The sequence below is a fragment of the Oceanobacillus halophilus genome (assembly GCF_003628505.1).
Taxonomy (GTDB): Bacteria; Bacillota; Bacilli; order Bacillales; family Amphibacillaceae; genus Oceanobacillus; species Oceanobacillus halophilus.
Genome location: NZ_RBZP01000001.1, coordinates 692,056 through 749,726, shown reverse-complemented (window position 1 = coordinate 749,726; position 57,671 = coordinate 692,056). Strand labels below are relative to the sequence as shown.

Annotated in this window: 56 protein-coding genes, 2 tRNA genes and 2 other annotated features (2 of these 60 only partly in view); of the genes, 53 read left to right on the top strand and 5 right to left on the bottom strand. The window is 35.5% G+C overall.

Translation table 11 applies throughout. The features are described from left to right. The 13 genes from D8M06_RS03835 to yihA form a co-directional block, all read left to right on the top strand. Window positions 1-184 carry the final stretch of a MarR family winged helix-turn-helix transcriptional regulator gene (locus tag D8M06_RS03835; protein ID WP_121203095.1) on the top strand. The gene continues 203 nt to the left of window position 1, outside the view, so only the last 184 of its 387 coding nucleotides appear in the window; the start codon falls outside the window, past its left edge; the stop codon is at window positions 182-184. Between the two features lie 22 nt (window positions 185-206). Beyond that, window positions 207-1,031, top strand: a complete 825-nt coding sequence (racE, locus tag D8M06_RS03830) for a glutamate racemase (protein ID WP_121203009.1) — start codon at window positions 207-209, stop codon at window positions 1,029-1,031. A 102-nt stretch (window positions 1,032-1,133) separates the two neighbouring features. Next, window positions 1,134-2,231 (top strand): GerMN domain-containing protein, encoded by a 1,098-nt coding sequence (locus tag D8M06_RS03825; RefSeq protein ID WP_121203008.1) that lies wholly within the window; start codon window positions 1,134-1,136, stop codon window positions 2,229-2,231. A 320-nt stretch (window positions 2,232-2,551) separates the two neighbouring features. Beyond that, entirely contained in the window at window positions 2,552-3,301 is a 750-nt protein-coding gene (gene rph / locus D8M06_RS03820) for a ribonuclease PH (RefSeq protein WP_121203094.1), read from the top strand. 14 nt (window positions 3,302-3,315) lie between these two features. Continuing rightward, a complete protein-coding gene (locus tag D8M06_RS03815) occupies window positions 3,316-3,909 on the top strand; it encodes an XTP/dITP diphosphatase (RefSeq protein ID WP_121203007.1) in 594 nt (197 codons plus the stop codon). 15 nt (window positions 3,910-3,924) lie between these two features. Beyond that, entirely contained in the window at window positions 3,925-4,434 is a 510-nt protein-coding gene (locus D8M06_RS03810; RefSeq protein WP_121203006.1) for a metallophosphoesterase, read from the top strand. A 176-nt stretch (window positions 4,435-4,610) separates the two neighbouring features. Beyond that, window positions 4,611-4,684: transfer RNA gene (locus D8M06_RS03805), tRNA-Gly, on the top strand. Window positions 4,685-4,689: 5 nt separating this feature from the next. Further along, window positions 4,690-4,763, top strand: a tRNA-Arg gene (locus D8M06_RS03800). A gap of 279 nt (window positions 4,764-5,042) precedes the next feature. Next, complete coding sequence (locus D8M06_RS03795; RefSeq protein ID WP_121203005.1) at window positions 5,043-6,023, top strand: tetratricopeptide repeat protein; 981 nt, start codon at window positions 5,043-5,045, stop codon at window positions 6,021-6,023. 138 nt (window positions 6,024-6,161) lie between these two features. Continuing rightward, window positions 6,162-7,448: a trigger factor gene (gene tig / locus D8M06_RS03790; protein WP_121203004.1), complete on the top strand. Its 1,287-nt coding sequence runs from the start codon at window positions 6,162-6,164 to the stop codon at window positions 7,446-7,448. Window positions 7,449-7,867: 419 nt separating this feature from the next. Beyond that, window positions 7,868-9,148 (top strand): ATP-dependent protease ATP-binding subunit ClpX, encoded by a 1,281-nt coding sequence (gene clpX, locus D8M06_RS03785; RefSeq protein ID WP_121203003.1) that lies wholly within the window; start codon window positions 7,868-7,870, stop codon window positions 9,146-9,148. A 248-nt stretch (window positions 9,149-9,396) separates the two neighbouring features. Continuing rightward, window positions 9,397-11,712 carry an endopeptidase La gene (gene lon / locus D8M06_RS03780; protein ID WP_121203002.1) on the top strand — a complete coding sequence of 772 codons (2,316 nt, stop codon included), beginning with the start codon at window positions 9,397-9,399 and terminating at the stop codon, window positions 11,710-11,712. A 2-nt stretch (window positions 11,713-11,714) separates the two neighbouring features. Further along, entirely contained in the window at window positions 11,715-12,296 is a 582-nt protein-coding gene (gene yihA, locus D8M06_RS03775) for a ribosome biogenesis GTP-binding protein YihA/YsxC (RefSeq protein WP_121203001.1), read from the top strand. A gap of 31 nt (window positions 12,297-12,327) precedes the next feature. Here yihA and D8M06_RS03770 read toward each other — a convergent pair whose 3' ends face one another. Beyond that, entirely contained in the window at window positions 12,328-12,810 is a 483-nt protein-coding gene (locus D8M06_RS03770) for a LiaI-LiaF-like domain-containing protein (protein WP_121203000.1), read from the bottom strand. A gap of 253 nt (window positions 12,811-13,063) precedes the next feature. Between D8M06_RS03770 and hemA the strand changes: the two genes are divergently transcribed. The 7 genes from hemA (at window position 13,064) to D8M06_RS03735 (ending at window position 21,442) form a co-directional block, all read left to right on the top strand. Further along, on the top strand, window positions 13,064-14,440 hold the full coding sequence (gene hemA / locus D8M06_RS03765; RefSeq protein ID WP_121202999.1) for a glutamyl-tRNA reductase: 1,377 nt from the start codon (window positions 13,064-13,066) through the stop codon (window positions 14,438-14,440). A 168-nt stretch (window positions 14,441-14,608) separates the two neighbouring features. After that, entirely contained in the window at window positions 14,609-15,538 is a 930-nt protein-coding gene (gene hemC / locus D8M06_RS03760; protein ID WP_121202998.1) for a hydroxymethylbilane synthase, read from the top strand. Beyond that, window positions 15,538-16,302: a uroporphyrinogen-III synthase gene (locus D8M06_RS03755; RefSeq protein ID WP_121202997.1), complete on the top strand. Its 765-nt coding sequence runs from the start codon at window positions 15,538-15,540 to the stop codon at window positions 16,300-16,302. Before hemC ends, D8M06_RS03755 begins: the two co-directional genes overlap by 1 nt. 5 nt (window positions 16,303-16,307) lie before the next feature. After that, complete coding sequence (gene hemB / locus D8M06_RS03750; protein WP_121202996.1) at window positions 16,308-17,285, top strand: porphobilinogen synthase; 978 nt, start codon at window positions 16,308-16,310, stop codon at window positions 17,283-17,285. 11 nt (window positions 17,286-17,296) lie between these two features. Beyond that, window positions 17,297-18,583, top strand: coding sequence for a glutamate-1-semialdehyde 2,1-aminomutase (hemL, locus tag D8M06_RS03745; protein WP_121202995.1), 1,287 nt, complete (start codon window positions 17,297-17,299; stop codon window positions 18,581-18,583). A gap of 628 nt (window positions 18,584-19,211) precedes the next feature. Next, window positions 19,212-20,366 (top strand): stage VI sporulation protein D, encoded by a 1,155-nt coding sequence (spoVID, locus tag D8M06_RS03740; protein WP_121202994.1) that lies wholly within the window; start codon window positions 19,212-19,214, stop codon window positions 20,364-20,366. A 62-nt stretch (window positions 20,367-20,428) separates the two neighbouring features. Further along, complete coding sequence (locus tag D8M06_RS03735; protein WP_121202993.1) at window positions 20,429-21,442, top strand: protein kinase family protein; 1,014 nt, start codon at window positions 20,429-20,431, stop codon at window positions 21,440-21,442. On the opposite strand, the gene D8M06_RS03730 is transcribed toward D8M06_RS03735, so the two are convergent. Beyond that, window positions 21,439-21,627, bottom strand: coding sequence for a hypothetical protein (locus tag D8M06_RS03730; RefSeq protein ID WP_121202992.1), 189 nt, complete (start codon window positions 21,625-21,627; stop codon window positions 21,439-21,441). The two genes, D8M06_RS03735 and D8M06_RS03730, sit on opposite strands and share 4 nt — an antisense overlap. A gap of 131 nt (window positions 21,628-21,758) precedes the next feature. After that, window positions 21,759-21,995: a binding site (T-box leader), on the top strand. A 42-nt stretch (window positions 21,996-22,037) separates the two neighbouring features. Between D8M06_RS03730 and D8M06_RS03725 the strand changes: the two genes are divergently transcribed. From D8M06_RS03725 to yajC, 26 genes are all read left to right on the top strand, one after another. Continuing rightward, a complete protein-coding gene (locus tag D8M06_RS03725; RefSeq protein ID WP_121202991.1) occupies window positions 22,038-24,686 on the top strand; it encodes a valine--tRNA ligase in 2,649 nt (882 codons plus the stop codon). 197 nt (window positions 24,687-24,883) lie between these two features. Next, window positions 24,884-25,777, top strand: coding sequence for an SPOR domain-containing protein (locus tag D8M06_RS03720; RefSeq protein ID WP_121202990.1), 894 nt, complete (start codon window positions 24,884-24,886; stop codon window positions 25,775-25,777). Window positions 25,778-25,960: 183 nt separating this feature from the next. Then, window positions 25,961-26,650 carry a RadC family protein gene (gene radC, locus D8M06_RS03710; RefSeq protein ID WP_121202988.1) on the top strand — a complete coding sequence of 230 codons (690 nt, stop codon included), beginning with the start codon at window positions 25,961-25,963 and terminating at the stop codon, window positions 26,648-26,650. A 226-nt stretch (window positions 26,651-26,876) separates the two neighbouring features. After that, the gene (locus tag D8M06_RS03705; protein WP_121202987.1) at window positions 26,877-27,917 is read left to right on the top strand and encodes a rod shape-determining protein; all 1,041 of its coding nucleotides are present in this window, start codon (window positions 26,877-26,879) and stop codon (window positions 27,915-27,917) included. A gap of 16 nt (window positions 27,918-27,933) precedes the next feature. After that, window positions 27,934-28,812 (top strand): rod shape-determining protein MreC, encoded by an 879-nt coding sequence (gene mreC, locus D8M06_RS03700; protein WP_121202986.1) that lies wholly within the window; start codon window positions 27,934-27,936, stop codon window positions 28,810-28,812. Continuing rightward, complete coding sequence (mreD, locus tag D8M06_RS03695; protein WP_121202985.1) at window positions 28,809-29,336, top strand: rod shape-determining protein MreD; 528 nt, start codon at window positions 28,809-28,811, stop codon at window positions 29,334-29,336. Before mreC ends, mreD begins: the two co-directional genes overlap by 4 nt. Before the next feature lie 67 nt (window positions 29,337-29,403). After that, window positions 29,404-30,090, top strand: a complete 687-nt coding sequence (gene minC, locus D8M06_RS03690; RefSeq protein WP_121203093.1) for a septum site-determining protein MinC — start codon at window positions 29,404-29,406, stop codon at window positions 30,088-30,090. Beyond that, window positions 30,083-30,883, top strand: a complete 801-nt coding sequence (minD, locus tag D8M06_RS03685; RefSeq protein ID WP_121202984.1) for a septum site-determining protein MinD — start codon at window positions 30,083-30,085, stop codon at window positions 30,881-30,883. Before minC ends, minD begins: the two co-directional genes overlap by 8 nt. Window positions 30,884-31,356: 473 nt before the next feature. Next, window positions 31,357-32,124 (top strand): peptidoglycan DD-metalloendopeptidase family protein, encoded by a 768-nt coding sequence (locus D8M06_RS03680; RefSeq protein WP_121202983.1) that lies wholly within the window; start codon window positions 31,357-31,359, stop codon window positions 32,122-32,124. Further along, window positions 32,111-32,974, top strand: coding sequence for a M50 family metallopeptidase (locus tag D8M06_RS03675; protein ID WP_121202982.1), 864 nt, complete (start codon window positions 32,111-32,113; stop codon window positions 32,972-32,974). The genes D8M06_RS03680 and D8M06_RS03675 overlap by 14 nt, the downstream gene beginning before the upstream one ends. 127 nt (window positions 32,975-33,101) lie before the next feature. Next, window positions 33,102-33,174 (top strand) — a sequence feature (ribosomal protein L21 leader region). Between the two features lie 13 nt (window positions 33,175-33,187). Beyond that, a complete protein-coding gene (gene rplU, locus D8M06_RS03670) occupies window positions 33,188-33,496 on the top strand; it encodes a 50S ribosomal protein L21 (RefSeq protein WP_121202981.1) in 309 nt (102 codons plus the stop codon). 12 nt (window positions 33,497-33,508) lie between these two features. After that, entirely contained in the window at window positions 33,509-33,835 is a 327-nt protein-coding gene (locus D8M06_RS03665) for a ribosomal-processing cysteine protease Prp (protein ID WP_121202980.1), read from the top strand. Window positions 33,836-33,855: 20 nt separating this feature from the next. Beyond that, window positions 33,856-34,146 (top strand): 50S ribosomal protein L27, encoded by a 291-nt coding sequence (gene rpmA, locus D8M06_RS03660; protein WP_121202979.1) that lies wholly within the window; start codon window positions 33,856-33,858, stop codon window positions 34,144-34,146. Between the two features lie 156 nt (window positions 34,147-34,302). Then, complete coding sequence (locus tag D8M06_RS03655) at window positions 34,303-34,833, top strand: Spo0B domain-containing protein (RefSeq protein WP_121202978.1); 531 nt, start codon at window positions 34,303-34,305, stop codon at window positions 34,831-34,833. A 14-nt stretch (window positions 34,834-34,847) separates the two neighbouring features. After that, window positions 34,848-36,128, top strand: coding sequence for a GTPase ObgE (obgE, locus tag D8M06_RS03650; protein ID WP_121202977.1), 1,281 nt, complete (start codon window positions 34,848-34,850; stop codon window positions 36,126-36,128). A gap of 47 nt (window positions 36,129-36,175) precedes the next feature. Then, a complete protein-coding gene (gene pheA, locus D8M06_RS03645; protein ID WP_121202976.1) occupies window positions 36,176-37,030 on the top strand; it encodes a prephenate dehydratase in 855 nt (284 codons plus the stop codon). A gap of 520 nt (window positions 37,031-37,550) precedes the next feature. Further along, on the top strand, window positions 37,551-38,471 hold the full coding sequence (gene safA / locus D8M06_RS03640; RefSeq protein ID WP_121202975.1) for a SafA/ExsA family spore coat assembly protein: 921 nt from the start codon (window positions 37,551-37,553) through the stop codon (window positions 38,469-38,471). A gap of 332 nt (window positions 38,472-38,803) precedes the next feature. Next, entirely contained in the window at window positions 38,804-39,547 is a 744-nt protein-coding gene (gene nadE, locus D8M06_RS03635) for an NAD(+) synthase (RefSeq protein WP_121202974.1), read from the top strand. Window positions 39,548-39,634: 87 nt separating this feature from the next. After that, window positions 39,635-40,183: a YhcN/YlaJ family sporulation lipoprotein gene (locus D8M06_RS03630; protein ID WP_158591724.1), complete on the top strand. Its 549-nt coding sequence runs from the start codon at window positions 39,635-39,637 to the stop codon at window positions 40,181-40,183. An 87-nt stretch (window positions 40,184-40,270) separates the two neighbouring features. Then, window positions 40,271-41,002: a YebC/PmpR family DNA-binding transcriptional regulator gene (locus D8M06_RS03625; protein ID WP_121202972.1), complete on the top strand. Its 732-nt coding sequence runs from the start codon at window positions 40,271-40,273 to the stop codon at window positions 41,000-41,002. Between the two features lie 93 nt (window positions 41,003-41,095). Then, complete coding sequence (gene ruvA, locus D8M06_RS03620) at window positions 41,096-41,701, top strand: Holliday junction branch migration protein RuvA (protein WP_121202971.1); 606 nt, start codon at window positions 41,096-41,098, stop codon at window positions 41,699-41,701. Between the two features lie 18 nt (window positions 41,702-41,719). Then, on the top strand, window positions 41,720-42,721 hold the full coding sequence (gene ruvB, locus D8M06_RS03615; RefSeq protein WP_121202970.1) for a Holliday junction branch migration DNA helicase RuvB: 1,002 nt from the start codon (window positions 41,720-41,722) through the stop codon (window positions 42,719-42,721). After that, window positions 42,721-42,918 (top strand): DUF2905 family protein, encoded by a 198-nt coding sequence (locus D8M06_RS03610; RefSeq protein WP_121202969.1) that lies wholly within the window; start codon window positions 42,721-42,723, stop codon window positions 42,916-42,918. Before ruvB ends, D8M06_RS03610 begins: the two co-directional genes overlap by 1 nt. Before the next feature lie 21 nt (window positions 42,919-42,939). Next, window positions 42,940-43,968 (top strand): tRNA preQ1(34) S-adenosylmethionine ribosyltransferase-isomerase QueA, encoded by a 1,029-nt coding sequence (gene queA, locus D8M06_RS03605; protein WP_121202968.1) that lies wholly within the window; start codon window positions 42,940-42,942, stop codon window positions 43,966-43,968. A 16-nt stretch (window positions 43,969-43,984) separates the two neighbouring features. Continuing rightward, a complete protein-coding gene (gene tgt / locus D8M06_RS03600; protein ID WP_121202967.1) occupies window positions 43,985-45,124 on the top strand; it encodes a tRNA guanosine(34) transglycosylase Tgt in 1,140 nt (379 codons plus the stop codon). Window positions 45,125-45,160: 36 nt separating this feature from the next. After that, window positions 45,161-45,421, top strand: a complete 261-nt coding sequence (yajC, locus tag D8M06_RS03595) for a preprotein translocase subunit YajC (protein ID WP_121202966.1) — start codon at window positions 45,161-45,163, stop codon at window positions 45,419-45,421. Window positions 45,422-45,541: 120 nt separating this feature from the next. Here yajC and D8M06_RS03590 read toward each other — a convergent pair whose 3' ends face one another. After that, window positions 45,542-45,922 (bottom strand): TIGR04086 family membrane protein, encoded by a 381-nt coding sequence (locus tag D8M06_RS03590; protein WP_121202965.1) that lies wholly within the window; start codon window positions 45,920-45,922, stop codon window positions 45,542-45,544. 525 nt (window positions 45,923-46,447) lie between these two features. Next, window positions 46,448-47,998 carry a stage V sporulation protein B gene (gene spoVB / locus D8M06_RS03585; protein WP_121202964.1) on the bottom strand — a complete coding sequence of 517 codons (1,551 nt, stop codon included), beginning with the start codon at window positions 47,996-47,998 and terminating at the stop codon, window positions 46,448-46,450. A gap of 113 nt (window positions 47,999-48,111) precedes the next feature. On the opposite strand from spoVB, the gene D8M06_RS03580 reads away from it, so the two are divergent. The 7 genes from D8M06_RS03580 to dtd all read left to right on the top strand — a co-directional run bounded on the left by D8M06_RS03580 (window position 48,112) and on the right by dtd (window position 57,451). Continuing rightward, window positions 48,112-48,411 carry a post-transcriptional regulator gene (locus D8M06_RS03580; protein ID WP_121202963.1) on the top strand — a complete coding sequence of 100 codons (300 nt, stop codon included), beginning with the start codon at window positions 48,112-48,114 and terminating at the stop codon, window positions 48,409-48,411. A gap of 33 nt (window positions 48,412-48,444) precedes the next feature. Next, a complete protein-coding gene (gene secDF, locus D8M06_RS03575; RefSeq protein WP_121202962.1) occupies window positions 48,445-50,715 on the top strand; it encodes a protein translocase subunit SecDF in 2,271 nt (756 codons plus the stop codon). A 249-nt stretch (window positions 50,716-50,964) separates the two neighbouring features. Beyond that, window positions 50,965-51,294: a LapA family protein gene (locus D8M06_RS03570; protein ID WP_121202961.1), complete on the top strand. Its 330-nt coding sequence runs from the start codon at window positions 50,965-50,967 to the stop codon at window positions 51,292-51,294. 431 nt (window positions 51,295-51,725) lie between these two features. Next, on the top strand, window positions 51,726-54,035 hold the full coding sequence (recJ, locus tag D8M06_RS03565; protein ID WP_121202960.1) for a single-stranded-DNA-specific exonuclease RecJ: 2,310 nt from the start codon (window positions 51,726-51,728) through the stop codon (window positions 54,033-54,035). After that, window positions 54,026-54,541, top strand: a complete 516-nt coding sequence (locus tag D8M06_RS03560; RefSeq protein WP_121202959.1) for an adenine phosphoribosyltransferase — start codon at window positions 54,026-54,028, stop codon at window positions 54,539-54,541. Before recJ ends, D8M06_RS03560 begins: the two co-directional genes overlap by 10 nt. Before the next feature lie 245 nt (window positions 54,542-54,786). Then, window positions 54,787-56,988, top strand: coding sequence for a RelA/SpoT family protein (locus tag D8M06_RS03555; RefSeq protein ID WP_121202958.1), 2,202 nt, complete (start codon window positions 54,787-54,789; stop codon window positions 56,986-56,988). Between the two features lie 16 nt (window positions 56,989-57,004). Next, window positions 57,005-57,451, top strand: coding sequence for a D-aminoacyl-tRNA deacylase (gene dtd / locus D8M06_RS03550; RefSeq protein WP_121202957.1), 447 nt, complete (start codon window positions 57,005-57,007; stop codon window positions 57,449-57,451). 28 nt (window positions 57,452-57,479) lie between these two features. Here the strand turns inward: dtd and D8M06_RS03545 are convergent, their stop codons facing one another. Next, window positions 57,480-57,671, bottom strand: partial view of an N-acetylmuramoyl-L-alanine amidase family protein gene (locus D8M06_RS03545; protein ID WP_158591723.1) — the 3' end only. It continues 864 nt past the right edge of the window; 192 of the gene's 1,056 nt are visible here — the last part of the coding sequence; its start codon lies off the right edge, out of view; it ends in the stop codon at window positions 57,480-57,482.

The window sequence follows — 57,671 nt, the reverse complement described above, 5'->3', positions numbered from 1 at the left end:
GGATAGACGTGTTGTTAGAATACACTTGTTAGAAAAAGGAAAAATAATTATTCATGAAGTGATTGAAAAACGACAAGATTTCTTAGGAGAAGTTTTGGAAAATTTTTCAGTAAATGATAAGGAAGAAATAACAAGATTATTAGATTTGCTTTATGAGCAAATGAAAATAGTGAGTGACAAATAACATCTTAGAAGAGGCGATTTCGTTGGATAAACCAATTGGGGTAATAGACTCAGGTGTTGGCGGTTTGACAGTTGTGCATGAATTGATGCGACAATTGCCAAAAGAAAAGCTTATTTATTTAGGTGATACAGCCAGATGTCCGTATGGCCCCAGGTCAGAAAAAGAGGTAAAAAAGTTTACGTGGGAAATGGTAAACTTTCTTATGGAAAAAGATATTAAAATGTTAGTTATAGCTTGTAATACAGCAACTGCATTTACATTAGCAGAGTTGCAGGAAGAGCTGGATATTCCCGTTATTGGAGTTATACAGCCAGGAGCTCGAGCGGCGATTAAATTTACGCAAAACAATCACGTAGGCGTAATAGGAACGGAGGGTACAATTAATAGTGAAGCATATACACAGGCACTAAAGAAAATAAACGAAAATATACATGTTAATGCGTTAGCGTGTCCTTCTTTTGTTCCTATGGTTGAAAGTGGAACCCTAGCAGGACCTGAAGCGTATTCTGTTGTGGAAGAGACCTTACTGCCTATGAAGAGAAGAAACCATATGGATACACTAATATTAGGGTGCACGCATTATCCTTTAATTAAAGATACTATCCAGGAAGTAATTGGTGAGCACGTAACGATTATTTCATCAAGTGAGGAGACAGCTAGAGAAACAAGTACAATACTCGATGTGCATGGGTTGCTTAGCAATACAGAAATGTCTCCGGTCCATCAATTCTATACAACAGGTGAATTGGATATTTTTATTGAAATTGCAAGAACGATTTTTCAAGAATCCAGTTTTAATATGTTGAAAATAAAAAAGGCAGGTTTAATTAGTAATCAGGATGCTTAATTAGAGCACCTGATTTTTTTATGTCCATTTTTTCTTGGTAGGTCTATTTTTTTAGGAAGGCTCGTATACATAATAGTACAAACCATCGTAGGAGGTATATGCATGGAAAAGAAGGGTGTTATTTTAACAGGTGCTATTACACTATCACTTGTTTTATCAGGGTGCTTTCAAGGGGAACAATCATTAGAGCAGGAAGAAATCGATCCGCCACAAGATGCAGAAGCAGTAGATAATCTGGAAGAAACGACAACGGATAAGGTTTCTGAATCAGCAACAACTGAAACAGAAGAAGGGATGGATGAAGAGGAAACGGTAACAGATATGGTACCGCGGGAGTTATATTTATTAGATAAAAATGGCATGGTAGCAGCTCAGACCCTTGAGCTACCAAATACAGAATCGAACGAAGTGGCTACACAGGTGCTTGAGTATTTAGTAGATGGTGGGCCTGTTTCTTCACTGCTTCCAAATGGGTTTCAGGCTGTATTCCCTGAAGGTACAGAAATTCTCGGACTTAATTTAAAAGAGGATGGGACAATGATTGTGGATGTATCCGAGGAATTTAAGAATTATGAATCAGAAGATGAAGTAAAGATCTTAGAAGCAATGACATTTACTTTAACACAATTTGATAATGTTGACAGGGTTCAACTATGGATTAACGGGCATCAGCAAGATGTAATGCCAGTAAATGGCACGCCTATTGGGAATGGGTATTCCAAAGCAGATGGAATTAATGTCGTACAGTCCGATGTAGTAGATTTATTAAATAGTCAAGCAGTAACGATGTATTATCCAGCAGAACACAATGAGAATCGCTACTATGTTCCTGTAACTCAATACGTAGAAAAAAATGAAGAAAACATGTATAAATCCATTGTTCAAACACTCTTAAAAGGACCAGGATATGATGCAAGTGTGTTGCATGTTTTTAACATGGATACTATGTTAACGAGTGAACCGAAAGTGGAAGATGGTGTCTTGAATTTAATGTTCAGTGAAGAGATTTTAAAAGATAGTGAACAATCCATTATAGCTGACGAAGTAATGGAAACGTTAGTAAGGACATTAACCGAACAAGAAGGTGTGGAAGCCGTTAATATCAAAGTAGAGAACGTCGATCAGCTAGTCAGTGAAAACGGCGAAACCTATGACAAACCAGTGACAAGAGATTCCCTAACACCAACAGAAAAATTATAAAAAAGAGGTCACAGCACCTCTTTTTTCTTTTGACTACTTTTTGTTTTTTAAAGTCTCTTTATAGTCTGCACTAAATTAGATATTTATTCTTAATTAAATACAAAATGTAAGATGAAGTCATGTTAAAAACAACAATCTTTTAGAAATAGCCTTTTTAAAAAGGCTATTTCCGTTGAAGGTATACGCTGCGATTACAGTTTCTGTAGAGGCACACTTTGTATCAATTTGGACAACAGTTATAAAATTTATTTAAATGAATTCTCGTGTAGCTTTTGAGCAAAATATGTTAAGCTAACTATTGAATAAGGAGGAATTACATGATGAGAAATGATCAACGAGAAAATAATCAGTTAAGACCAATTACAATTATCCCAAATTACATAACCCACCCAGAGGGATCTGTATTAATTACAGTTGGTAACACAAAAGTAATATGTAATGCAAGTATTGAAGATCGAGTTCCTCCATTCATGAGAGGTCAAGGCAAAGGTTGGATTACAGCTGAATATTCTATGTTGCCTCGTGCAACTGAACAGCGGAATATTAGAGAATCCTCTAAAGGAAAAGTAAGTGGAAGAACAATGGAAATACAACGTTTAATTGGTAGAGCACTAAGATCTGTTGTTGACCTTGATAAGATTGGGGAGCGAACAATTTGGGTTGATTGTGATGTGATTCAAGCAGATGGTGGTACAAGGACTGCATCTATTACTGGTGCGTTTGTAGCAGTTGTACTAGCCTTCGGAGAGTTATTGAAAAGCAAAAGTATAAAGCAAATGCCTGTAAAAGATTATCTGACGGCAACTTCAGTAGGAATTTTATCAGATGGTCGAGCTATCTTGGATTTAAATTATGAAGAAGATTCAAATGCTAATGTTGATATGAATATTGTGATGACAGGTTCTGGTGAATTCGTCGAGATTCAGGGAACAGGTGAGGAAGCAACCTTCTCTATAACTGAATTACAAACAATGCTCAAACTAGCAAGTGAAGGGTTAGAACAAATAATTCATATACAAAAAGAAATCTTAGGTGAATTAGCTGATCGTATAGGAGAAACAGCTAAATAAGAAGGAGTCATACCATGAAACAGATTGTGATAGCCACTAAAAATAAAGGGAAAGCAAACGAGTTTAAATCATTTTTTTCTAAAGAAAATATTGAAGCCCTCTCTCTATTGGATTTAAATTTTGAATTGCCAGATGTAGAAGAAACAGGACAAACTTTTGAAGAAAATGCAGCACTGAAAGCAGAGGAAATTTGTCATTTATTGAAAAAACCAGTTTTATCCGATGATTCTGGTCTAGTCATTGATGCTCTAAATGGGAGGCCAGGCATCTACTCTGCAAGATATGCCGGAGAAGAAAAAGATGATAAGGCTAATGTTCAAAAAGTGCTGGAAGAAATGGAAAATGTTCCAGAAAATCAACGCACAGCAAGATTTGTATGTGTTCTAGCTATAGCAAGACCGGGTGAGAACACTATTTTTAAAAAAGGTTTCTGTGAAGGGAAGATTGCTACTTCAGCCACTGGAGAGTATGGTTTCGGATATGATCCCATTTTTATTCCTGATGGATATTCACGCACAATGGCTGAATTACAACCTGACGAAAAAAATAGAATCAGTCATCGAAAAAATGCCATTGATCAATTAGAGGAATGGATACATAGTATGTAATGGTGGTGAATAATCTTGAACCAAGTCTTAATTGTAAGTGACAGCCATGGTTTAACAGAAGAAATTAATAGGATAAAAAGAAGACATCATGTAAATGAAATGATTCATTGTGGAGATTCTGAACTAGATTTTGATTCAGACGAGCTAAGTGGTTTCCGTAAAGTAGCAGGAAACTGTGATTTTGATTTAAAATTTCCTAACGAAGAAGTAATAACTATTGAAGGGCTGACTTTTTTTGTCACACATGGACATTTACATAATGTGAAGTCAAATGTAATGAATTTATCCTATCGAGCTCAGGAGGTAGGAGCCAATGTTATTTGTTTTGGGCACACACATATAGCGGGAGCAGAGCAAGTAGATCAACAACTTTTTGTTAATCCTGGAAGTATCAGGTTGCCAAGAAATAGACCTGAGAAAACGTATGCTATAATGGAATGGGAATCATCAAATGAGATTATAGTGAACTTCTACACTGCTGAGGGTGAAAAAGTTCATGAAATGACCTATCATGCCTCATTATAATGGACACAAATCGGAAGGGGAGTGATTCTTCCCTTCCGATAAAATTCTCGCGAAAAGGTATTGACAAAGAAAATAATTGTCACTATAATATAACTTGTCCGTTAAAAAATTACATATATTGTTAATTTATTCTATGAATTAAAGTCGGTGGTGCTTGATTCATGTTACATTGTTATGCGGGTGTAGTTAAATGGTATAACCTCAGCCTTCCAAGCTGATGTCGTGGGTTCGATTCCCATCACCCGCTCCATACTTGTCCCAGTAGCTCAGCTGGATAGAGCAACAGCCTTCTAAGCTGTGGGTCGCAGGTTCGAATCCTGCCTGGGACGCTTAGTTAGAGAAAGAAACCTATAATAATTAGGTTTCTTTTTTCTTGTTTACTATTTACCCTAAAGGGAATGTATATCTAATACTGGAATATAAATACTATACTTAAGAAATATCGGCCTAAACCTAGGGGTGATTGGTTGTAATCATAGTCTTAAGGAGTAATTATGTTACAATAATTAATAAGTTTTGAAGATCTGTGTAATAAAGAATTCTAAAGTGATTGTCCATACCATTTGAAATCCTCTGGTTTTCCTAGTAATAATAGAAAGGGTGAATGTATGGAAACACACCATGATAAAATCATTCTTTTTCCAAAATGGAGAAAAGTTCTGGAAGAAGAAAGCTTGAATGCATTAAAGGAAAAGCAATACGAAAAAGCATTAGTAAAATTAAATAAGTTGTTAAGCTATCAAGTAGATAACTATGAATTAATTACTGGGAAATTAATTTGTCTAATGGAACTGGGACGTTTTGAAGAAGCACAGAATTTATGCGAAGACTTACTCAAAGAGGAAGATGAAAATTACTTCCATTATGTACATATTTATTTAACAATATTATTTCAAACCAATCAATATGATTTATTGATGGATCAGGTGGAAAAAGAGTTTGATAAGAAAGACATCCCTAAGTTGCAAGAAGAGCAATTTAAGCAATTATATGAAATCAGTAAGAAAATGAACATGGATTTAGCCATGGAAAAAGAGTCTATGTTTTTCAAAGAACTGTTTCAAGCGGTACAAGATAATAACTATGTTGAACAATGGAGGCAAGTTGAGGGTCTGAAGGAATTAAAAGCAGAGCCCACAGATGAAATTATTCAACTTTTAGTTAATGAATATGTTCATCCCGTAACGAAGACAGCTATTATTCAATGGTTAAAGGCTAGTGATATATTAAAAGAAGTAGCAGTTGACAAATTTGGTGTTCGACAATTTGTTGTTCCAAGCAAATTGGAACAAATAGAACAGAGTAATTTAGTTCAAGAAACTTTGTATCAATTACGGGATATTGAACAGGAGAATCCATCACTTTTTCAATTATTAAGGAAACTGCTACACGATTATGCCTATGTTGTATACCCAATACAACCGCAAAAAGAAGATTATATACATATCGCTAAAGCTTTAAAAATAATTGGAGAAGAATACTTAAGTATACATACGAAAAAATTTGACGATAATTCTGAAAAGGTCCATTACTATATTGATAAGATTCAGCTATGTGAATCGCTATATGTAAGTATTATTGAAGGATGATATTAGATAAAGAGAAATGCTTGAAAGCCATATGGTTTATGTTATAATAAAGTGGTTGTAAAAATTACCTAGATGACAGTAATTATCGTTTTTTACATAATTATGTAAGGATATAATAGATTTTGGAGGGAAATGAATATGTCAGCTAAATGGGAAAAACAAGAAGGAAATAAAGGAGTACTAACATTCGAAGTATCTTCTGAAGAATTTGACAAAGCCTTAGATCAGGCATTCAAAAAAGTGGTTAAGGATATTCAAGTTCCAGGATTCCGTAAAGGAAAAATGCCACGTGGCATGTTTGAAAAACGTTTTGGTGTAGAAGCTCTATATCAAGATGCAGTTGATATCGTACTTCCAGAAGCATACCGTAAAGCAATTGATGAAACAGATATTTTCCCAATTGCACAACCAGAAGTAGATATTGAGCAAATAGAAAAAGGAAAAGAGTTAATTTTCACTGCTAATGTTGAAGTGAAGCCAGAAGTTACACTTGGTGACTACAAAGGTCTAGAGGTAGAAGAACAATCTGTTGAAGTTACAGATGAAGATGTAGAAGAAGAAATTAATCGTCTTCGTGAACGTCATGCAGAACTTGTTGTGAAAGAAGAAGGTACTATTGAAGAAGGCGATACAGCTGTAATAGACTTTGAAGGGTTCCTAGATGGAGAAGCTTTCGAAGGTGGTAAAGGTGAAAATCACTCCCTTGAAATTGGGTCTGAATCATTCATACCTGGATTCGAAGAGCAATTGATTGGTAAAAAAGCTGGGGAAGACAGTGAAGTTAAAGTTACATTCCCTGAAGATTACCATGCAGAAGATTTAGCTGGAAAAGAAGCTACTTTCAAGGTGAAAATTCATGAAGTGAAGTATAAAGAACTTCCAGAATTAGATGATGAGTTTGCAAAAGATGTCGACGACGAAGCAGAAACTCTTGATGAATTGAAAAACAAGAAGAAAGAACAACTTGAAGAAGAGCGTAAACAAAATGCTGATAACGAGAAACGTCAGCAATTAGTTGAAAAAGCTTCAGAGAATGCTACAGTAGATGTACCAGAGGCTATGGTAGAAACTGAATTAGAACAAATGGTAAGAGAATTTGAACAAAACCTTCAAATGCAAGGTATGACAATGGAAATGTATTCTCAATTCTCTGGTCAAGACGAAGCTGCATTGAAAGAACAAATGAAAGAAGATGCAGAAAAGCGTGTAAAAACTAACTTAACATTAGAAGCTATTGCTAAAGAGGAAAATATAGAAGTAACAGAAGAAGACATCAATGAAGAATTAGAAAAGATGGGTTCTATGTATGGAATTGAAGCTGAGCAGCTTATTCCAATGTTAGGTGGTAACACAGATACTATTAAGAATGACTTACAAATGAGAAAAGCAATTGAATTCTTAGTAGAAGAAAGCAAAGCTGTATAACAGATTCTAAAATGGATGTTTTACTATTACAGATTAGGGTATAGACAACAAGGTGCGAATCATCTCGCACCTTGTTTTATTCTATAAGAGATACTTAATAGACTTCATATAAATTACTATTAGTTAAGTATTTCAAAGTCTTTTGCAATATTTTATAAGAATAACGACTTATTTTTTGAATCTGTCATATAGTATAAGTAATATTGTTGACTATTCTTATATTTAGGTGATAATAAAGAGTACATACGGATACAGAAGAAGATAATAAGGTAAAGTAAGTAACTATACCAGATAAAATAATACCAGGTATCACCGATAATTTTATGTGACAGTGGTTTTTATTTTGTTTTTTTATCTTCTTCTGATATGATGGCTATAAATTGAAACCTAGATTCTAGGATATTTAGGGGTGAAAATGAATGTTTAAATTTAATGAAGAAAAAGGACAATTGAAATGCTCGTTCTGCGGAAAAAGCCAAGATCAAGTTCGTAAGCTAGTTGCAGGACCTGGTGTTTATATATGTGATGAGTGTATTGAATTGTGTACTGAAATTGTAGAAGAAGAACTTGGTACGGAAGAAGAAATGGAATTAAAAGAAATTCCTAAACCTAAAGAAATCTGCGAAATTCTTAACGATTATGTAATTGGTCAGGATAAAGCGAAAAAGAATTTATCCGTAGCAGTTTATAATCACTATAAACGAATTAATACACCAAAAGCGACAAATGATGATGTAGAACTTGCGAAGAGTAATATCGCAATGATTGGGCCAACGGGTAGTGGTAAAACATTACTTGCCCAAACCCTTGCAAGAATCATTAATGTACCATTTGCTATGGCTGATGCAACATCGTTAACGGAAGCAGGTTATGTTGGGGAAGATGTAGAGAATATTCTTCTAAAACTAATTCAGTCTGCTGACTATGATGTTGAAAAAGCGGAAAAAGGTATCATTTATATTGATGAAATTGATAAAGTTGCACGTAAATCGGAGAACCCTTCCATTACTCGTGACGTATCTGGTGAAGGTGTTCAGCAAGCATTGCTTAAAATTCTTGAAGGTACCGTAGCAAGTGTTCCGCCTCAAGGAGGACGTAAGCATCCACATCAGGAATTCATTCAAATTGATACTACGAACATTTTATTTATCGTAGGTGGTGCATTTGATGGAATTGATCAAGTTGTCAAACGTCGTCTTGGTAAGAAGGTTATTGGCTTTGGTGCCAACTCCAAACAAGAAGAGTTAGATATGGGACAATTACTTCAACAAGTATTACCAGAAGACTTATTACGTTATGGTCTCATTCCTGAATTTATAGGACGTATTCCAGTTATTGGAGCACTTGAGCCATTAGATGAAGATGCGCTTGTGGAAATCCTTACCAAACCGAAAAATGCCTTAGTAAAACAGTATGAAAAGCTATTTGAAATGGACAATGTGGAACTGGAAATTAAAGAAGAAGCATTGATTGAAATAGCGAAGAAGGCAATTGAGCGTAAAACGGGAGCTCGTGGTTTAAGATCAATCATAGAAGCCCTTATGCTTGATGTAATGTTTGAATTGCCTTCTCGAGATGATATCGATAAATGTGTTATCACTAAAGAGACAGTTATCAATGAAGATGGTAGCCCTACCTTAGTATTTAGTGATGGCACCGTCCAAAAAGGGATTAAAAAACATCCAAAAGAAAGTGCCTAAATAACGCATATTTTAACTCAAAATAATATGGATAAAGAGACTGACTTGGCATAATAGTTCTTGTATTTTAAGAGCTTTCGCTTTTAGTTAGTCTCTTTTTCCGTCATACGTTTAAATAAGTTATGTTTAGTATGATAATAATCGTAAATACTAAGGTGGAAAATGCTTTAGTTTACAAATGTAAAATTTTTCTATAAACTTTAAGGACATATTATTTTTTTATATTTTATAACGGAGGTTACATACAAATGTCGAAAGAACTTATTCAGATTCCCCTCCTTCCTTTACGTGGATTACTTGTATTCCCTACAATGGTTTTACATTTAGATGTTGGCAGAGATAAGTCTGTTGCAGCATTGGAAAAAGCTATGATGGATGATCAAACAATCTTTCTTGCAGCACAAAAAAAGATAAGTATGGATGAACCTGAAACTAGCGATATCTATTCCATTGGTACCTTGGCAAAAGTCAATCAAATGTTAAAATTGCCGAATGGCACCATTCGTGTATTGGTTGAAGGGTTACATCGTGGGGAAATAGTACGGTATATGGAAACAGAAGACGAATTTCATGTTGAAATTGAGAAAGTTGAAGATGTACATGGTGATTCGCATGAAGAAGAAGCTTTAATGAGATCTTTATTGAAACAATTTGAGCAGTACATAAAATTATCTAGGAAAGTTAGTGAAGAAACGCTGGCTACTGTGTCGGATATAGAAGAACCAGGACGCTTAGCAGATATTATTGCTTCACATTTAACGTTAAAGATAAAAGAAAAACAAGAAATATTAGAGATACTAGATGTAAAAAAACGTATTCAAAAGTTAATCCATCTTATATCTAATGAGAAAAAGGTACTGGATTTAGAAAAGAAGATTGGACAACGTGTTAAATCTTCTATGGAAAAAACACAGAAAGAATATTATTTGCGTGAGCAGTTAAAAGCTATTCAAAAAGAGTTAGGTGATAAAGACGGCAAAACTGGTGAAGTTGGTCAGTTAAAGGAAAAAATTGAAGAGTCCAATATGCCAGAACACGTGATGGATGTTGCATTAAAAGAATTAGGTCGTTTTGAGAAAGTACCACAGAGTTCAGCCGAAAGTTCTGTTATTCGGAATTATTTGGAATGGCTAATTGCTTTACCGTGGACAGAAAAGACGCAAGATAATATAGATATTAATAAAGCAGAAAAAGTGCTTAATGAAGAACATTATGGTTTGGAGAAAGTGAAGGAACGTATTTTGGAATATTTAGCTGTACAAAAGCTAACCAATTCCATTAAAGGGCCGATTCTTTGCCTCGTTGGACCACCTGGTGTCGGTAAAACCTCATTAGCGAAATCTATTGCCAGCTCAGTAAATCGAAATTTTGTTCGTATATCCTTAGGTGGAGTGCGTGATGAAGCTGAGATTCGAGGCCATAGGAGAACTTATATCGGTGCGATGCCTGGCCGTATTATTCAGGGAATGAAAAAGGCGGGAACAGTAAATCCAGTCTTCCTCCTTGATGAAATTGATAAAATGTCCAATGATTTTCGAGGGGACCCTTCTTCTGCAATGCTTGAAGTTCTAGATCCAGAACAAAACAGTAATTTTAGTGATCATTTCATAGAAGAAACGTATGATTTATCTAATGTGCTGTTTATTGCAACAGCTAATAACGTGAGTACGATTCCAGGACCTTTACTTGACCGTATGGAGCTCATATCACTCGCGGGGTATACAGAAGTAGAAAAACTGCATATTGCGAAAGAACATCTTATTCCTAAGCAATTAAAGGAAAATGGCTTGAAAAAAGGGGATATGCAAATTCGTGATAATGCATTGTTAAAATTAATTCGTACATACACTCGTGAAGCGGGAGTGCGAGGGCTCGAAAGACAAATAGCCAAGCTATGCCGAAAGACAGCAAAAATAATAATCTCCGGAGAGAAAAAGCGTGTAATCATAACGGAAAAAAGCATCGAAGACTTGTTAGGGAAGCCGGTATTCCGATATGGCCTAATGGAACATGAAAACCAAGTAGGAGCTGCAACAGGACTTGCCTACACCTCTGCTGGTGGGGACATATTATCAATTGAGGTCAGTCATTATCCGGGAAAAGGCAAGTTAACGTTAACAGGTAAATTGGGAGAAGTGATGCAGGAATCTGCACAAGCAGCTTTCAGTTATATCCGATCTCGTGCGGAAGAACTTCATATCGAGCCAGATTTTTATGAGAAATATGATATTCATATTCATGTTCCAGAAGGGGCTACACCGAAAGATGGACCTTCTGCAGGAATAACAATGGCCACGGCTCTTGTTTCCGCACTTACTGGCAGAGCAGTAAAAAAAGAAGTAGGAATGACTGGCGAAATCACTTTAAGAGGTCGCGTATTGCCAATTGGTGGGTTAAAAGAGAAGTCCCTAGGAGCACATCGAGCTGGACTTACTACGATAATTATTCCAGATGAGAATAAGAAGGATATAGAAAACATACCTGAAAGTGTTCGTGCAGGACTGACATTTATTCCTGTCAAACATTTGGATGAAGTGTTAAAGTACGCACTAGTGGAGGAATAAGTATGAAAGTAACAGAAGCAGAAATTGTAATAAGTGCAGTAAGTAAAAAACAATATCCAAATGAAGGAATACCTGAAATAGCACTAGCTGGCAGATCGAATGTTGGTAAGTCATCCTTTATCAATAAATTAATTAATCGAAAAAGTTTAGCAAGAACGTCTTCCAAACCCGGAAAAACACAAACATTAAATTTCTATAAAATTAACGAGTCTTTCTTTTTTGTCGATGTCCCTGGATATGGATATGCAAAGGTTTCTAAAAAAGAAAGAGAAAAATGGGGAACCATGATGGAAGAATATTTTCAGTCTCGGGAAACTCTGAAAGCAGTAGTATTGATAACAGATATTCGTCATGAACCAACGAAGGACGATATTCAAATGTATGATTTTCTAAAATACTATGAACTTCCAGTAATGGTTGTTGCAACAAAGCTTGATAAAGTACCGAAGAGCAAAAGGCCAAAACATATAAAACGGACAAAACAAACATTACAAATGGAAACAGACGATGTATTATTACCCTTCTCCTCTGAAACAGGGGAAGGAAAAGATGAAGCATGGAGATATATAAAACAATATATTTAACGAAAGAAATAATCTTCCCATTATGGGAGGATTATTTCTTTTTCTTTATCATGTAAATGCCGATAATAATTAAAATAATGGGCCAAAATTGCTCTATTAGATGTACAACATCATAAATCCATTGAAAATAGACAGGAACTTTGGTTGAGAAAATTAATAGGATACTTAATGTGGTTAGCAGTAATCCAATAATAAATCCCCTCTTTGTTTTCGTTGCACGTAGGATAAAAGCAATACCAACAATCAATATGTACACAGCCCAATGGTCAATCCAAAAACGATAATGAGCTAATCCATGGAAGTGTATTCCTAATCCCAAGACAATCGTACCACTTAGTATATTCTGGTAACTCTTTGTGGAGTAACTATGAAATAATAAAATAATGCCAACAATAATTAATATCGTTTGCCAGGAATAAAAATCTGTAATAATAGGAATCTTCAATTGTCTTAACAGAAAAAATAATCCAATTCCTATCAATATGTATGCGATTAATGAATTTTGTTTTTTCAAACTGGCTCTATCCTTTCCTACTTGAGTTGATTTCTTGATTCGTTATCTATTGTATGATAAAGTACATTCGAGTTAAAATATATACGTTTGAATGAAATAAATAGTTTCAGATTCTGTTCACATTTTTCAAAATAGAAATGGAAGTTTCGTGGTATAATAAGTAATAATATGTTTATAAAAGTTATTTATTTAAATTTATTATTTTTAATTATGATCATTCAATATGGCATTGATTTAGTTGGGGGTAGAAAACGTGCATATTCTAAAAGTGGGATTGAATTATAAGACAGCCCCTGTAGAAATTAGGGAGAAACTCACCTTCTCAGAAAACAATCTAGAAGATGCTATTTGTGAGTTGAAAAAACAGAAAAGTATATTGGAAAATGTCATTGTCTCCACCTGCAATCGTACGGAAATATACGCAGTGGTTGACCAACTCCATACGGGTCGATATTATATTAAACAATTTTTAGCAGATTGGTTTCAAATTGAAAAAGAATCATTCTCGCCTTATTTACAAATTATGGAAAATGATGGAGCGTTAGAACATTTACTGCGAGTTACTACAGGTTTAGACTCTATGGTTTTAGGTGAAACACAAATTCTAGGTCAAGTAAAAGAAGCATTTCTAACCTCACAGCATCTGAAAACAACAGGGACTATTTTTAATGAATTATTTAAACAAGCAATTACATTTGGAAAAAAAGCACATAAAGAAACAACAATAGGAGAACATGCTGTATCCATTAGTTATGCTGCAGTAGAATTGGCGAAAAAAGTATTTGGTGATATTCAAAATAAGCATATTGCTATTTTAGGTGCAGGTAAAATGGGGGAATTAGCAGCAAAGAACTTGCATGGTTCAGGTGCAACAGAAGTTACTGTTATAAATCGTACTGTTCAGAAAGCGGAAGAATTAGCTGGAAAATTTAACGCAATTCCCAAGCCAATGGAAGAACTAATCCCTGTACTTGAGAAGGCAGATATTCTTATAAGTTCAACTGGTTCAAAAAACACTGTATTAACCAAAGAAATGGTTCAAAAAGCGCACCTAAGTCGTTCTGACCGACCATTATTTTTAGTAGATATTGCCGTGCCAAGAGATATTGACTCTGATGTTAATGAGCTTAATAATGTTTTCTTGTATGATATTGATGATTTACAAGGAATTGTAGATAACAACTTGGAAGCTAGAAAAGCAGCGGCACAGCAAATCGAAATTATGCTTGAAAATGAAATAGTATTATTTAAAGACTGGATGAGAACTTTAGGTGTTGTTCCAGTAATCTCTGCATTGCGTAAAAAGGCGCAGACAATTCAGCAAGAAACAATGAAAAGCATCGAAAGAAAAATGCCGGATCTAACAGAAAGAGAAAAGAAAGTCTTAAATAAACATACGAAAAGTATCATCAATCAATTGTTAAAAGAACCAATTACTCAAGCTAAAGAAATGTCTGGTGGTAATCATGCTGAACACGCACTCGAGCTCTTTATTGATATTTTTGGTATAGAAGATGAAGTACGAACTGAATTTGAAAAACAAGCAAAAAAAGATGATACTTTAATGTCTTTGCAGAAAAGTGAATATATTACTTATCCACAACTAGAGCAAATACAAACGGTCAATTAATTCAAACCAGAAGGCATTATTGCTTTCTGGTTTTTTAGTAATAGTCAATGCCGTGCGCAGTTACCTGTTTTTGTATACAACCCTTTTACTTTTCTATTGTACTTTATTAGGGTTAGAATAAGAAGGGTAGGAAGATTTAGTAGCAACTGATGAATTAGGAGGATTTTCATGCGTAAAATTGTAGTTGGTTCAAGACGAAGTAATCTCGCATTAGTACAAACGAAATGGGTTATTAATAAACTAAAAGAGTCAGGTATTGAAAATGAGTTTGAAATAAGAGAGATTGTGACCAAAGGTGATAAAATTTTGGACGTTACGTTGTCTAAAGTTGGTGGTAAAGGCTTATTTGTTAAAGAAATTGAACAAGCGATGTATAATAAAGATATTGATTTAGCGGTACATAGTATGAAGGATATGCCATCTGTTATGCCAGAAGGACTTGTGATTTCTTCTATTCCGGTACGTGAGGATCCTCGGGATGCATTTTTATCTAAAAATAAAGTGGCACTCAAGGATTTACCTGAAGGGTCTATAGTTGGTACCAGCAGTTTGCGTCGTGCAGCACAAATATTAGCGGAAAGACCAGATATCTCTATAAAGTGGATACGAGGAAACATCGAAACGCGCATTCGCAAACTAAAAGAAGAAGATTACGATGCTATTATTTTAGCAGCTTCTGGTTTAAAACGAGCTGGAATTAATGAGGATATTGTTACGGAATACTTGGAGCCATCGTTAATGGTTCCGGCTGTTGGACAAGGTGCATTAGCAATTGAGTGTCGAGAAGATGATGAAGAAATTCGAAAAATGTTAGATAAGATTAATGATCAATACACAACTAGAACAGTAACAGCAGAAAGAACATTTCTCCACCTTCTAGAAGGTGGTTGCCAGGTCCCTATAGGTGGATATGCTTACCTTGAGAAAGATGATATTGTATTAACTGCCTTAGTAGGTACACCTGACGGTAAAACTATATTAAAAGAAGTAGTTCGTGGAAATGACCCAGAAGCAGTTGGGAAAGAAGCGGCAACAAAACTTATCAATCAAGGTGCTAAAGAGATTGTTGAGGAAGTTAAAGAGGAGCTGGACAAATAATGTCCGCTCCTTTACAACGAAGGAAAATCATTGTTACACGGGACGAAAAAGGTGCCAAACGTTTTTCAAAAAAGATTGCCCAATATGGCGGGAAAGCTATTGAAGTCCCGCTTCTATCCATTAGTTATGATGAGAATGAAGAAAATAAACGTTTATTGCAGGAATTGGATCCATATAAGTGGATTTTCTTCACAAGTGCAAATGGCGTAGAGGGTTTCTTTACATTACTTCAGTTATATGAGATATCTTTTTCAACGTTAAAGAATATTCAAATAGCTGTTGTTGGTCATAAAACAGAAATGAAATTGAAGAAGTATGGTTTCTCTGCTGATTTTATGCCAACCATCTACAATGCTGATACCATGGCTGATGAGTTTTTATCTAGTTATCCAGATCCTGGGAAAGTATTATTGGTACGTGGTAATCTCTCAAGAAATATACTGCCAGAGGAATTTGTAAAAGCGACAATCTCATATGACTGTATTCAAGTCTATAAAACAATGATAAAACGAGCAAATAGAGACCGATTAAACAAGGCTTTACAAGAGGATTATGATTTTATTACTTTTAGCAGTCCCTCAGCTGTGGATGCTTTTATGACGTTATCAGATTACCCGATAAACAAACCATGTGTGTGTATTGGGACGACAACAGAACAGCGAGCAAAAGAAGTAGGATTTATGAAATGCTTATCTCCAGATAGTGAATTTACTATTGAGGCAATGATTCAATGTATGATTGATTACATAAACAATAAGGAGTAGATAGGATGGAATTTAAGCGACATAGAAGACTAAGATCATCAACTTCCATGAGATCTTTAGTAAGAGAAAATCACCTAAGGGTAGATGATTTCATTTATCCAATGTTTGTTATTGAAGGTGAAAATATAAAAAATGAGGTCCCTTCCATGCCAGGTGTGTACCAAGTTTCTATGGATTTGCTTGTGGATGAAGTTCGAGAGGCGTATGAGCTTGGAATTCGTGCCATTATGTTTTTTGGTGTCATTACTGCCAAAGACGAAATTGGGACAGGTGCATTTGTGGATGATGGGATCGTCCAAGAAGCAACACGTAAAGTAAAAAAAGAGTTTCCAGATTTACTTATTGTTGCAGACACTTGCCTTTGTGAATATACAGACCATGGTCATTGTGGAGTAATTCATAACCATGACGTGGATAATGATGAGTCATTGATATTGCTTGCTAAAACGGCAGTTTCTCAAGCGAAAGCTGGCGCAGATATTATTGCCCCATCTAATATGATGGATGGTTTTGTTGCAGTGATAAGACAAGCTTTAGATGAAGCTGGATATACGAATATTCCTATTATGTCTTATGCTGTAAAATATGCTTCTTCCTTTTATGGTCCATTCAGGGATGCGGCGGATAGTGCACCGCAATTTGGGGATCGTAAAACGTATCAAATGGACCCTGCAAACCGTTTAGAAGCATTACGAGAAGCGGAATCTGATATCGAAGAAGGCGCTGACTTTATTATGGTAAAACCAGCACTATCCTTTTTAGATATCGTTAGAGATGTAAGGAATAATTGTGATGTACCAGTAGTGGCTTATAATGTCAGTGGAGAATACGCGATGATTAAAGCGGCATCTCAAAATGGTTGGATTAATGAAAAAGAATTAGTACTGGAAATGCTCACGTCTATGAAACGTGCTGGAGCTGACATCATACTTACTTATTTTGCAAAAGACGTAGCTGCATGGTTAAATGAAGATAATAGGTAGAGGTGATTATTATGAAAAGCTTTCAAAAATCCAAAGAAATATTTAATGAAGCGATAGATTTAATGCCAGGTGGGGTGAACTCACCAGTTCGTGCTTTTAAGTCAGTAGACATGGCGCCAGTTGTAATGGAATCAGGTAAGGGATCAAAGATCTTTGATGTCGATGGCAATGAATATATTGACTATGTATTGAGCTGGGGTCCACTTATTTTAGGGCATGCAAATGATCAAGTAGTCAGTCAATTAAACGAATCCGTATCAAAGGGGACAAGTTTTGGAGCGAATACTGAAAAGGAAAATAAACTTGCTCAGTTAGTAATCGATCGAGTTCCATCTATTGAAATGGTAAGAATGGTTAATTCTGGGACGGAAGCAACAATGAGTGCAATACGACTGGCAAGAGGATATACAGGAAGAGATATTATATTGAAATTTGAAGGAAGTTACCATGGTCATGGGGATTCTTTACTAATTAAAGCTGGATCAGGTGTTGCCACTTTAGGTTTACCAGACAGCCCTGGTGTACCAAAGTCCATTGCAAGCAACACAATTACTGTACCGTTTAATGACTTCGAAAGCGTCAAACTAGCTTTTGAAAATTATGGAGAAAATATAGCTGCTGTAATTATGGAACCTGTATGTGGAAATATGGGAGTGGTTCCACCAAATGAAGGTTTCTTACAAGACATGAGAAAAATAACAGAAGAAAATGGTACACTTTTAATTTTTGATGAAGTAATGTCGGGATTTCGTGTTGGCTACCATTCCGCACAAGGATATTATAATGTCAATCCAGACCTAACTTGTTTGGGTAAGGTCATTGGTGGCGGTTTACCAGTAGGAGCATTTGGAGGAAAACGAGAAATTATGGAACAAATTGCACCATCAGGCTCTATCTATCAAGCTGGGACTTTATCAGGTAACCCGTTAGCAATGACTGCTGGATTTGAAACAATATCAGCACTAGATGAAACATCTTATGAAGAAATTAATAAAAAAATTGATACGTTAGTAGAAGGCTATAAGCGAGCAGCAGATGAATTTAACATACCACTTCATATTAATCGTGCAGGATCCATGCTTGGTATATTCTTTACAAACGAAGAAGTGATTAACTTTGAAACAGCTAAAACATCTAATCTAGATTATTTTGCACAGTACTATCGAGCAATGATTGAAGAGGGTGTATTCCTCCCGCCTTCTCAGTTTGAAGGACTTTTCTTATCCACTTCACATACGGATGAAGACATTGAGAAAACAATTCAAGCAGTACGTACAGCCTTTTCAAAAATTAAATAATATTATCGAAATAGCTACTCCTTCCTTGGAGTAGCTATTTTTTTAAAAAGAAAATTACCTCTACCACAGCTTCTATGATAACAACACTAATATAGATTGGATTAGTACAGATAGCGTAGTGTATTTCTGTATCGAATATTGAGAAGTATTTTGAATTAAGGGTATTCACATTCTATATGAAATGTAAATTAAAGTCATGGTTAAAAGCACCAATCTTTCAAATAAGAACTGCTTATGTGATAGTAAACCATAAATAAATTTGGTCTTTTCGTAAATTAGTTGATAGAAATTGTTGAATTCATAGTAAGGTGCTAAACACCGCTACGGAAATACACTACGCTTTCCGCGGGAGCTGCTGAGCCTACTTCGAAGCGTTACTAGCAGACGCAGGAACAGTAACCGTTTTCTGCGAGGGAGGCTGTGCCGTGCCGGTGCGAATGTCTGCACAAACTAATCATTAGTGCGAGCGAGAGTAATACTAATCTGAATCTAATATTTCTTTCCTAAAGTTGTTTCAGTGTTAATTATCAAGGCAGTTCGATTTTTATGCATATCTGTTTTATGGTGTTCATATAGATAACTAAGACGGATAAAGCATATAGGTTAATGCTAGAAGGGAGGAAGTCAGTTGTCTGGTGATCAATCTGTATTTACCTTTGAATTAAATGAAGCCCTTTATTTTGAAAGGGGACAGGAAGTTGCGGAAATTAGGGGAATATCTTTAGATCCTGAGATTACTATTCAAGCTTTTAATGACTATATTTCCATAAGAGGAGTTATTGAATTACAAGGAGACTATGAGAAAGTTCTTACTGTAGAGGAGGAACAGGTAGAAGAGGATCCTATTACTGAATTTACTAATCTGGAAGCAAAACGTTACGTAGAAAACGTTTCAGAAATAGACGGGACAGTTGTGCAATTTTCCCATAAGTTTCCAGTAGAAATTTCCGTTCCAACGTATCGAATTTCTAATTTGGATGATGTAACAGTAAGTGTGGATTCTTTTGATTATGAGTTACCTGAACAAAACCATTTGACGTTATATTCTACTATTGCAATCCACGGTATTGATCAAGAGGCTGAATTACCAAGAGTGGAAGAAGAAACAGCTATTGAAGAAGAGCCTGAGCTAGAAATTGAAGAAAAGGAATCGGAAGACCAAGAATCCGAAGAGCCTTCTGAGACATCACTAGAAAGAGAAGAAGAATCTTTTGAATTCGAGATTACACAAAAGCAAGAAGAATCAACTCAAACAGAAGATCTCTTAACTCTTTCAGAAACCCCTACACTATCAGAGCCTGAAGAAACAGAAGTGGAGGAAAAGCAACAAAAAGAAGAAGGCAGATGGTCTTTTAAAACACAAACGCAGTCATTTTCTGATTTCTTCGCACCGAAAGAGGATGTTATTGAAGAAGCAGATGATGATGATGATTTATATGATAACAATGATGATAACGATGAATTCGATAATGAGGACAATGATGATTACGATTATGATGATGATAACAATCGTACAGAAATTGTTTATGAAAATACAACTGATGATGGCGATGAGGACATAAGCTATCTTTCTGACGTCTTCAGAAATTCAGATGAAGAAGAATATACGAAAATGAGACTATGTATCGTACAGAAAGATGATACAATCGAGACAATTTCAGAACGTTTCAAAGTAAGTCCCTTGCAACTAATCAAACAAAATCAACTGGAAGAAGACTTTGATGTTTCAGAAGGACAATTACTTTATATTCCAGCAAATAAGTCAACTTCCAATAAGGAATAATGACTATAAATACCCCTTGAATTTACTTCAAGGGGTATCTAACGTTTAAGGTGGTGAGTAGATTGCAAGATGATTTATATAAAGTCTTAAGTGCCTATGGTATACGTCCACTTAAGATTCAAGAAGTAACGCCAAGGCTCTTCGAAGTAAAAGACAATTACCAAAATTATGCTTTAAAGATAAGTTCATTAACAGAGGGGACATTAAAAAAATGGGAAAATGTTTATCGAGTTGCTAATGCTCAAAATTTACAAGCAGTATTACCAGTATACCTGACAAAACAAGGGAATCTATTTTACCCATTAAATGAAACTGTATATTACCTAAGTCCTTGGGTTGAGGAGAGGGAGCAACTTAGTAATGAAACGTGGATTCAAGAATTTTATGAAACACTAGCCACAATGCACGTAAAAACAAGGAGAACTCAAAAACTTTCTAAGGATAAAATATCTAAGAGATTTATAACGTATCAATCCTTTTGCAACGATGCAAGGCGTCATTTACTAACATTCGTTCAGCAATTTGAAAAACATAGATATATGTCGCCGTTTGAATTGCTTGTCTGTACACAGTTTCGTGATATCGATTTTGCATTAGTTGAAGTAGATAAACGTATACATCGCTTGTTAAACGAAGAGAAAGGAGAGGAACAACTTACCTGGAATTATTCATTATGCCACTCCAACTTAAATGCTTCGCATATCAGAGGTCCCTATTTTATCAATTGGGAGAACGCTCGATATGAGAGCCCTATTATGGATTTGGTACGTTTTTTCTCTCAGGAGATAGGCAAATATGATCCAACAACTAATTCCTACATTGATTTATTTCCTACGTACACTAAAATTAATCAATTGCAATTACCAGAGCTGCAATTATTTTCTATTTACTTATTATCACCTGGAAAATATGTCCAAACCATATATGAATATGTGAATACCATGAGAACGGAATCCATGATACATTTCGTTCAAACATTGCAACATGAATATCGAAAAATCTTATTTGGGTTAAAATGGTCTGAGTATATAGAAAAAGAATATGAAACGATAAAATTTGATGATTTGGAAACTTAAATCCATTTTAAGTAAAAGGAAATTAATATCCCTACTAATATTCCTAATAAAATTAAATCAAAGGTAGTTGGGAAAAAAATGGTACGAATTAATTGAAATATAAGTATTGGTAACGTTACTCTCTCAATAACAAAGATACATCGTCTTGCCCAAGGCGGTAGTTTATATCTGTAGTATCTTGCCAATTAAATCACCCCTTCATTCACCTTATTCGAATAGTTTTTATATACTATGTATATATACACCTAATATGTGAAAAACTGTAATATCTGTTGACGTATTGAAGAGTTAGCTATAAAATAATGAATATTAATAAGTAAATGCAATGATTGGGAAGAGTACGAAATAAAACCTACAGAGAGGGAAATCAAGCGCTGAAAATTTCCTAGGATTTTTTATTTTGGAAGGTCGCCCATGATGCAGCTTCTTTGAAATTGCAGTAGGAGAGGCCGGTGCAAGCCGTTATTTGAATGAAGTGTACAAATCACTATTTTTATAGGTGACTTGTAAACAAAGGTGGTACCACGGAAATCAAACCCTTTTCGTCCTTTTATTAGGATGAAAAGGGTTTTTTATAGTTATAGGAGGTAAAAAAATGAGTGAAAAGGAATATTCAGCACTTCCGCCGAAGTATAATCCACAGGAAGTAGAGAAAGGGCGTTATCAATTTTGGTTGGAAGGGAAGTTTTTTGAAGCAAAAGATGATCCAGAAAAAGAACCGTATTCTATTGTTATTCCACCACCAAATGTAACAGGAAAACTACATTTAGGTCATGCGTGGGATACGACCATGCAGGATACTATTTCTCGTATGAAACGGATGCAAGGCTATGATGTCCTTTGGCTCCCAGGAATGGACCACGCCGGTATTGCTACCCAAGCAAAAGTTGAAGCGAAATTAAAGGAACAAGGTACCAATCGTTATGAGCTTGGTCGTGAAAAATTCTTGGAACAAGCATGGGAATGGAAAGGAGAATATGCTGACTTTATCCGTTCTCAATGGGAAAAATTAGGGCTTGGTCTAGATTATTCACGAGAAAGATTTACATTAGATGATGGTTTATCTGATGCAGTTAAAGAGGTATTTGTTAAACTCTATGAGAAAGAGTTAATTTACCGTGGTGAATATATTATTAACTGGGACCCTACAACACAAACAGCATTATCGGACATAGAAGTAATTTACGAAGAAGTTCAAGGTAAATTTTATCACATGAAATATCCAATTAAAGATAGTGATGAAACGATAGAAATTGCAACTACACGGCCTGAGACTATGCTGGGGGATACAGCGGTTGCTGTACATCCTAAAGATGAACGCTACCAGCATTTAATTGGAAAAACTGTTATATTACCAATTGTGGGACGAGAAATCGAAATTGTTGCTGATGAATATGTTGATATGGAGTTGGGTTCTGGTGCCGTTAAAATTACACCTGCACATGACCCAAATGACTTCGAAATTGGAAATCGTCATGACCTCAAGCGTATCTTGGTAATGAATGAAGACGGATCAATGAATGAAAATGCTCAGGGATATAAAGGTTTAGACCGCTTTGAATGCAGAAAGCAAATTGTAAAAGATCTTCAGGATATGGGTGTTCTGTTTAATATCGAAGAGCGGGTACATCAAGTTGGACATTCGGAGCGAAGTGGAGCAGTTGTTGAACCGTATCTATCTACGCAATGGTTCGTTAATATGCAACCATTAGCTGATGCAGTGGTAGAAATGCAAAATAGCGATGAGAGAGTTAACTTTGTACCAGAGAGATTTGAACGCACTTATTTAAATTGGATGGAGAATATACGTGATTGGTGTATTTCACGGCAGTTATGGTGGGGCCATCGTATACCAGCTTGGTATCATAAAGAAACCGGTGAAGTTTATGTTGGGAAGGAAGCTCCAGAAGATATTGAAAACTGGGAACAAGATGAAGATGTCTTGGATACGTGGTTTTCATCAGCATTATGGCCGTTCTCAACGATGGGATGGCCTGACACGGAATCAGAGGACTTTAAACGATATTTCCCTACGGACGTACTCGTAACAGGGTATGATATTATTTTCTTCTGGGTAGCACGTATGATTTTCCAATCGAAAGAGTTTACTGGAAAACGTCCTTTTAAAGATGTACTAATGCATGGATTAATTCGTGATTCCGAAGGTCGGAAAATGAGTAAGTCACTCGGAAATGGTGTCGATCCAATGGATGTAATTGATAAATATGGTGCAGATTCTTTAAGATATTTCTTGCTCACTGGTTCTACACCTGGTCAGGATTTACGTTTCTATTGGGAAAAAGTTGAGTCTACTTGGAATTTTGCGAACAAAGTATGGAATGCTTCTAGGTTCTCACTAATGAATATGGAAGGCTTCACCTATGATGATATTGATCTTTCAGGTGAAAAAACTCTTGCAGATAAATGGATTCTAACAAGATTAAATGAAACCATTGAGCAAGTAACTAAAAACAATGACAAATACGAGTTTGGTGAAGCTGGACGTCATTTGTATAACTTTATTTGGGATGAGCTTTGTGATTGGTATATTGAAATGGCTAAACTTCCGTTATATGGGGAAGATGAAGCAAAGAAAAAAACAACTCGATCTGTTTTAGCTTATGTACTTGATCAAACAATGCGTATGCTTCATCCATTTATGCCGTTTATTACGGAAGAAATTTGGCAGAAACTCCCACATCAAGGGGATTCTATTACAGTAGCAGAATGGCCGAAAGTAAGAGAAGAATTCCACGATGAGAAAGCTTCCAATGAAATGAAACGATTAGTATCTATTATTAAATCAGTACGTAATATTCGTGCTGAAGTAGACACACCGATGTCGAAACAAATCAAGATGCTTGTCGAAGCAGAAAACAAAGCAATTGTAGAGGAACTAGAGAAAAATCGTGTATATTTGGAGAACTTCTGTAATCCAAGTGAATTATCGATTGCTCAAGATTTAGATATTCCTGAAAAGGCTATGTCAGCAGTAGTTACTGGTGCAGAAATATTCTTACCACTTGAAGGATTAATCGACTTTGATAAAGAAATGAAACGTTTAGAAAAAGAACTGGAAAAATGGAATAAAGAAGTTGAACGTGTACAGAAAAAGCTTTCCAACCAAGGTTTTGTAAGTAAAGCACCAGAAGCAGTGGTGGATGAAGAGAGAAGAAAAGAACAAGATTACCTTGATAAGCAAGCCAAAGTAAAAGCAAGACTTGCAGAACTTCAAAATAATTAAGTAGAAAAGCAGAGCGAATTAGCTCTGTTTTTTCTCTTGTATTTTAAATCCTTCCATTCCCTAAACATGATGATTATATCGAATAAAGTAACTTTATGACATACGATTATTTTAATAGGGTGACAATATTCGTCTTACTTTTTATTACCCCTATGCTAAAGTGAATTTACCGACTCTAGTAGAAGGAGGGGTCAAAAGTGGACAAGAAAAAACAGATTATCGTGAAAGAAAATGGCAAAGTAATTAGAAAATACCCGGAAAAAGCAGTACAAACATCGAACCAGGAATCAGCAGCTACCCTTCATGAGTCTGATGATGACCCAGTGCAATCATTTGAAAGACATACGAATCTATCAAAATTGCCAATGAAAAAGAAGCCTAGTAGATTTAATATTTTTAAGCCAATCATTATTGCAGCATCTTCTGCAATTCTTATTGGAGCAGTATTAAGCGTCATTATGTTTCAGGTGCTTATCGATGTTGAATCTGGATTATCTGGTCAAAGTTTGACTAGTTATCAACCAACTTCTGAAGGAGCAGAGGAGGAGAAAGAAGAAACCAGTGGCAATACTTCACTTGAAACATCCAGTTATACAAAAGAGCCATTAAATGCCTATGTACTGCAAGCGGGAGTATTTTCAGAAAAGGAAAATGCAGAAAGTTGGTCAGAAAATTTCACGGAACTGGGTATACCAACATTAATTTGGCAGCGGGAAAATCAATATTTTCTTTTGTTAGGTATTTCTGCAACGAAAGATCAGGCTCAACTGATTGCTGAAGAGACAAATACTGGAGACCATGATTTATTTGTCAAGGAATGGACTACAAGTTCACAGGAAATGGAATTGACCGAACAGGAACATAGCTGGATACAACAATTTAAGGAAGTTTGGGAAAGTAACTTAAGTTTAGTTAGTGAAGATAATACTTTATCACATACAAGCTGGGAAAGTATTCTAACTGAAGATGAACAAGACTCGAAAGCTTTGTCACAGCTATCAGAATTAATGACGAATATAGACGAATTGAGCGGTCTGGATGCACAACATCACTTGCTTGAAATGATGTATCAATATGAAGCGATTCAATAACAGGGAACGGAAAAGTTTCCTGTTTTTTTATTTTGAAGAAAATATAGGATTAAAAATGCACTTTTCTTCAGAGAAAATTTTAATTTTAGCAAAGTTTTACTATTCAAATCTTCATTTTGGCGATTTGTCAGTCTTGTTTTTACTCGATAATATAAAGGATATCCAAATGAAGGGAGATATGAAATGTCATCACAAACAATAATGATAAAAGATGTTCCTAAGGAAGATAGGCCACGCGAACGTCTGTTAAAGATGGGAGCGAGTCATTTATCTAATCAGGAATTATTAGCGATTCTATTAGGTAGTGGCACAAGGGAAGAATCGGTGATGTCTTTATCGAATCGTGTCTTAATGCATTTTGAAGGCTTTAAACTATTAAGAGACGCAACCATTGAAGAATTAGTAGCAATCAAAGGGATTGGGATTGCTAAGGGAGTTTTATTGTTGTCAGCTATTGAGTTGGGAAAAAGAATGAATCAATATAAGCCTGATGAAAAATATATTATCCGGTCGCCTGACGATGGGGCTGATTATATCATGGAAGAGATGAGAACACTAAAACAGGAACATTTTGTTGTATTATTTCTAAACACAAAGAATCAAGTAATACACAGACAAACGATATTCATTGGTAGTCTGAATGCCTCTATCGTGCATCCAAGAGAGGTCTATCGCGAAGCAGTTAAAAGATCTGCAGCTTCTATCATTGTCGCCCATAATCACCCATCAGGAGATCCCTCGCCATCACAAGAAGATATTCAAGTTACTAAAAGATTAGTTGAATCAGGAAAGATGATAGGAATTGAATTACTGGATCATCTCATCATTGGTGATCGAAAATTTGTCTCATTAAAAGAAAAAGGATACTTATAACACTATCTATTTTAGAATTTTTTTCGTATAATTATATAGAATAAGTATTGTAGCGCCATTTTCAATTTTGAATGTGGCGCTTATTAAGATGATTTTAGTGTAACGAGTTGGATACTGTTAGCAAAATAAAGGACGTGCTCTTTAGAATGTTTGCAACAACTAAAATTAATCGATATAGTTAACCTACATAATGAATGAACCTGAGAATTGGAGAGGGAGAATAAGTTTGGGACGATTAAGCTTTTCACAAGATTTAGGAATCGACTTAGGTACTGCAAATACATTGGTATTTGTAAAAGGGAAGGAAATAGTCGTTAGAGAACCATCCGTTGTAGCAAAGAATACGGAAACTGGTGAAGTAGAAGCGGTAGGAGTTGCTGCTAGAAATATGATAGGACGTACACCTGGAAATATATCTGTTATAAGACCAATGAAGGATGGTGTCATTGCTGATTATGATACAACATCAGTTATGATGAAATATTACATAAAAAAAGCAATGAGGAAACGCTCTATCTTTGCTAGGAAACCAAACGTTATGGTATGTGTTCCCTCTGGGATAACTATGGTGGAAGAAAGAGCGGTGATTGATGCTACCAAACAAGCAGGCGCCAAAGATGCATTTCCAATTGCAGAACCATTTGCTGCAGCTATTGGATCGGGTCTTCCAGTTTGGGAACCAACTGGTAGTATGATTGTGGACATAGGTGGGGGGACAACGGAAGTTGCTGTTATATCATTAGGTGGCGTTGTGACTAGTCAATCCATTCGTGTTGCCGGAGATGATATGGATGAAGCTATCATTAACTATATTCGGAAAAAATACAGTTTATTAATTGGCGAGAGGTCTGCCGAATCCATTAAAATGGATATTGGTAACGCTGGCGAAGTAACAGAGGATGAAGAGATGGAAATTCGTGGAAGGGATCTATTATCCGGATTACCAAAAACAATTACCATAACAGCAAAAGAAATTGCTACTTCACTAAATGATACAGTAGAAGCAATCGTGGAAGCAGTGAAAAATACATTAGAAAAAACACCTCCAGAATTAGCAGCAGATATAATGGAAAGGGGTATCGTTTTATCTGGTGGAGGTGCACTATTAAAAAATCTCGATAAAGTTATTAGTGACGAGACGAAGATGCCCGTATTTGTTACAGAATCCCCATTAGACAGTGTAGCAATAGGTACCGGAAAATCTTTGGAATACATAAAACATTTCCGGTCTCATCCCAATGTATCTTCTCGTCCTTCTATAGATTAAGAGGGTGTAGTAAGAAATGCCATTTTTTCGAAACAAACGTTTATTTATTTTTTTAATTGGATTTATTGTTCTCGTAGCATTAATCGGATTTTCCCTAAAAGACAGAGAGAATTTATCCATGGTTGAACAATTTATAAATGATACTGTAGGATGGGCGCAAAATATAGTTCATACTCCAGTTACTTATATAACAGGTATATTTAAGAATATAGATGACTTACGAAACACGTATAACGAGAACCAAATTCTTAGGGAACAATTAGGAGAATATAAAGGTCTCGTATATGATGTACAGGAATTAAAAGAAGAAAACGAAGAATTAAGAGATGCATTAGAGTTAATCGAATCAGACTCCATTCGTAATTTTCATCCAATTCAAGCTACTGTCATATCACGTTCACCAGAACAATGGTTAGATGAAGTGACCATTAATAAAGGAAAGCAAGATGGAGTTAGTGAAAATATGGTAGTAATAACTGCTGAAGGAATGGTAGGGAAAATACAAACTGCACAGCATTACACTTCAAAAGTGCAATTGTTGACCGGGTTTGATCAATTTAATCGTATTTCAGCTACCATATCACGAGGAGACCAAAACGATATTTTTGGAATGATTGAAGGTTTTGATGATGAAACAAACACACTAATGTTTCGCATTATAGAAGAGTCAGATAAAGATGTTGAAGAAGGGGAAATGGTTGTATCATCTGGTATGGGTGGTGTTTTCCCAGCTGGAATGGTAATTGGGGCTGTAACTGAAGTTGTCCCAGATCAATACGGTTTAACCCGTACAGCATTGGTAGAACCTGCAGCAGATTTATATGAAATTAACCATGTCATGGTGTTGGATCGACAAGCGGCGGAACCTGAAGAAGAAGAGGAGGAAGAGGAATGAAACGGCTATACGTCCCTTTAATCCTCTTTCTATTTCTTATACTAGAGGGCGTAGCAATAAAATTTTTGCCGTCCAGATTTGTCCTAGGTGAACAATTAATGGTACCGCATTGGGTTCTTGTCCTATTGATTTATGTAGCGGTATTTTATGATAGAGGAAATAAGTCTCAAGCTGTCATTTATGCCATCATTTTCGGCTTGTTAGTTGACATTGTATATACTGGTATCTTAGGAGTATACATGTTTTCTTATGCTTTTGTTATCTATATTATTCAAAATTTAAAGAAACTACTTCATGGAAACTTTTTCGTTATGCTATTATTTAGTATATTAGGACTTGTTTTAAGTGATATGTTTATCACATTCATTTATGATTTAGTTGATATAATAGTATTAAATTGGGATAATTATTGGTTAGAACGTCTACTTCCAACAGTATTGTTAAACCTAGTATTTTTTGTCGCATTGTATCCTATTCTTGCTAAAAGGCTTATGGAATGGGGAAGTGAAAACAACTGGGATTAATAGGTAGGATTAGGATTTAACTAGTCAGTACAGATAAATAGCTGATTAGGGATGAGGTGAACTTATGGTGCAGGATAAGAAACAATTAGTAACAATTAAAGGTACGAGGGACGGACTTACACTATTTATTGATGAATTATGTTCATTTAACGAGGCAATTAAGGAACTTCATGATAAAATTATTAATAATAAACCTAAGAAAGATGAACCAATTGTATCAGTAAAAGTGAAGTTAGGAAATCGGTATTTAGAAGGAAATCAAGATAAACAATTGACAGATATTATAAACCATGAACATGGATTTAGAGTAGAATCGATAGAATCAGAAGTTATTCGAAAAGAAGATGCTTTGAAGTGGAAAGAAGAAAGCAAGATTAAAGTAATTAATAGAATTGTTAGGTCAGGGCAGGTTCTTGAGGTGGTTGGTGATCTCCTCTTAATCGGAGACGTGAACCCTGGAGGAAAAGTTGTTTCAACAGGTAATATTTATGTAATGGGAAATCTATATGGAATTGCTCATGCAGGTATTGATGGTGACAGAAATGCTTGTATTGTTGCATCCTATATGAAACCGACACAACTTAGAATCGCTGACTATATTAGTCGGGCTCCTGACTATGAATCTGATGGTGTTTATATGGAATGTGGTCTTGTAGATGAAGAGCAAGACAAGATCATTATTGATAGGCTGCAAATTCTTTCGCATAAAAGAAAGGAATTAAGCAGGTTTGAAAGGAGAGTACAGAATGGGTGAGGCAATCGTAATTACCTCTGGTAAAGGTGGGGTTGGTAAAACAACTACATCCGCTAATATTGGAACAGCTCTAGCCTTAATGGAGAAAAAAGTATGTTTAATAGATACAGATATTGGTTTGCGGAATTTAGATGTAATCATGGGTCTAGAGAATCGAATCATTTATGATATTGTAGATGTTATACAGGAACGTTGTAAATTGAAACAAGCGCTTATTAAAGACAAACGTTTTGATTATTTGTCATTACTCCCTGCGGCACAAACCAGTGATAAAACAGCTGTTACAACAGAAGGTATGATGAAGATTATTACTGAATTAAAACAGGAATATGATTATATCATTATTGATTGTCCTGCCGGAATTGAACAAGGATTTCAAAATGCCATCGCAGGTGCTGATAGGGCAATTGTTGTTACTACTCCAGAAAAATCAAGTGTTAGAGATGCAGACCGAATTATTGGTTTAATAGAGAAAGAGGAAATGAAAGAACCTCCAAGACTTGTTATAAATCGTATCCGTAACCATATGGTGAAATCAGGAGATATGATTGATATAGATGATATTGTGCAATTGTTGTCTATTGATTTAATAGGTATTGTTATCGATGATGAGGAAGTTATAAAAGCCTCTAATAAAGGAGAACCAGTTGCACTACATCCTAACATAAAATCTTCTATTGCCTACCGCAATATTGCAAGAAGAATTTTAGGAGAAACTGTTCCTTTACAAGCTCTAGAGGATGAAAAAGGAATGCTTCAAAAAGTGAAGAAATTCTTTGGTATAAGATCATAAATCTTAAAACTATAAAACTCTCAAGTTAATAAAAGGTTATTTTCTAAAAGATTGTTGCTTTTTACACATATCTTGTTCCATGTTTTCTATAGACTGTTGATATCTTTAATTCAGAATAGTATTGCGCTCGCTCATACTGATGATTATTTTTGTACAGTCATTTGCTTTGGCAGAATACTACGCTTTCCTCGGGAGGCTCACCAGCAGCCCGCGGTAAGCGTAGTGTATTTCCGTAGCGGATATAATGCAGTATTCTTAATGAGATAATTTAGGATTTTCTATCAACTATGACATTTTAAAAGGAATACAACTTACGAAAAGAGCCTAATAAAAGATGGCATGAACAGTACTGTTCTGTCATCTTTTTAAATATAGTAAGCTAGATGATAGGTAAAGTCTTAGAATCACTTTTTATTCATATGTTCTTTCTTCTCACATATACTTGTACAAATGCTTGCGAAGGTAGTGAGGATATGGACAAGGGAGTTAAAAAAGTACGTAAATCGATTGAACGGAGGAAAAGGATAAGGGGCCCTGTTGTTAAGGGGGGACAGGCTAAGAAAGTGTATCCTTCATTTCCTCAAGAGGAGGAAAAACACGGGTATTATCCGTTCTTCGCGGATACTGATTCAAGTGGGAGTCGAACAGGTAGTATGGTAACTGGCTTTGTATTAAAAGGTATGTTGTCAGTCATGCTGTTCTTAGGTGTTGCTTTATTACATCAGTCAAATTCAGAAATCTTAAGTGAACCAAAGGCTTGGACAAGCAACGCATTAACAGAGGATTTTCCATTTGCACAAGTACATCAATGGTATCAAGAAACTTTCGGAAATCCTTTGGCCTTCTCCCCAGAGTACACAACAACAAATAACGTTAGTGACGCATTGGCACTTCCTGTTAACGGAAGCATTGCAGAGTCATTTCAGTCAAACGGAAAAGGTATTATGATAACACCAGGAGAAGCAACCGATGTGTCAACACTAAGTGAAGGAATTGTTATTTTTGCTGGTAATGATAAGGAAACGAATAAAACCGTTGTTGTACAGCATGCTGATGGTACAACGTCTAGCTATGGATATTTAAGTGATATTAATGTACATCTATATCAATTTGTTGTCAATAATCAACCAATTGGTACCTTCCATCCAACTGTTGATAACGAAGACTTTTATTTTGCGATAGAGAAAGATAATGAATTTATTGATCCTGTTCAGGTGATTCAAGTTGATGAACAGCAGTAACTTATTACCAAAAATACAACTACACCCTGTTCTTTTGATTTTTATCATTATTTCGTTTATTACTGGTACATTTATAGAATTAAGCATTATTCTATCTATCGTATTCATTCATGAAGTGGGTCATTATATGATGGCTAGACACTATAATTGGCGTATAAGAAGTATTATGTTTTGGGTTTTTGGAGGTGTATTAGATACAGATGAACATGGGAACCGTCCAATAAAAGAAGAGGCACTAGTGACAATTGCAGGTCCATTTCAGCATGTTATCATACACCTGCTGTTATTTTTTTTATCTTTGACTAATTTGATACCTAATTCCATGTTGGATTTGGCGTTTCATTATAATTCGGTCATTCTTTTATTTAATTTATTACCTATATGGCCATTAGATGGTGGGAAGCTTTATTTATTAATTCTTTCTAAGTATGTTCCATATAAAAAAGCACATCAAACAGTAATTGTTTCCTCTGTGTTTTTAAGCATTCTATTTATTATATTACAACTTACTATTTTTTCTTTTACATTAAGTACGATACTTATTATGATGTTTTTATTATTGGAAAATAGAACGGAATGGAAGCAGCGGTATTATGTATTTATTCGGTTTTTATTAAATAGGTATGAAGGAGTATCACACGTAAAAAGAGTACATCCGATTAACGTATCCTCTGATAGTACTTTTATGGAGCTATTTTCTAACTTTAGAAGGGAAAGTAAACATCCCATTTATATTCATTATCCAGGGCAAACTGGAAGAATAGCCATCGACGAAAACGACTGCCTTCATTCTTTTTTTAATAGAAGGGAGCATACTCATACAATAGGAGAAGTGTTTATTAGCAGGTAGAAGCAATTTTTTTTCTATCTGTTTTTTATTTTTTACTAAAGGCTCGTATTTAACTAAAAGATATCGAGCCAACTATTGACAAAAATAGGGGATAAGTGATAACATCAATATGTTATTCAAAGTAGCACCAGTGCTACAACCGCACAGAACAGGTTTTTAAACTCACATTGAGTACCTGTATGGCGAGTCTGAGTGAATTAAGGAGGTGCAAGTATGTACGCAATCATTGAAACAGGTGGAAAACAACTTAAAGTTGAAGAAGGCCAAGAAATTTACGTAGAAAAAATTGATGCAGATCAAAATGAATCTGTAACATTTGATAAAGTTCTTTTCGTAAGCGGAGACGATGTTAAAGTTGGAGCTCCTTACGTTGAAGGTGCTACTGTAACTGCCAAAGTTGAAAAACAAGGTCGTCAGAAAAAAGTTACAGTTGTAAAATTCAAGCCAAAGAAAAACTATCATCGTAAACAAGGTCACCGTCAACCTTATACTAAATTAGTAATCGAAAATATTAATGCATAAGGATTTAAGTATATGATTCAGGTAACTGTAACTCGAACGGAAAACAAAATAACTGCAGTTGAAATGTCTGGTCATGCGAAAAGTGGCCCATATGGCTACGATTTAGTCTGTGCCGGTGCTTCGGCAGTATCTATTGGTGCCGTTAATGCAGTAATGGAATTGTGTAACCTAGATTTGAATATAGAGCAAGGGTCTGATGGTGGCTATTTATATGTTTCCATACCTGAACCGCTTAATTCATATATTATGGACAAAGTTCAGCTCTTATTCGAAGGGATGCTTATTTCTTTAAAATCTATTGAACTGGAATATGGTCAGTTCATTAAGATACGCGATTAAATGATCAGGAGGTGGAATACATGCTACGTCTAGACTTACAATTTTTCGCACAGAAAAAAGGTGCTGGTAGCACGAAGAACGGTCGTGATTCTGAAGCTAAGCGCTTAGGTGCAAAACGTGCAGATGGTCAGTTCGTATCTGGTGGTTCTATTTTATACCGTCAACGCGGTACTAAAATTTACCCAGGTGAAAATGTAGGCCGTGGTGGAGACGATACTCTTTATGCTAAAATTGATGGTGTTGTTAAATTTGAACGCTATGGTCGTGAACGCAAAAAAGTTAGTGTCTATCCAGTCGCTCAAGAAGCTTAAGTTTAATAAAAACTCCAGCCAATTTGTTGGTTGGAGTTTTTTTATTCGTTGTTCATTAAAATTATTTGCTCCTTTAAATGGCTAAGTTTAATAGACATTTATATTTACTTTCCTCTTATTTCTGCTATACTTTCATATTAATGGGGAGGGAAGAATATGGAAGAAAGTGAAGTTGTTCGCTTATTACAGCACTATCGACATGATTTAATGAATAGGCTTCAACTTGTTCATGGCTATCTAAGCATGGGAAAAATAGATAAGGTCGAGGAGAAGATGGATGAGTTGTTTTCTCATTTTAATGAAGAACGAAAACTTATAGGCTTGGAGGCACCTAAATTTATTTTGTGGCTAATACAATTTAATAACAATCATAAAAACCTTCAAATATCGTATACCATACATATTGAAAATCAATCATTAAGTGATATCGATGAGTTATTATTAAGCAAGTGTCAAAAAGTTATTGATTATTGTGAGAAGATAATTGATCCATTGGAAATATATAATGGCAATCTTATATTAAATGAAAAAGAAAGTGGAAAGCAGATCGAGGTTATCTTTAACATAAAAGGACATTTTAATGAAGTTCATACTTTTACAATTAATGAAGAAAATAGTAAGAGTAATATAAAAGTGTTAAGTGATACAAAAGGAATAGAGTGTCGTTTTCAGGTACCAAGGAATTAGCGAGGTGAAAGTAAATGTTTGTAGATCAGGTACGTGTTTATGTGAAGGCCGGTGATGGAGGTAATGGACTAGTTGCCTACCGGAGAGAAAAATATGTTCCTAAAGGTGGTCCTGCTGGTGGAGATGGCGGGAATGGTGCGGACATTGTTTTTGAAGTAGATGAAGGTCTAAATACGTTGATGGATTTTAGATATAATCGGCATTTTAAAGGAAAACGTGGAGAAAATGGAATGAGTAAGAATCAGCATGGGAGAAATGCGGACCCATTAGTTCTCCCTGTTCCACCTGGTACTACTGTAATAGATGATGAAACAGAGGAAGTTATTGCTGATTTAACATCACATGGCCAGCGAGCAGTAATTGTTAGAGGTGGTCGAGGTGGTCGAGGGAATTCTCGTTTTGCTACTCCGCGAAACCCAGCTCCAGAATTTGCTGAGAATGGTGAACCAGGAGAAGAGAGAAATATTAAAGTGGAATTAAAAGTAATAGCTGATGTTGGTCTAGTAGGATTTCCAAGTGTCGGTAAATCGACTTTCATTTCAGTTGTTAGTGCAGCAAAGCCAAAAATTGCTGATTATCATTTTACTACATTATCTCCAAATCTAGGAGTAGTGGATACAGAAGATCACCGAAGTTTTGTTATGGCGGATTTACCTGGACTTATTGAAGGGGCGCATGAAGGAGTTGGCTTAGGGCATCAATTCTTGCGCCATGTAGAAAGAACAAGACTCATTGTTCACGTAATTGACATGGCGAGTATAGAAGGAAGAGATCCTTTCGATGATTTCGTAAAAATCAATAATGAATTAAGAGAATATGATCCAAGTCTTTTAAAGCGACCGCAAATTATTGCCGCGAATAAAATGGACATGCCAGGTGCAAAGGAGAACTTAACGGACTTCAAAGCCAAATTAGATGAAGATTTTCCAATATACGAAATATCAGCTATTACAAAAGAAGGTGTTAGGGAAATTTTATTTGCTATTGCTGATAAGTTAGAAACGATTCCAAAAATCGCACCAGAAATTGATGAACCTGAAAAAGAAGTTGTCTATAGATATCAAAAAGAGGAAGAACCATTTAAGATTTCAAGAGATGATGACGGAGCCTTTGTTTTATCAGGCACAAAAATAGAAAAACTCTTTAAGATGACTGATTTTGCAAGAGATGAGGCTGTCCAACGCTTCTCCCGTCAATTACGTACGATGGGTGTAGACGATGCGTTGAGGGAACGTGGAGCGAAGGATGGAGACACTATCCGTTTACTTGATTTTGAGTTTGAGTTTATTGAATAAAAATAAAAAAACTGCAGTTTGTTAAGTGATATGGAGGGGGAAATGTTTTGACTACTATCGGGTATTTGGGACCAAGGGGAACATTTACAAAATTAGCAGTAGATACAGCGTTTAATGGGGAAGAAAAAATTGGTTTTGAAACAATTCCAGAATGCATTGATGCCGTTGAGCAAGATGTAATTGATATTGGGGTAGTACCACTAGAAAATGCCATTGAGGGAACGGTTCAGTTAACAGTTGATTATCTTGTTCATCAAGTGCGATTGCCTGTTATGGCAGAAATTGTTGTACCAATTCAGCAACATCTTTTGGTTCATCCTAATTTTATAGGAGGATTTGAAAAAATAGAGGAGATTCATTCTCATAGTCATGCTATTGCTCAGTGTCATCAATTTATTCATAAAAGCTTACCGAAAGCGAACATTCGCTATTCCTCTTCAACCGGTAGAGCTGCCGAATTTATAAGTAATAGTGAAACTCAGCAAATCGCAGCAATAGGTAACAAGCTTGCTGCAAAAGAATATGGATTAAAAATTTTACAAGAAAATATACATGATTACCCAAATAACCATACTAGGTTCGTCGTTTTAACGAAAAGTGAAGAACTGTTAAAAATAAAACATAGTAAAAAAGGTGATAAAACTAGCCTCCTTATCACACTTCCTGATAACCAACCAGGTGCACTACATCAGATTTTATCGGCATTTGCTTGGCGAAAAATGAACTTATCAAAAATCGAATCACGTCCAACCAAAACAGGATTAGGAAATTACTTTTTCATCGTTGACGTTGATCAACAATATGACGATGTTCTGTTTCCGGGGGTTAAGGGTGAATTAGAAGCATTAGGCTGTAAAGTTACTATATTAGGAACTTATCCTGTTTATTTAATGGAATTATAAATAAGAAAAACCGTTGTCCATACTCATGGATAGCGGTTTTTATTTTTCGGGTGTTTTTGCAAAAAGCTGTTTAATATGACTTTACTTTATATTTTATATAGACTGTGAATTACTTTAATTAAAGATAAATGTAGTGCTTTGTTGATTTCCTCTCCGGGCAGTCGCGCACCTTAGGGCGGCTGATGAGACTGCTTTGTGCGTCAGCACGAAGGAGGCTCACCAGCTCCCCGCGGAAAGCGTAGTGTATTTCCGTAGCGAAGACTAAGCAGTATTCTTAATTAAATTTATTCGGAGTTTCTATCAACTGTAAAAGTTGAAAAACAACAAGGTGTACGAAAAGAGCCTTGATAAATAATGTAGACGACTTTCACCAAGAACGGTTTACAAGACATTTGAATGTCAAGGTTAGAGCTTGAGTTTTCTAAGGTATTTTGCAATTTGGTCAACATTTAGCATTTTCCTGCATATGTTGATATAGTAATTAGCCCAGTTATATTACATGAAAGGAGTATGGTTCGTTTTGAAAATACACATCGTACAAAAGGGAGACACCTTATGGGAGTTGTCAAAGCAGTTTGGTGTTAACTTTGAAGAACTCAAGCAAGTCAATTCACACATCTCTAGTCCTGATATGATTATGCCTGGTATGAAGATTAAAATACCTAGTTCAACAAAAGCAGTGAAAAAGGAAGCCCAGGTCAAACCAAAAGAAGTAAAGAAAGAAACGAAGAAACCATATAAAGACGTATCACCAAAACCAATGCCGGTTATTAAAGAGGATGACAAAGAAAAACCGAAACCTGTAAAACCAGAAATGCCAATACAACAACCACAAATGCCCCAAATGCCGATACAGCCAATAATGCAAATGCCTGTTCTAGATCAAGATTTCGATTTTGAATTTAACTTTCAACAAGCACCGAGTCAACCTGCACCAAAAGAGAAACCTAAGAAGGAGAAAAAGGTTGAAGAAGTGAAGAAACCAGTAGAACAACCATTGCCAGCTACTCCAATACAGCAACCACCAGTACAGCAGCCGATGTATCAGCCGATGCCCCAAATGGTGCCGTGCTACTATTTTGTTCCATGCCATCATCCATGTCACCATCCATTTCATCATCCATGCCACCCACCAATACCACATTCTGGTATGATGCCAGAAATGCAAATGCCAGCACCACCTGCGAAGTATGCGGAAAGTGATTGTGGATGTGGTGGATCGAATTCACAGGCGATGCCAACACAAATGGGACATTATCCAATGCAAGATTATAATCAACAGATGTTTGATCCTAATCAATTTATGCAAGGTCAAATGTTCCCAGCACAATTTCCTGGAGCGGATACATCCAATTTCAATTATCCCGAACCTCCTACGTACCCTAACTTTCCAGGAATGCAACAGCAACGGAATAAAGAGGAGGAAGAAGATAAAGAATGAATGAATTATAACCTATTTTTAGATTATTAAATAAGTATGATATTTTATTAAATTAAAGAGGCTGTGACAACTGTGTCCTAGCCGAGTGAAGTCCGAACTGTTAGTACAAAAGTTCGGACTTTTTTGAGTGATGATTATTACCAACCTATCTGAATGTTGGTAACTAATTGTATGTATCTCTTATTAAGTATATCAATATGCATAATAAAATAGTTTGAAAACCTTGTTATTCTCAATGGATACATATTATTTCTAAAGTTAGCCAAATTAATGGTAAAATATATCATAGCAATTCTATGAAAGATTATCTTAGATGTTAGAAGGGGAACAAAATGAAAAAACAGATAGAAGAAGTTATTAATTGGTTACAACAGCAATTAAAGGAAACAGGAGCAAAGGGGTTTGTAGTAGGTGTTAGTGGAGGAATTGATTCAGCTGTAGTAGCGAATCTTATTAAACGTGCTGCACCAGAAAACTCTTTAGGGGTTCTTTTGCCAATTTATACGAAGCCAGAACACATGGTTGATGGACAAAAAGTAATAGAAAAAAGTGGAATTGATTCTTTGACACTGGATTTAACAGAAACTCATGAAGTGATGTACTCTCATATTAAAAATCAGGTAAAAGAACAGAATGCTTTTAATGAAACAACCGATCAATTGGCTGGTGCAAACCTTCGTGCAAGATTACGAATGAGTGCTTTATACACAGTGGCAACTAATTACAATTATCTGGTAGTAGGAACAGATAATGCAGCGGAATGGTATACTGGTTACTTTACGAAATATGGAGATGGTGGAGTAGATATACTACCGCTAGTTGATTTTACTAAATCTGAAGTACGAGAAATGGCTAAATACCTTGATGTTCCAGAAACCGTTATTACAAAAGCACCGAGTGCAGATTTATGGGAAGATCAAACGGATGAAAAAGAGATGGGAACTACATATGATAAAATTGATGCTTACTTAAAAGGAGAGCAAGTACCAGAAAAAGATAAGGAAATCATTGAAAGATTGCATCAACGATCCGCTCACAAACGCAATGCGTTGCCACAATTCAGAAGGAATAACTAATTTCCTTTAATTAACTGTGTAAAACTACTTCCCTGTAAACAAACTATATATAAGGGAGGTTTTTTGCTTATGTATAGGTGGCGATTTATGCTAATTACAGTTATGATATCTATTGTAATGGTAGCATGTACCAACGAAGATGAAAGCTCACAGAGTGGTTCAGATTACCTCCATACACAACCAATTCATTATGATACACGTCAAGAAAACAATGAAAGAATGGGTACGAACGAAAAATCCATTGGAGAACAAGGTGGTTATCCCCAAAGTGAGCAAAGAGGTGTAAATGCTGCAGATTACGAAGGGGGTTATTCAGACCCTTTTACAAACGAAGAGACAGAATTAATATCTAAAAAATTGAAACAACAAAAAGATATTATACAGGCACAAGTAGCTTCAACAGAAGATCGAATAATTGTTGCTGTAATGCTAAGAGAACATTTTGATCACAACGTCACTTCGGATATCGATGATATTGAAAAACAAGTGAAAAAAATTGTTCCAAACACTGAAAAACAAATTATCGTTTATACGGACGATGTACAGTGGGACCGTATGAAGAATTTAAATGCAAGGTATAAATCAGGTAAAAATGGGGATGAATTATTCAATAATTTTCTAAATTCAAGTGACTGACCTTTGCTATATGCAAAGGTTTTACTTTTATATACGTGTTTTTTTTGGTATAGTTAAAAAGGAAATTTCAAGAGAGGAGAATGCCCGATGGCAGGTCATTCTAAATGGAAAAATATACAAAAGAGAAAAAACGCTCAAGATGCAAAAAAAGGTAAAATTTTTATGCGTCATGCAAAAGATATATATATTGCCGCAAAACAAGGCGGCGGAGATATGGCGACAAATGCCTCATTAAGAGCTGCAGTTGAAAAAGCAAAAGCAGATAATATGCCGAATGACAATATTGAACGTAACATAAAAAAAGCAACGGGTGATTTGGACGGAGCAAACTACGAAGAGATTACTTATGAAGGGTACGGACCTGGAGGAGTTGCAGTAATTGTAAATGTACTAACAGATAATAAAAACCGTACTGCTTCTGATGTAAGGCATGCTTTTAAGAAAAACGGTGGAAACCTTGGGGAAAACGGAAGTGTATCTTTCATGTTTGACAGAAAAGGGTATATCATTGTTGCTAATGAAGATGGCAATGTGGATGAAGATGAGCTAACATTAGAGGTATTAGAAGCAGGTGCAGAGGATATTGTTCCTCAAGACGGTGCCTATGAAGTATATACAGAACCAGAGAACTACCAGGCTGTCGTTGAACATTTGACAGATGCTGGTTATACGATTGTAGATAATGAAGTTACTTTAATTCCGCAAAACTATAATAATGTATCTGAAGAGGATGCAGATAAAATGCAAAACCTCATCGAAACGTTGGAAGATAATGAAGATGTTCAGGATATTCATCATAACTTAGAAGAAAACGAGTAAGCCATGATAAAACTTCTATTTCTTATCTAGAAATAGGAGTTTATTCTATTCATAAAAATTATGTTAAAATGGTGGGAATAGGAGAGGGTTTAGGTGATTGCATATTTAAAAGGTATCCTTACATATATAACAGATGAATCTATCGTCATCGATGTACATGGAGTAGGCTATGAAGTCGTATGCGCAAATCCATTTGCATTTCAAACATCGATAAATAAGGAATTACTAGTAAATACATACCATTATGTTCGTGAAGATATTCAAGTTTTATATGGCTTTAAAAATGAAGATGAAAAATATTTATTTACAAAACTTATATCTGTATCAGGAATCGGCCCAAAAGGTGCCTTAGCTATCTTAGGCTCCGTGGATATTCAAGGGTTTGTCTCAGCAATTGAGAGAGAAGATGATAAATTCTTAACTAGCTTTCCAGGTGTCGGCAAGAAAACAGCTAGACAAATTATTTTGGATCTAAAAGGGAAATTACAATTGAATGTCTCCATTGATACTGGTTTATTTGAAGAACAGAAAGATAGCCAACCAAATAATCAAGTGTTATTGGAAGCACAAGAAGCACTCAAAACACTTGGATATACCGATAAAGAAATAAAATCAATTCTTCCAGAACTTAATAAGCATGGTAATCAGGATATTGATGAGATGGTAAGAAAAGCATTAGCGCTATTAATGAAAAATTAAGAGAGGAGGTACTTACTAGTGGATGAGCGAATGGTTACCGGTGAAATTCAGGATGATGATATATCAATGGAACAAAGTCTGCGTCCAACGAATCTAAACCAATATATTGGTCAGGATAAAGCTAAAGAGAATTTGAAGATATTTATTCAGGCTGCCAAAATGCGGGAAGAACCATTGGATCACGTATTATTGTATGGGCCACCAGGACTAGGAAAAACGACTTTAGCAGCAATCATAGCAAATGAGATGGGGGTTCAATTCAGATCTACGTCAGGCCCTGCTATAGAACGTGCAGGGGATTTAGCAGCAATATTATCTTCGCTGGAACCAGGAGATGTATTATTTATCGATGAAATCCATCGTCTTCCGAGAACGGTTGAAGAAGTATTATATCCAGCAATGGAAGACTTCTTTCTTGATATCGTGATTGGCAGCGGACCGAGTGCAAGATCCGTACGAATTGATTTACCCCCTTTTACATTGGTAGGTGCTACTACAAGAGCTGGTTTATTATCGGCACCACTGAGAGATCGATTTGGCGTCCTTAGCAGATTAGAATTTTACGAAACGAAGGATTTATGTTCGATTGTGGAGAGAACGGCAGAAATTTTTCAAACGTCTATTACAAAAGAAGCTGCACTTGAGGTGGCTAGAAGATCTCGTGGTACTCCTCGAATTGCGAATCGTTTATTAAAAAGGATTCGTGATATTTCCCAAGTAAAAGGAGAAGAAGAAATAAGTCTAGCTACCTCAGACGAAGCTCTTAAAATGTTGCAGGTGGATGATGTTGGCTTAGATCATACCGACCACAAACTACTTCAAGGAATTATCGAAGGATTTAATGGTGGACCTGTTGGACTAGATACCATTGCAGCAACAATAGGAGAAGAGTCACAAACTATAGAAGACGTATACGAACCATATCTATTGCAAATTGGATTTATTCAACGAACTTCAAGAGGTAGAGTTGTAACGCAAAAGGCCTATCAACATTTTGGTATGAAAGGGCATGAGGACTAATGAATTTGGGAAAACTTTTTATTGTATTGGGTATTGTTTTCCTTGTTATTGGTATCATATGGAATTTTATTGGAAGGTTACCGGGTGATATTCAGTTTAAGGTAGGAAATGTCTCCGTTCACTTTCCAATTGTCACTTCCATTATAATCAGTATTATTTTAACTATCATTTTTACGATGTTAGGACGATTTCGTTAATGGAAAGATAGGAGATTCATAATGAATATAGAAGATTTTGATTTTGACTTACCAGAAGAACTCATTGCACAAACCCCCTTGAAGGACCGAACATCCTCCCGACTATTAGTATTAGATAAGGAAAGCAAAGAGATTTCCCATCAGCATTTTAGAGATATTAAGAAATATCTTAAGCCAGGGGATTGTTTGGTTCTTAACAACACGAAAGTTCTACCAGCAAGACTTTATGGAGTAAAGGAGGACACTGGAGCAAAAATTGAAGTCCTGTTACTTCATCAAGATGAGAAAGATACATGGGAAGTTCTGACTAAACCAGCTAAAAAGGTGAAAGAAGGAACGAAACTTATTTTTGGTGATGGTTTATTAAAAGCTACTTGTACAGGTTATAAGAATCATGGTGGTCGTATATTACAATTTTCTTACGACGGCATTTTTTATGAAGTACTTGATAAGCTAGGTGAGATGCCTTTACCACCGTACATAAAAGAGCAATTGCCAGAAAAAGAAAGATATCAAACCGTGTATGCTAAAGAGGAAGGTTCTGCAGCAGCTCCTACTGCGGGGTTACATTTTACAAATGAGTTATTACAAGAAATAAAGGATATGGGAGTTACTATTTCATTTATTACGCTGCATGTAGGCCTTGGAACCTTCCGCCCAGTAAGCGTTGATTCGGTTGAAGAACATGAGATGCATGCTGAGTTCTATCAAATGACAAAAAAGACGGCAGATACATTGAATAAAGTGAAAGAGGATGGTGGTAGAATCATTTCAATTGGTACGACTTCTACCCGCACTCTTGAAACCATAGCAAGAGACCATGATGGACAATTTGTAGAATCAAGTGGTTGGACAGATATCTTCATCTATCCTCCTTATGAATTTAAAGCTATTAATGGATTGATTACAAATTTTCATTTGCCAAAATCAACCTTAATCATGTTAGTAAGTGCTCTAGTAGATCGAGAAACGATTTTAAAAGCATATAACGAGGCTGTGAAAGAACGCTATCGTTTCTTTAGCTTTGGTGATGCTATGTTAATACTTTAGAAGAGGACGTATGTTAATGACACCTATAACTTATGAATTAATAAAAACAGATAAACAAACAGGCGCAAGACTTGGACGAGTCCATACCCCGCATGGGTCATTTGATACCCCTACCTTTATGCCAGTCGGTACACTTGCAACCGTTAAAACGATGAGTCCAGAGGAATTGAAGGAGATGAATGCGAATATTATTCTCTCCAATACCTATCATTTATGGCTAAGACCTGGAGAAGATATTATTCGCGAAGCTGGCGGATTGCACAAATTTATGAATTGGGATGGTGCTATTTTAACTGATTCTGGTGGATTTCAAGTGTTTAGCCTTAGTGATATGAGGGAAATAAAGGAAGAAGGAGTACATTTTCGTAACCATTTAAATGGAGATAAACTTTTTTTATCACCAGAAAAAGCAATGGGAATTCAAAATGCTCTAGGATCTGATATCATGATGGCGTTTGATGAGTGTCCTCCATATCCTGCAACATATGATTATATGAAATCTTCTGTTGAAAGAACTTCACGCTGGGCTGAACGCTGTCTGGAAGCCCATAACAGAAAAGATGAACAAGGATTGTTTGGAATCGTTCAAGGTGGGGAGTATGAAGATTTGCGAAAACAAAGTGCCGAGGATCTAATTTCCCTAGACTTTCCTGGATATGCAGTAGGCGGATTATCTGTAGGGGAACCAAAAGATGTGATGAATCGTGTTTTGGATTTTACAACACCATTACTTCCAACGAATAAACCACGTTATTTAATGGGAGTCGGTTCTCCAGATTCCTTGATTGATGGCGCGATACGTGGTATAGATATGTTTGACTGTGTTTTACCAACAAGAATAGCTAGAAACGGAACGTGTATGACGTCTACTGGCCGATTAGTAGTACGAAATGCAAAATATGCCAGAGATTTTCGTCCAATTGATGAGAATTGTGACTGCCATGTATGTAAAAATTATTCGCGGGCATATATTCGACATTTAGTAAAATGTAATGAAACTTTTGGTTTTAGACTTACTACTTATCATAATCTACATTTTCTGTTAAAATTAATGGAGCAAGTGCGAATTGCTATAAGCGAAGATCGACTTGGTGACTTTAAAAGGGAATTCTTTGAACAATACGGTTTAAATAAACCGAATGCAAAGAACTTTTAAGGTATTGATATAAAAGAAGAAGGAGGGAAACACACAATGGAAATGATAGTCTCATTATTACCGATTATCCTTATGTTTGTTATTTTCTACTTTCTATTGATTCGTCCGCAACAAAAGCGACAAAAGAAAGTTCAGGAAATGCAAACGAACCTGCAAAAAGGTGATGAAGTAATCACTATTGGTGGTTTACACGCAACGGTTCATTCTTTAGACGAAGGAACAATTGTATTGATTACTGAAAGTGGAACGAAAATGACATATGATCGTTCAGCAGTTCGTGAAGTAAAGCAAAAATAGTTTTTCTATGTATGTATGATACATATTATGAAACAAGAAAGAGGTTATCCTTTACGTCTTATCGTAATGGAAAACCTCTTTTTTTAATTTATAAAAAGTAGTTGATAGTTCCGAACAGATTTAATTTTGCGCATCCCCAACAATGTTAACCCCTATAACCCCACCAGCAAGTGCTGCAAAAATATATCCTAAATGATGTAATGATTGCTCAAGAGAAAAGCCCTGTTGATATCCGAGATACTGAACTAAAAAAGTAAACATAGTAAATCCAAGTCCGGTGACCCCTCCAATAACCCATCCTTTAGTCTTTCCTTTTAATCCTGAAATGAGCCCTCCAGTAAATAGTGATATTACTCCGATTACTAAGGCAATCCAGGATAGTAAGTTTTCATCTAATGAAGTTACACGCAATAAAAATGCAATGATTATACTTGAAATAAGTATTAATCCAAGTACAGCAATCCAACCAAATAATAGAGCGTGAAATAGTTGTCTTCTCATATAACTCCTCCCAATAAGTTTGTCCAACATCCTATAGTAATCTTATTCAGCAGGTAGGAAAAATAGAAGGAAAAATAATGTTTTTTTTAGGCTCTTTTCTGATAGAATGTTTATTTTTAAAGGTGAGTCGCATTTTGTATAGACTGTGAATTACTTTAATTAAAGATAAATGTAGTGCCTTGTTGATTTCCTCTCCGGGCAGTCGCTTTCCGCGGGCGGCTGATGAGCCTGCTTTGTGCGTCAGCACGAAGGAGGCTCACCAGCTCCCCGCGGAAAGCGTAGTGTATTTCCGTAGCGAAGACTAAGCGGTATTCTTAATTAAATTTATTCGGAGTTTCTATCAACTCCGTCATAGTTAAAAAGCAACAAATTTTAGCAAAGGTGCCTTTCTTTATATTCATATTTTAACAAGGTGTTATTTCGATAATTAACAATAGAGGAGTATCTTTTGTTACTAATAAAGCACTCTAGTTTATTTCTAAATGATTTTCCATTATCAACATTATTTAATAATTATAAAAGAAGTTATACCCATTTCTGAATGAAGGGAATTTGTTTCAGCTCTTCTCTGGTAATAAAACGCAGCAATAACAGAAACAACAGGTAAATAAATCCTAAAGCAAGTAAAATAAAAAGAAATGCAAGTATATTTGGTTCAAATGCGATATAAATCTTTTTAAGAACGGCGCCTGTACCCCAAGTTAATATAATTAGCAATAACATTTTGAGCGTATCTTTAAATGGGATAGAATACTGTATTGCTTTTTGTAGTGTAATTAAATGTAATAATGTAATTAGTACTACCCCTACACTCATCGCTATAGCGACTCCCATGATGCCGAAATTGGGATTGGAAGCTAGCACAAAAAGTACAATAAACTTTACAACTGCACCTATTAAACTATTCCACATGGCAGGTCTAGCTAAATCCAGTGCCTGCAAGGCTGCCTGAAGAGGCGACTGAATATATAATAAAATGTAAAAGGGCGCCATTAACATAATAATTTGACTTGCATTCCCCGTTCCGTACATATAAGTGAGGATTGGGACAGAAAAAAGTGTGAGTATAATAGTTGCTATAGCACCTGATGCGAAAGAGATTCTTATAGATTGATGTATTCGATAATGGATAAGTTTGCGATTGTTCTTTGCTTCGGCTTCTGAAATATTTGGTACAAGGGCAATAGCTAGAGAATGAGTGATAAAGGTTGGTAAATATAATAATGGTAATACATATCCTGTTAATTCACCGTATTGCTTTGTCGCAAGTGTTGTTGTAATTCCAGCAATTGCTAAGCTTTGGGCAACAAGGATAGGTTCTAAAAAATTTGAAACAGATCCAATCATTCTGCTTCCTGTACTTGGTAATGCGATAGAGAACAATTCTTTCATAGTGTCTTTACTTGATTTTAAATAGGAAAAAAAGTGGGTTCGAATCTTCATTTTCTTTTTACGTTTGAAACGATGTATCATATATAGCAAGGAAACGAATTCCCCAAGAATGACACTAATCATTGCACCAGCTGCAGCGAACTCAATTCCATATGGAAGCAATAGTTTGATAAATATCGCGACACAGGTAATTCGGACGACTTGTTCGATAACTTGTGCGAAGCTCTGAGGCTTCATGTTTTGTTTCCCTTGAAAGTAACCTCTTAGTACTGCTGAAATAGCAGTTATAGGAACAATGGGACTAATAGCAATTAAAGGGTAAAGTGTTCGCTCATCAGTTAATAACGTGCTTGCAATAAAAGGTGCTCCGATAATCATAATAACAGTGAAGAGGATACTCGTTATTGATGTGATAACTAAAGAAACAATTAGAATGCGTTTTACTTTTGTTTGATCCCCAATTGCATCAGCCTCTGCCACACGTTTTGATATAGCGACAGGAAGTCCAAGTTGTGTTAATGTCATGACCAAGAAAAGGGTAGGCAATGCCATCATATATAAGCCAACACCTTCTTCTCCCATTAAACGAGCCACAACAATTCGATTAATAAATCCTAAAAAACGAGTAATCATTCCTGCTATTATTAAAACTAATGCACCTTGTAAAAATGTTTGTTTGGCCATATTTGTCGACCTGCCTTCTCAAAAAATAAAAATTCATATACAATGATATATATGCTAAGTGTGTGGCCAAGCATGACAAGCAAAATATTCTCCATTAAACTAGGAGGGAAAACATGGAAGTTGTACATACTGTAAATGAGTGGAAATCTATCGTCATACCTGCTCTAGAGAGTAAAGCTGATGAGTTTCAAGCTTTGGGATATTCCCAAGCAACTGGTGAAGATATCTGGAAATGTTTAGTAGAAAAAGTATGGAAAGGGAATCCTAAAAAGCGTATACATGAAACAGTTCAGGATATATTTCATTTAGGTTCTAATGTATACTTAAGTTACTTAACAGTGAAATCGTATAAAGATGATGATTTGATGGCTTCTATTGCAGCTTTAACAGGTGATAATAGTGAAAAAGATTAAGATTTTACATATTTTATAGGAGGCAATTAATACATGAAAAAGAGAGGCAGAATCGTTGCCTTTTTCCTAGTGGTACTTTTATTCGCACTAACGATTGGAACAACGATTACAGGAGTTACAAAGGAAATTAATTTAGGATTGGATCTTCAAGGTGGTTTTGAAATCCTATATGAAGTAGAGCCAGTAGATGAGAATCAGGAAGTAACCAGAAGTCTCATGGAAGGTACTGTTCAAACATTGAATGACCGAGTAAATCGTCTAGGTATTAGTGAAGCTGTCATTAATATCGAAGGAGAAGATAGAATACGTGTTCAACTTGCGGGAGTAAAAGACCAAGCTCAAGCGAGGGAACTTATTGGTACGTCTGCTCAACTATCCTTCCGTGATGTGAATGATAAGGAGTTGTTAAGTGGCACGGATATTAAAGAAGGAAGCGCTGCTCAGGATTTTGATCAGACAACCAATTCGCCAATTGTAACGTTATCATTGAACGATGCAAGTAAATTTGGAAAAGTGACGAGTCAAATTAAAGATATGAATGATCCGGAAACAATTTATCCAGACAATTTATTGGTCATTTGGATGGATTATCGGGAAGGTGATTCTTTTGCTGAGGAATACAACAAAGAAAATCCTAAGTATATATCAGCACCAAGTGTTAATGAAACTCTAAACACTGCAAATGTTATGATAAGTGGTAACTTCACCGTGGAATCAGCTCAACAAATGGCTGATATCATCAATTCAGGATCATTACCAGTACATATGAATGAGATTTATTCTAACTCTGTCGGTGCACAATTTGGAGAGCAGGCATTGGATGAAACGGTGTTTGCCGGAATTATTGGTTTAACGCTCATCTTGTTATTCATCGTTTGGATGTACCGCTTTCTAGGTATCATTGCGTCTGTTAATGTACTTATATATACGTATATTGTTCTAGTAGTGTTTGAGTTAATGAATGGTGTATTAACTCTTTCTGGTATTGCTGCACTTATTCTAGGGATTGGCATGGCAGTAGATGCAAATGTTATCACTTTTGAAAGAATTAAAGAAGAATTACGAGTAGGGAAATCTGTGAAAGCTTCCTTTAAAGCAGGAACGAAGAATTCTCTATCGACTATTCTAGATGCAAATATTACCACCTTAATTGCTGCTGTCGTCCTATTTATCTTCGGTACAAGTTCTGTTAAAGGTTTTGCTACTATGCTAATTATCAGTATCTTAATCAGCTTTCTAACTGCAGTCTTTGGAACACGATTGTTATTAGGATTATGGGTGCAAAGCGGGTTCTTAACAAAACGTAAAGGATGGCTAGGTGTTAAAAAGAAAGAGATTAAGGATATTGCTGATAATACCGAGGAAGAACCGAAGCTATTTAATCGTGAAGTAAATATCGTGAAACATCGTAAAAAGTTATTTATTGGAACATCTATTCTTTTGGTGCTTGGAGTAATCTCGTTCATCCTATTCCAAATTAATCCAGGAATAGATTTTACTAGTGGATCTAGAGTCGAAGTTGTTTCTGAGTCAAGTTTAACTACAGAGGAAGTTGAACAAGGCTTTGAGGAATTAGGATACACAACCAAATCGATTGTTTTATCAGGAGATAATAATGAAATAGCTGTTACACGATTTGAAGACGTTCTTACTGAGTCGCAAGTAGCTAAAGTTCAGCAATATTTCTCAGACAAATACGGGCAGGACCCTACTGTTAGTGTGGTTTCTCCTATTGTTGGACAAGAATTGGTGAAAAACGCTATATATGCAGTAGCTATTGCTAGTATATTTATCATCATATATGTTACTTTCCGTTTTGAATTTTTCTTTGCAATCACTGCCTTAATTGCGTTGTTACATGATGTGTTTATTATGCTTGCTGTATTTAGTTTTACGCAAATTGAATTTGACATAACAATTGTTTCAGCACTTCTTACGATTGTGGGTTATTCGATTAATAATACGATCGTTATATTTGATCGCATAAGAGAAAATATTCGATTGAGAAAACGAGTTAATTCCTTTAAAGACTTAGCAGCAATTATTAATCGAAGTTACGTACAATCCTTTACAAGAAGTATGAACACTTCTATTACGACATTGATTGCTGTCTTTGCTTTCTTAATTTTGGGCGCACAGTCGATTACGACATTTGCATTTGCTTTAGCAGTCGGATTATTGGCAGGTACGTATTCCTCCCTATTCCTCGCATCGCAAATTTGGCTCGTATGGCGTGGTAAGTCAATTAAAGAAAAACCACTTGATTTTAGAAAGAAAAAACGTGTAGAAGGCCCTCAGGTATAAAAAGCAATTTAATATAACATTTTGTCAAACCCTTACTAAAAAATTAGTGAGGGTTTGATTTGTTTTGGGAAATAAAGGGTAGATTAAATAGAAAGGCACTTTTTCGTGAGAATGTAGCATCTCTTAATCATTTCGGAAATGATAGTAAGTCCACGTAGCTGTGAAGTGGGCTTCTTTTGTAACAGAATACAATACAACTTAACAAGATAAAGCAGTAATTATCTGTGAAAAGTTAGAGGAGGAGTAAAAGTGAAGGGTCAGACATATGTTATCTTAGCTCTTATTTTTACTATTATTGTTGCTGTGTTTGCGATAGTAAATGTTGATGCAGTCGAAGTAAATTATATTTTTTGGTCTGGAGAATCTCCGCTTATTTTGGTTATTCTTTTCTCGGCATTAATGGGTGGTATAATTACAGCGACAGTAGGTTCAATAAAAATGTTTAAGCTACAAAGACAATTGAAAAAAATAAAAGGTGAAAACCAAGAGTCAATAGAAATTATTAATGAAAAAAATATCGACAACGAGGTGGAGAATACTGTAAGTGAAGCAGATTCAATAACAGAAAATGAACGATAGAAATAATTTTATTAAAGGCTCTTTTCGTATAGTTTGTTGCTTTTTGAAACTTTACAGTTGATAGAAATTGCATATATATAATTAACAATAGTGCTATTACCCGCTACGGAAATACCTGCCCGGAGCGGAAATCAACAACGCACTACATTACACATTTATCTTTAATTAAGTTAATCAGGTGTCTATATAAAATGTAAAAAACAACAATCTTTTAGAAAAGAGCCTTTCTAAAAGATTGTAGCTGTTTGAAGCATAACTTTTTCCGCATTTTTATACAGACTGCCATCAACTATTACATTTAAGAAGCAATAAAGTAACGAAAAGAGCCATATTAAAGCAATCATTAGATAACTTTAGCGTATATGGATAAATATTCTAGTTTGCTCCCCCTGCTACACTCTAGTATAATAGATTGGTCAGGGGTGAAACTTATGTTACAAAGTAAGGCAAAATGGAATTACTCAGAACCGATAGATATCACTACTGGGTTAGATGAACTATCGGAAATTTCTCCTATTATAAAAAAAATGTTACTTCAAAGAGGAATCACTACAAAAGAAGAAGCAAATCAATTTTTATCACCTGATCTCCATCAATTACATAGTCCTGAACAATTAAGTTCGATTACCAAAGCTACAGAACGAGTACATCAGGCTATTTCGAATAAGGAAAAAATATTAGTTTTTGGTGATTATGATGCTGATGGTGTAAGTTCAACAACAGTGATGCTAAAAACATTATTGGAATTAGGTGCAGATTGTGATTATTATATTCCAAACCGTTTTAGTGAAGGATACGGCCCAAATGAGGAAGCCTTTATTGAAGCATATAAAAGTGGATTTACATTAATTATAACCGTAGATACAGGAATAGCAGCAGTGCATGAAGCTGCCGTTGCTAAGGAATTAAATATTGATTTAATCATTACAGATCACCATGAAGTACAAGATGAGTTACCAGATGCATTTGCTATTCTTCACCCTAAATGCTCTCCAGAATATCCATTTAAGGAGCTTGCTGGTGTTGGGGTTGCTTTTAAATTTGCCGAAGCTTTATTAGGGTATTTCCCAAAACATTTACTTGAATTTGTTGCAATTGGAACGATTGCAGATCTAGTACCATTAGTAGATGAAAATCGAGTACTTACATTCTATGGCTTGCATGCGTTAACGATTTCAAAGAATCTTGGTATAAAGGCATTGAAAAATGTTTGTAAAATGAATGGAAATATAACAGAAGAAGATGTAGGATTTTCTATTGGACCAAGATTAAATGCTGTTGGCAGGCTGCAAGATGCTGATTTGGCTGTTCAGCTGTTGATGTCGGATGACCTTTACGAAGCAACAGAGTTAGCAGAAGAAATTGAGGCCATCAACGAACAAAGGAAAGAGATTGTCAATAATATAGTTAAAGAGGCAGAACAGATTGTCTCAGAAGTAGAAGGAGTAATTGTGGTAGCTAAAGAAGGATGGAATGAAGGCGTCTTGGGAATTGTGGCTTCAAAACTGGTAAGGAAATATGACCGACCTGCTATCGTTCTAACCATAAAACCTGAGACGGGGGAAGCTAAAGGCTCTGCAAGAAGTATCCCGGCATTTGATTTGTTCCAAAATTGTATGAAAGTTCGAGAGTTATTTACTCATTTTGGAGGACATGCACAAGCTGCTGGTATGACTTTACCTGTTGAGAATATTAATTGTATAAATGAAAAACTAAATGAATTTATTTATAAAGAATTATCGGAAGATGATTTCAAACAGGAAATTGAGATTACTGATACACTAAATCTCTCCGATATTAGTATTGAGCTAATAAAAGAGATTTCAAGATTATCTCCATTTGGTATGAAAAACCCCAAACCACTTTTTCAAATTGTAGAAATTCCAGATAATGTGCGCCAAATTGGTAGTTCAAAAAATCATTTGAAACTACAATTTAAAAAGGAGAAAACACAGGTAGAAGGAATCGGTTTCGGGCAAGGGGATTTATACCACTTTATTTCTCCGATGACTCCATTAACAGTTGTTGGTGAATTGAGTATTAATGAATGGAATGGTATGAAAAAGCCACAAATAATGATACGGGATATGAGAATTGATTCATGGCAATTATTTGATAATAGAGGAAGAAGACATACTGAAGTTGACCCGTATCTCCATCTTGATTTATTAGCTTTAACAAAAGAGGAAAAACCACTTCGTTCAGACCTTAAACAAATTACTTACGATACGGATCAGCAATTTATTTCGAAAACAGATATACTATTTATCTTTGACTTACCAGACAAATTAGAACAACTAGAAGAAATTATACAAAGAGCCAAGCCAAAAATTATACAAGCATGTTATACCGTAGAAGATAGTGCTTATCTAACTTCTTTTCCGTCTAGAGAGAACTTTGTCTGGTTTTATGCTCTAATAAAAAAGCGAAAAGAATTAGACTTAAAGAGAGAATTGACGGCAATTATGAATGCAAAGGGCTGGAGTAAAGAACAAATAGTGTTCATATCAAAAGTGTTTTTTGAATTAGGTTTTGTTAAAATAGACAATGGTGTTATTCAAATCAATCCAAATCCAAATAAACGTGATCTTAGTGATTCGAAATTGTATCAAGAACGTTTAAACAGGATTCAAATGGAAAAAACATTATATTATTCAAATTATGAAGAATTAAGGAACTGGTTTTCAAGTTACATTTCTGATTTGCAAACCGCCAAGGAGGAAATAAAGGAATGGATTTAAGACAATATGTTGAAATTGTAGATAATTATCCAAAAGAAGGAATTCGCTTTAAAGATATTACACCATTAATGAATGATGGAGAGGCATATAGAACCGCTGTAAATGAAATCGTAAAATATGCAAAAGAAAAAGAAATAGATATAATTGTTGGTCCAGAGGCACGCGGATTTATTATTGGATGTCCTGTTTCTTATTCACTAGGAATTGGTTTTGCACCTGTTCGCAAGGAAGGTAAATTACCACGTGAAGTAATTAAAGTAGATTATGGACTAGAATATGGTAGTAATGTACTAACTATTCACAAAGATGCCATCAAACCAGGGCAACGAGTACTCATTACTGATGACCTACTTGCAACTGGTGGTACCATTGAAGCTACCATAAAACTAGTAGAAGAACTAGGTGGAGTAGTTGCAGGTTGTGCATTCCTTATTGAACTTGGCTATTTAGATGGTATGGAAAAGTTAAAGGATTATGATGTTTTCACCCTAATGAAATATGAATAAAATTTTTCTAATTTATGGTCTGACGAAGATTTGATATCGTCAGACCTATTATTATATACTTAATGATGGTATTTATACTTTTTATAATCTTATTTATTTGAAAATAGATTAAAAACAAATAGTGGACACTAGGTATAAAAGGACATATAATAGTGATTATATTTACATTCGTAATAGGCAGATTAGACACGCTATTTTTAATAATAAATAAGTAATAAAACCTAGACAGTAAACAAGGTGATTGAATGGCAAAAGACGAAAATTATACAATTGAAGATATTGTTCACATAGCTAGTGAATATCTAACAGAAGATGATATTGCTTTTATTAATCGAGCTTATGAATATGCGAAGGAATCGCATAAGGAGCAGTTTCGGAAATCTGGTGAACCATACATCATCCACCCTATTCAAGTAGCCGGTATTTTAGTTGATTTAGAGACGGATGCCGAAACCATTGCAGGAGGATTTCTGCATGATGTGGTAGAAGATACAAACGTCACACTGGATGAATTAGAGAAAGAATTCAATCATGAAGTTGCAATGTTAGTAGACGGAGTAACAAAGCTTGGTAAGATTAAATATAAATCAAAACAAGATTTACAAGCTGAAAATCATCGTAAAATGTTTGTTGCCATGGCCAAAGACATTCGCGTAATTCTTATTAAATTAGCAGATCGCTTGCATAATATGAGAACTCTTAAACATTTACCACCAGAAAAACAACGAATGAAGGCTAATGAAACGATAGAGATTTTTGCTCCTCTAGCGCATCGTCTAGGAATTTCAACCATTAAATGGGAGTTGGAAGATACAGCTTTACGATATTTAAATCCGCAGCAATATTATCGTATTGTGCACTTAATGAAACAAAAGCGCGAAGAACGTGAGAATTATATTCAAGAAGTAATTGAAGAGTTGTCTGAGCAGTTAAAAGAGGTAAATATTGATGCGGAAATGTCCGGAAGACCTAAACATCTTTATAGTATTTATCAAAAAATGATGAAGCAGAATAAACAATTCAATGAAATATATGATCTACTCGCTGTTCGAATCATTGTTAATAGTATAAAAGATTGTTATGCAGCTTTAGGTATTATTCATACCAACTGGAAACCTATGCCAGGAAGATTCAAAGATTATATAGCTATGCCCAAACAGAATTTATATCAATCCCTGCACACTACCGTTATTGGACCAAAAGGGGATCCTTTAGAGGTTCAGATTCGTACAAAAGAAATGCATGATATAGCTGAATATGGTATTGCGGCACACTGGGCATATAAAGAAGGAAAACAAGTAAAAGGTGGAAGAAAAACCTTCGAGGAAAAACTTACTTTATTTAGGGAAATTCTAGAATGGCAAAGTGATACTCATGATGCAGAAGAATTTATTGAATCATTAAAAGTGGATTTGTTTTCAGATATGGTTTACGTTTTTACTCCAAAAGGGGATGTCATTGAACTGCCATCTGGCTCTGTACCGCTTGACTTTGCCTATAAAATTCACACAGAAATTGGAAATAAAACTGTAGGCGCAAAGATTAATGGGAAGATGGAGCCACTCGATTATAAGCTGAAAAATGGTGATATAATTGAGGTAATGACATCAAAGCATTCGTATGGACCATCTCAGGATTGGCTGAAAATCACGCAAACTTCTCAAGCGAAAAGCAAAATAAAGCAATTCTTTAAGAAACAGCGAAAAGAAGAAAATGTTATAAAAGGGAAAGAAGCGGTTGAACGGGAGATTCGAGCTCTGAATCTTAATCCTAAGGATGTTTTAACAGCAGAAAATCTTCAGCGAGTTTTTGAGCGATTTAATTTTATTAATGAAGAAGATATGTATGCTGCTGTTGGATACCAAGGAATAACAGCTGCTTTAATTGCTACGCGCCTCACTGAGAAAATACGGGAGGCTAAACAAAAGGAACAAGACCTTCAGCAGACACTTCACGAAGTTAAATCGGGGGTACGTGATCGTAAGGCACATAAAAAAGATTCTGGAGTTAGGGTCGAAGGTGTTGATAATCTACTCGTACGGTTGGCAAAATGCTGTAATCCTGTACCTGGGGATGAAATAGTAGGTTATATTACAAAAGGAAGAGGAGTTTCTGTTCACCGTTCAGACTGTCCTAATGTACAAACGCAAGAGGCAAAACAACGTTTCTTACATGTGGAATGGGGCAACGAGGAAACTGTCGATAAGCAATATCATGTAGATTTAGAGGTTTCTGCTTATGATCGCAGAGGTTTACTCAACGAAGTCTTACAAGCTGTAAATGAAATGAAGACAAATATTACGCACGTTAACGGGAAATCAGACCGTAATAAGATGGCGATTATTCAAATTACTATTTTAATTCATAATACCCATCATTTAAGAAAAGTGGTTGAACGAATAAAACAAATTAAAGACGTTTATAGTGTGACAAGAACATTGCATTAAAGGATGATGGAAATAAATGAAAGCTGTAATACAACGAGCAAAAGATGCACATGTGTCCGTGAATGGAGAGATAATTGGGGAGATTGACAAAGGATTTGTTGTCTTATTAGGTGTAACCCATGAAGATACAGAGGAAGATATTAACTATCTAGTTAAAAAAATTGTTTATCTTCGTGTATTTGAAGATAAGACTGAAAAAATGAATGATTCACTGCTTGATATTGGCGGCAGTATTCTGTCTATTTCTCAATTCACATTATATGGTGATACTAAAAAGGGAAGAAGGCCTAGTTTTACCAAAGCTGCCAAGCCAGATTTTGCTAATGAAATGTATAAAAGTTTTAACGAGAAGGTAAGGGCAGAAGGCATAAAAGTTCAGACTGGACAGTTTGGTGAAATGATGGACGTCTCATTTACAAATGTGGGGCCAGTAACACTAATCATTGATAGTAAAGATAGATAGAAAAAACGGGGCAAATTTGTCCCGTTTTTTAATTTTCTAAAAAGTATTTTCCTAAGCCACTGACGATTCCGGTTACTATTTGTTTTTGATAGAAGGTAGTTTGCAGTAATTTTTCTTTTTCATCATTTGAGATAAAACCTAATTCTATCAGCACAGCAGGCTTAAAATTTTGCCGTATTACATAAAAGTCGCCAAAGCTCGTCCCTCTGTCTCTGGCATT

What these genes read in the sequence shown, in the direction of transcription:
- D8M06_RS03825 (WP_121203008.1), top strand. Translation starts at nt 1,134, where the DNA reads ATGGAAAAGAAGGGTGTTATTTTAACAGGTGCTATTACACTATCACTT.
- rph (WP_121203094.1), top strand. Translation starts at nt 2,552, where the DNA reads ATGAGAAATGATCAACGAGAAAATAATCAGTTAAGACCAATTACAATT.
- D8M06_RS03815 (WP_121203007.1), top strand. Translation starts at nt 3,316, where the DNA reads ATGAAACAGATTGTGATAGCCACTAAAAATAAAGGGAAAGCAAACGAG.
- D8M06_RS03795 (WP_121203005.1), top strand. Translation starts at nt 5,043, where the DNA reads ATGGAAACACACCATGATAAAATCATTCTTTTTCCAAAATGGAGAAAA.
- tig (WP_121203004.1), top strand. Translation starts at nt 6,162, where the DNA reads ATGTCAGCTAAATGGGAAAAACAAGAAGGAAATAAAGGAGTACTAACA.
- clpX (WP_121203003.1), top strand. Translation starts at nt 7,868, where the DNA reads ATGTTTAAATTTAATGAAGAAAAAGGACAATTGAAATGCTCGTTCTGC.
- lon (WP_121203002.1), top strand. Translation starts at nt 9,397, where the DNA reads ATGTCGAAAGAACTTATTCAGATTCCCCTCCTTCCTTTACGTGGATTA.
- yihA (WP_121203001.1), top strand. Translation starts at nt 11,715, where the DNA reads ATGAAAGTAACAGAAGCAGAAATTGTAATAAGTGCAGTAAGTAAAAAA.
- hemC (WP_121202998.1), top strand. Translation starts at nt 14,609, where the DNA reads ATGCGTAAAATTGTAGTTGGTTCAAGACGAAGTAATCTCGCATTAGTA.
- D8M06_RS03755 (WP_121202997.1), top strand. Translation starts at nt 15,538, where the DNA reads ATGTCCGCTCCTTTACAACGAAGGAAAATCATTGTTACACGGGACGAA.
- hemB (WP_121202996.1), top strand. Translation starts at nt 16,308, where the DNA reads ATGGAATTTAAGCGACATAGAAGACTAAGATCATCAACTTCCATGAGA.
- hemL (WP_121202995.1), top strand. Translation starts at nt 17,297, where the DNA reads ATGAAAAGCTTTCAAAAATCCAAAGAAATATTTAATGAAGCGATAGAT.
- D8M06_RS03725 (WP_121202991.1), top strand. Translation starts at nt 22,038, where the DNA reads ATGAGTGAAAAGGAATATTCAGCACTTCCGCCGAAGTATAATCCACAG.
- radC (WP_121202988.1), top strand. Translation starts at nt 25,961, where the DNA reads ATGTCATCACAAACAATAATGATAAAAGATGTTCCTAAGGAAGATAGG.
- mreC (WP_121202986.1), top strand. Translation starts at nt 27,934, where the DNA reads ATGCCATTTTTTCGAAACAAACGTTTATTTATTTTTTTAATTGGATTT.
- mreD (WP_121202985.1), top strand. Translation starts at nt 28,809, where the DNA reads ATGAAACGGCTATACGTCCCTTTAATCCTCTTTCTATTTCTTATACTA.
- minD (WP_121202984.1), top strand. Translation starts at nt 30,083, where the DNA reads ATGGGTGAGGCAATCGTAATTACCTCTGGTAAAGGTGGGGTTGGTAAA.
- D8M06_RS03680 (WP_121202983.1), top strand. Translation starts at nt 31,357, where the DNA reads ATGGACAAGGGAGTTAAAAAAGTACGTAAATCGATTGAACGGAGGAAA.
- D8M06_RS03675 (WP_121202982.1), top strand. Translation starts at nt 32,111, where the DNA reads ATGAACAGCAGTAACTTATTACCAAAAATACAACTACACCCTGTTCTT.
- rplU (WP_121202981.1), top strand. Translation starts at nt 33,188, where the DNA reads ATGTACGCAATCATTGAAACAGGTGGAAAACAACTTAAAGTTGAAGAA.
- D8M06_RS03665 (WP_121202980.1), top strand. Translation starts at nt 33,509, where the DNA reads ATGATTCAGGTAACTGTAACTCGAACGGAAAACAAAATAACTGCAGTT.
- rpmA (WP_121202979.1), top strand. Translation starts at nt 33,856, where the DNA reads ATGCTACGTCTAGACTTACAATTTTTCGCACAGAAAAAAGGTGCTGGT.
- D8M06_RS03655 (WP_121202978.1), top strand. Translation starts at nt 34,303, where the DNA reads ATGGAAGAAAGTGAAGTTGTTCGCTTATTACAGCACTATCGACATGAT.
- obgE (WP_121202977.1), top strand. Translation starts at nt 34,848, where the DNA reads ATGTTTGTAGATCAGGTACGTGTTTATGTGAAGGCCGGTGATGGAGGT.
- nadE (WP_121202974.1), top strand. Translation starts at nt 38,804, where the DNA reads ATGAAAAAACAGATAGAAGAAGTTATTAATTGGTTACAACAGCAATTA.
- D8M06_RS03630 (WP_158591724.1), top strand. Translation starts at nt 39,635, where the DNA reads ATGCTAATTACAGTTATGATATCTATTGTAATGGTAGCATGTACCAAC.
- D8M06_RS03625 (WP_121202972.1), top strand. Translation starts at nt 40,271, where the DNA reads ATGGCAGGTCATTCTAAATGGAAAAATATACAAAAGAGAAAAAACGCT.
- D8M06_RS03610 (WP_121202969.1), top strand. Translation starts at nt 42,721, where the DNA reads ATGAATTTGGGAAAACTTTTTATTGTATTGGGTATTGTTTTCCTTGTT.
- queA (WP_121202968.1), top strand. Translation starts at nt 42,940, where the DNA reads ATGAATATAGAAGATTTTGATTTTGACTTACCAGAAGAACTCATTGCA.
- tgt (WP_121202967.1), top strand. Translation starts at nt 43,985, where the DNA reads ATGACACCTATAACTTATGAATTAATAAAAACAGATAAACAAACAGGC.
- yajC (WP_121202966.1), top strand. Translation starts at nt 45,161, where the DNA reads ATGGAAATGATAGTCTCATTATTACCGATTATCCTTATGTTTGTTATT.
- D8M06_RS03590 (WP_121202965.1), bottom strand. Translation starts at nt 45,922, where the DNA reads ATGAGAAGACAACTATTTCACGCTCTATTATTTGGTTGGATTGCTGTA.
- spoVB (WP_121202964.1), bottom strand. Translation starts at nt 47,998, where the DNA reads ATGGCCAAACAAACATTTTTACAAGGTGCATTAGTTTTAATAATAGCA.
- D8M06_RS03580 (WP_121202963.1), top strand. Translation starts at nt 48,112, where the DNA reads ATGGAAGTTGTACATACTGTAAATGAGTGGAAATCTATCGTCATACCT.
- secDF (WP_121202962.1), top strand. Translation starts at nt 48,445, where the DNA reads ATGAAAAAGAGAGGCAGAATCGTTGCCTTTTTCCTAGTGGTACTTTTA.
- recJ (WP_121202960.1), top strand. Translation starts at nt 51,726, where the DNA reads ATGTTACAAAGTAAGGCAAAATGGAATTACTCAGAACCGATAGATATC.
- D8M06_RS03560 (WP_121202959.1), top strand. Translation starts at nt 54,026, where the DNA reads ATGGATTTAAGACAATATGTTGAAATTGTAGATAATTATCCAAAAGAA.
- D8M06_RS03555 (WP_121202958.1), top strand. Translation starts at nt 54,787, where the DNA reads ATGGCAAAAGACGAAAATTATACAATTGAAGATATTGTTCACATAGCT.
- dtd (WP_121202957.1), top strand. Translation starts at nt 57,005, where the DNA reads ATGAAAGCTGTAATACAACGAGCAAAAGATGCACATGTGTCCGTGAAT.